We start from the raw sequence: 57,045 nt of genomic DNA, 5'->3' as shown, positions 1-57,045 counted from the left end.
GCGGTAGGGCAGGGCGGGGTCGACGACGCCGTCGGTCTCGCCGTTGAGGATGGGCAGGTACGTCACGAGCCGGTGGTCGGGGACGAAGACCCGGTCGGCGACGACGGTGTTGCTGCCGGTGCCACGCATCCCGGCGAAGTACCAGGTGTCCTTGATGGCGACCTCGTCGGTCGACATCAGTGCGAAGCGCACATCGGGCCGGTCCGCGTCGGTGGGCACGGCGATCAGGACACTGACCCACTGGGCGTGCAGGCAGCCGGAGACGTACGCCCATTCGCCGCTGACGATCAGACCGCCGTCGACAGCCTCCACTGCGGGCGAGGGCAGTCCGAGGACCAAAGCGCACCGGGCGTCCGGGTCCTCGCGCCAGACCTCGTCACCGGCCACCGCCGGGAACAGAGCCGCCATGAAGTTGCCGGCGTTCAGGACGCCCGCGATCCAGGCGGCCGAGGGGCAGCCCCGGCCGAGCGCGGTGGCGACGTCCAGCAGGGTGCGCATGTCCGTCTCGTAGCCGCCCAGACGCCGCGGTGTCTGAAGCCGCAGTAATCCGGCCTCGGTCATGGCGGTGACGACGCGCTCGGAGATGCGCCTTTCACGCTCGCACTCGGCGGCGTCCTCCCACAGGAGTTCCCGCAGACCTTCCGCTCGCCCGACGAGCTCCGCGCGATCAACGGAATTCAACATTCCGATCACCCCTTTCACATTTCTCGGTGTTCGACACGTTAGGGTTCTGAAAACCGGGGAGTCAAGGCACTTATTTTCGATTCACCGGTGATTCATAATGGTGAAAATTGGCAGGATTCAGCGACGCGGCACGTTTCCCGGGCCGCATTTTGCGAACGCCGGATTACCGGCCCGGATGACCCTTGCGGCCGCTCAGGTTGCCGAGCACGACCCGGCCGACGGTGACGGGGTTGAGCAGGATCAGGGGCGAGGACAGCAGGGAACTGACCTTGACGAACTCCTGGGTGAGCGCCGGGTCCCGCTCGGCGGCGGTCAGCAGCCACGCGAAGTACGCGTTGGTCAGCCGTACCGGGAGCGGCCGGTCCCCCTCCACCTGGGGAAGGGCCAGATCGCTGCCGACGGCCATCTGCCAGGCCACCTCGATCCGGCGGCCGGCCGCCCGGAAGAAGCGGTACGGCAACCGCTCGCGCCCACGGGCGAGACATTCACGCAGGACGGCGGCCTGGAGCGCGGCCACCGACATGCCCTGGCCATAGACGGGGTTGAAGCTGCAGATCGCGTCGCCGAAGACCAACAGCCCGTCGGGGAACTTCTCCAGCCGCTCGTACCGGCGGCGCACGCTTGCCGGATAGCGATGGGCGACAGGGTCGTCGAGCGGTTCGGCGGCGCACAGCGCCTCGAAGACATCGGGAGGCACGATGGGCTTGGCGAACTCCATGAAGTCGGCGGGGTCGGTCGGCGGGTGGTGGCCTGCGTAGCCGATCAGGGTGAGCATCCAGCGATCCCGGTCGTGCTGGAGGAAGGTCGCGCCGGCCGGCCGGCCGGGTTGGGCCCCGACGATCACGACCTTGCGGCGCCCGAGAGCGCCCGGCGCAAGCCGCAGGCTCCGGCTTACGTACTTGATATCGACGGCGATCCTGTCCTCGCGCGGCGGCTCGTAGCCGAGACCGGCCAGCCAGCGGGTGGTGCGTCCGCCGCGGCCGGTCGCGTCGACGACGAGGTCGGCGATCAGCTCCTGCTCGACCCCGCTGTCGCGCTCCACCGTTCGAACGCCGGTGACGCGCGTACCGTCCGGAGTACTGAGCAGCCCTGCGGCCTCACACCGGTCGATGATCTCCACACCGGGCAGCTTCGCCACGTGGGCCCGGACCTGACCCTCCAACTGCGGCCGGGTCGGCTGGTAGGTCGGGGTGGGGTCGGCGTAACGGCCCTCCTGGCACAGCAGGTGACCGCCTGGGGCGAAGTGCATCTCGGTGGGCTCGCGCACCACGGGTGTTCCTGCCGCCTCGAACTCCTCGAGCAGGCCAGGGAACATCTCCTGCAGCCCCCGGGTGCCAGCCGGCAGGATCGCGTGAGCGTGCCGCCCCTGCGGCACACCTCGCCGGTTCTCGTCCGTCGCCGGGAGTTCGTCCCGGTCGACCAGCGTGACCCGGTCGAAGGTGTCGGACAGCACCCGGGCGGCGAAGAGACCGGCGATGCTGGCCCCCAGTACCACGCAATGGCCACCGCGGGCACGCGGCTCTCCGAAGTCGTATGGGCGGGCTGTGTCGTCAGACATGCGAATCCTCCGCTGTCCGTGGGATAAGTGACGAGACCGGTTCCCGGACGCGCCATGAAAGAGGAGGGCGACAAAAACAATGGTCAGAGGAATCCTGCATCCCGGGTCGCGTGGGGAAAAGTCCGCCAAGCCGGATACAATGTGGCCGGAATCCAATGCTGCGCCACCCGGTTAACTTGGCGCCGAACCGCGGGGAAATACACGGCGGACGATCATACCCCGTGACCTCACCGCGCGACGCCTCGGGGAAGCCCGTGTCGCGCAGCACGTCTCGGCCAAGTATCGAAACGATGGCGAAAAATACCGGGGTCCGCGACGGAACGTAGAATTCCGTATCTCCGGTCGAGCACCAGGAAGCGTTCCCCTCAGTGTTCCTGACGGGTGAGTTCTGCGGTCGCCAGCCAGCAGGCCGGAAGTGGAGCCACCGTACGCCCGTGACCGATGCGCGCGTCGTCGCCCGCGTACACCCGGGCCCGCCACCCATGAGCACCGAGCCACTCCGCCAGGTCGTCGCGGGCGGAGAGCCACTTGGCGCCCTGCTCCTCGACGCGTTCGCGTACCGGCCTGCCCTCCTCCTCCAGCATCGCCGCCTTGAGGTGTTCCAGCATGAGCCGGCTGCCCGGCGCGGACAGCTCACCGAGACCGGCGACAAGCGCCTCCCCGGCAGCGTCAGTCAGGTACATGAGCAGGCCCTCGATCAGCCAGACCGTCGGCTGCCCCGGGTCGAAACCCGCAGCTCGCAAGGCCGACTGCCAATCCTCACGAAGATCGGCCGCGACTCCCAGGCGCTCGCAGGCCAGCGGCAGCCCGGAGTTCTCGATGAGGGCATCCTTGAACGTCGTCATCTCCGGCAGCTCGACCTCGAACCAGCGGGTCCCGGCTGGCAGATCCAGCCGTACCGTACGCCCGTCCACACCGGCGGCCAGCGTGACGACCTGGCGGATGCCGCCTCGAACCCCTGCGAGGATCTCGTCGTCGAAGAACCTCGTGCGCACCGCGAAGTACGTAGGGAAGCCGCGGGCGCTGTTGTGCGTCTGCTTGATCACCTCGGCCACGTCGGCCAGAACCGGATCCTCGGAAAGTGCCGAAAGCATCGCGGCGGCGAGCGGGTCCCGGAACAGCGCATCCGGACGCTCGCTTTCCAGTTGCCGCATCCACGCGATGAACAGCGCGGTCTGCCCGACTCCGACGGAGGGGGCCTTCACTTCCACCATAAAATCCTCCCCAAAACTAGTTCAGTTCAACGAAAAGAAGTGAGTCAACACGGGCAGACCTCACCCGTGAAACACCACGCCGAAATCGGCGAGCACTGCCTGGCAGATGAGGCGGCAAAAAAAACCCTTGAGAGCGCCTGTCCATTCGCTGTCGTGCCCCGCTACGCCCGGGGCAGCTCCGGCCCGAGCGGCGAACTGATGGAATTCTGTTGGGCCTTGCGGCTGCGATGGTAGTCTGCTTTGCGCTATCTTCAAGTTTATTCCACGGAGCAGGCCCTCATTGAAGGATGTGTGCATGCTGGACGACCTGGACCGTGCCCTGATCCACGCGCTGCACATCGACGGCCGCGCACCATTCAGCCAGATCGCCACCGCCCTCGACGTCTCGCCGCAGACCGTCGCCCGACGCTACCGCCGACTCCGGACCGAGGCATCCTTACGAGTCGTCGGACTGCCCGATCCCCATCAGGCGGGCCAGACCCAGTGGCTCATCCGGCTGACCGCAGCAGCGAACTCGGCACAGGACCTTGCCTACGCGCTGGTGCGCCGACAGGACACCTCGTGGGTAAAACTCACCTCGGGCGGCACCGAGATCGTCGCGATCATCCACACGCCGACCGATGTCGACGCAAGCAACTCCCTGCTGCTGCGCGACATTCCACGGACCAGCAACATCACCGCTGTATCCGCGCACTGCATTCTCCACACCTACCTCGGGGGACCGACGAACTGGCGCCGTAGCGCGGACGCCCTGGACGAGGAGCAGCAGCGCGTTCTGCGCGAGCACGAGGCGGCCGACACCTCGTACGTGGCCGTGCCGCGTCAACTCACCGACAGCGACACCGACCTGCTCATGGCGCTGCAAAAGGACGGAAGAGCCACTCACGCGGAGCTTGCCCAGGCGACAGGCTGGTCTCCGGTGACGGTGGCGCGCCGGCTGGCCGATCTGCAGGCGGGTGACGCCATCTTTTTCGACGTCGAGGTCGACACAGGCCACTTCGGTGCCAACACACGGGCCTTGCTATGGATGTCGGTGAGCCCGGCGCACATTGAGAACGTGGCGGCGACCCTGGCCGGCCACGACGAACTGGCCTACGTCGCCGCGACCACGGGTCCCACCAATCTGGTGGCCCAGGCACTGTGCCGCGACCCCGCCGACCTGCACCGTTACCTGGCCCGGCGACTGGGCTCCCTGGACGCGATCCACACCCTGGAGACCAGCCCGGTCCTGCAGAACCTGAAGGCCGCGAGCCCCATCATCACGGATCTGGCCCGCACCAGAATGCCGTCCGCCCCGGCTCGCGCCCGGGGCTGAGGGCCTGTGGCCCGGAGAGCACAGGCACGCCGAAGCGGCGGCCCGGAGGCCGCCGCGCACGCCATGCCGGAAGCGGTTCGGTCAGTGTCCCGACCCGGCCTCGGCGGGAGCGTCCCTGTCGATCATCATCCGGCTGGTCACGAAGCTGATCACGACGAGCCCCACGGCGACCCAGAACGCGAGTTGGACGGCGTGCAGGGCCGCCGAGGCGCCGCCGCCACCCGCGCTGCCCAGGTAGACGCTGCCGAGGATCGCCACACCGAGCGTGGCGCCGAGTTGCTGTACGGCGTTCAGCAGGCCGGCGGCCGAGCCGATCTCCTGCGGTTGAAGCGGCTTGAGCGCGATGGTGAAGAACGCCGGACTGAACAGGCCGACCCCCAGTCCGACGACGCCGAGTGCCAACAGCAGCGGTGTCGGGTACGTGTGCGGGTCCGCCGCGTGATAGACGGCGATGGCGGCGAGCGCACCGGCCAGCAGGACGGTGAGTCCGAGGGACATCATGCGGTGCCCGTAGCGCTTGACCAGGTGTGCGCCGGCCACCCAGGAGGCGACGGCCAGCCCCACCGACCACGGGGCCAGGGTCAGGCCGGCCTTCAGCACGTCGGTGTGCAGGCCGAGTTGGAGCTGGAGCACGATGACCATCATCAGACCGTTGGTGACGGCGAAGAAGGACGTCGACGTCACCAGCGCGGCCGGGAATCCACGGTGGGCGAACAGGCTCGGCTCCACCAGCGGGCTGCGCCCGGCTGCGGCCACTGCGCGCTGGTGCGCCGCGAACCCCGCCATCAGGCACAGCCCTGCCGCAATGGCCGCCCAGCTCCACCCCGACAGGGCGGTCAGGTCCGCGCCGATCAGCGGATAGACGACGAGCCCGATCCCTGCCATGGCCAGCAACGTACCGGGAAGGTCGTGGGTGGGCCGCTTGGGAGCACGGTTCTCCATCAGCCTGGGCGAGATCGCGAGGACGACCAGCGACACCGGGACGTTCACCAGGAACGCCGCGCGCCACGAGGAGCCGAACAGGTCAGCGTGGGTGAGCACACCGCCGAGCACAGGCCCACATACGGCGGCGAGGCCCATGACCGGACCGATGCTGCCCAGCGCTTTGGACATCTCGGGGCCGGCGAACATCGTCTTGATCAGGCCGATGGTCTGGGGGATGATCACCGCCGCCGCTGCTCCCTGCACCACGCGGAAGGCGATCAGGAGCCCCACCGTGGGCGCCGCGGCACAGGCGGCGGACGCGACCATGAATCCGGTGACACCGATCGCGAAGAGGCGCTTGCGGCCGGCGATGTCACCGAGTCGGCCGCCGGTGATCAGCAGCACTGCGAACGGCAGGGTGTAGGCGGTGGTGAACCACTGGATGTCGGACACCGACCCGCCCAGATCGGCGTGGATTTTCGGTGCGGCGACCTGCACGATGGTCGCGTCCAGCAGGTTCATCGCCTCACCGAGCAGCAGGGCGGTGAGCGCCAGCCACCGCCATCGGTACGCCGTGGGAGTCGGCGTCAGCACACGCTCAGCAGTCATCGAGGGTTCCTCTCCACCATTGTCGACACGCCGGCCCGGGGCCCCCTCGGGGGCGTCGGGACCGACCACAACCCAGCGTGAGGGCGGCGGAACGGGGTGCTCCAGCCAGAGCCGGGAGATGGCGGATTCCTTCCATCGGTGCCACCCCTGGTGTCGATTTCGCACATCCCTGGCGGGTGGCGTTCCTGCCGTCACCGGCACTGTCGTGCGCGCGTGAGGCCGCCCTCGTGGTGTGAGGTTCCTTCAACGGGGCTTCCTCGATGGAAGAAATGCTCCAGTCCGCCGACACGACTGGAGTGGCCGGGTGTGATCACTTCACGCTGGTGCTCCCCGGCCACCGCCGGTGTCCACTCCCTTACGTACACCGTGTTCAGGAGCGTGCATGACAGTCCTGCCCGCCACCCAGAGAGAAGTCCGTCTCCTCGCCAAGCCGACCGGGCTGCCCAAGCCGGAGCACTTCGGCGTGGTGGACACCCCCGTCGTACCGCCCGGAGAGGGCGAGGTGCTGGTACGCAACCAGTTCTTCCATGTCTTCGCCACTCTTCGCATCCTGATAGCGGGTGCGACCCAAGACACCCCGTTCCCCGTACTCAACGCCGGTGACACCCTGGTCGGCGCAGCGATCGGCGAGATCGTCGAAGCACCCGTGGGCAGCGGCTTCGAGCCGGGCGACCTGGTCTCGCACTGGCTGGGCTGGCGCGAGTACGCCGTCGTACCGGTAGCCGAATGCACCCGGCTGGACCGCTCCACGCTGCCGGATCCGGCGGCTCACCTGCAACAGGGCTGGACGGCCTACGCTGCGCTCACCCGGGGTGTCGTACTGCGTCCAGGAGACACGGTGTTCGTCTCCGCCGGGGGCAGCGGCATCGGTTCGATGGCCGGCCTCATCGCTCGGCAGCTGGAGGCCGGGCGGGTCATCGCCAGCGCCGGTTCGCAGGAGAAGGCCGACCGGCTGCGCACCGAACTCGGCTACGACGACGTAGTGGTCCGTGGCGCGGGCCCCCTCGCCGATCAGCTGGCGAAGGCGGCACCCGACGGCATCGACGTCTTCTTCGACAACGTCGGCGGAGAGCAGCTACGGGCGGCCGTCGAGGCGGCGCGCCCGGGCGCCCGATTCGTGCTGATCGGTGCACTGTCCGGCCAGCTCGCCGCAGACGGCACCGGTACCAGCGCACCCGTCGAGCTGGACTCGCTGCCGCTCATCCACAAGCGCATCGAGATGCGCGGCTTCAGCTCCGACGACTACGACGACAAGGACGAGTGGACCGAGCGCTTCGGTGCCTGGCTCAGGGCAGGAAAGATCACCTTCCCCCATGTTCGCGTCAAGGGCATCGAGAACGCGCCGCGGACCCTGCTGGAGGTGATCGAGGGACGGCACATCGGTGCTGTCGTCATCGAGTTGTAGCCGCGCAACCGTCATACCCGTCAACCTGGTTAGGAGTTTCCGTGCCGCGAGCCGCCACCGAGATCCTCGATCTCCCCCTCACCGTCCGACCGGAACCGGATGAACTGATCCAAGCCGCGATGCAGTGGCACTTCGGTCCCGAGACGGGATCGCCTTTCTGGCTCAAGCGGGCCGAGAGCCTGCCCTTCGATCCCCGCACCGACGTGAAGACCCATGCCGATCTCGTCCTCTTCCCCAACATGGCGGCCGAACTGCGGGACGTACCCGCGCAGGACCTCATACCGCGCGGTTACGGCCGGTCCCCCGATGTCGTGGGAGTGTTCGAGAGTGGCGGTACGACCGGAGCACCGAAACGTGTCGTGCTGCTGCGGGACTGGCTGGAAAGGATGCTCCACTGGAGCAACCTCAACCTCGACGCCCACGGCTTCGTGCGGGGCGTCGACTGGCTCGGCTTAGTGCCAACCGGTCCGCACATCGTCGGCGAGTACTTCCGCAGGTCCGCGACCACACACGGACGGCACGGCTTCACCATCGACCTCGACCCGCGTTGGGTGAAGAAGCTGATCGCCTCCGGACGCGGGGCCGACGCCGACGCCTACGCCGAACACCTCGTCGACCAGGCAGCGTTCATCCTGCGCACGCAGGACATCGGTGTCCTGACGATCACGCCTCCGCTGCTCGAACGAATCGCCCGACGAGACGACCTGACTGAACTGGTCAACGAGAAGGTGCGCGCGATCCGTTGGGGTGGCACACAACTGGACCCCGACTCCCGGTACCTCTACAAGACCGAGGTCTTCCCCGGCACCGCGCTGTGCGGGAACTACGGCAGCACCATGATCCTCGGCTTCGCCGGGGAGCGCCCGGGCCTGCCGGACGACGCGGGCTGCGTCTTCGACCCGTGCAGTCCGTACGTCACGTTCTCCGTCGTCAATCCGGAGACGCTGCGTCCGGTCGGATACGGAGAGCGCGGCCGCGTCCTCGTCCATCACGTCAGCAAGTCGTTCTTCCTCCCCAACAACCTGGAGCGGGACGTGGCGACCCGGATCGAACCGCTCGCCGGACAGGCAGGGGACGCGGTGGCGGACATCGCCCCGGTGGCGACCTTCGAGAACGAGGCCGTGATCGAGGGAGTGTACTGATGACCGGACCCGCTACCGATGTGATCCCGCTCGACGCCCTGGGAGCCCGGGGGCGGCACCGGTCCCGCAACCGGTTGACCGTGACCGACGTGGCAGGCCAGGAGAGCGCCGAACTAAGCCTTGTCCCTTCGCTGTTCGTCGACCGGACGATGAAGGCCCTGAACCTGGCCGCCACACCCGCACCCGACGAGCGGATCGGCATGATCACCCGGGCCGCCGAACTCTTCGCCACCGCCACCCTCGACGGCCTGACGCCGGACGCGTACGCACACCGAGTCAGCCGGGTCGGCGGGACACCCATCTCGGTCGTGCGGGCCACCGTCACGGCCATCGCCTCGCGGCTGCGCAAGGCCCACTACAGCGTGGAGCACGCACGGCCGACGGGAGCGGTGCACCGCTGGGACGACCCGCTGACCCGCACCGGGCGCGCGGTGTGGGTGCGGCGCGGGAACGTGTTCGCGGTTCATGCGGCCGGCAACCATCCCGGGCCGCACAGCCTGTGGCCGGAGGCACTCGCTCTGGGCTACCGGGTCGCGGTGCGGCCGTCCCGGCGCGAGCCGTACACCCCCCACCGGCTGGTCACGGCACTGCGTGCGGCCGGCTTCGGCGACGACCAGGTGGCGCTTCTGCCGACCGACCACGCCACCGCGGACGCGCTGTTACGGGGAGCCGACGCCGGGCTGGTCTACGGCGGCGACGACGTGGTGCGCAAGTACGCCGGGAATCCGTCGGTACTCCCCCAGGGTCCCGGCCGGTCGAAGATCCTGCTGACCCGTGAGGTGGACTGGCGGGACCATCTCGATGCGATCGTCGACTCGGTGAGCGGTCACGGCGGCACGGGCTGCGTGAACACGACGGCTGTCTTCGTGGAAGGCGATCCGGCCCCGCTGTGCGCCGCCCTCGCCGAGCGCCTGGCGGCTGTGCCGAGCCTGCCCCCGCAGGATCCGGCCGCGGTCTTCCCCGTCCAGTCGCTGGCCACCGCCAAGGCGCTCGAAGCCCATCTTCTGCACCGGGCGATGGGCACCAAGCCCTGGCTCGATGGTGATGGCATCCTGGCCGAACTGGGCGACGGCAGCGCCGTGTTGCGCGGCGCGGTCCACCAACTCGACTCGCCCCACGCGCCGCAGGCGGCAGTCGAGATGCCCTTCCCCTGCGTCTGGGTCGCCCCGTGGACGCGGGAGGACGGCATGGCACCGCTCAAGGGCAGCCTCGTCCTCACCGCCATCACGCACGACGAGGGGCTGGTGGCCGAGTTCGTGGAGGAGCCGTCGATCGGCAACGTGTACGTGGGGGACCACCGCACGTACTGGATGGACTCCGGGCTGCCGCACGACGGCTACCTCGCCGAGTTCCTGATGCGCTGCAAGTCGGTGATCAGGGACTGACCCATCGCGTTGTCCGCGGCGGTGAGTCCCCACCGCCCCCGCCGACGGAGAGGGCGGTTCTGCTCCGTCGGCGGCCGTGTCTCGCCCTGCCCCCGCAGGGCGCTTGCAGGATGGTGTGCGAATGCTGGACGAACTCGACCGCGCGCTGGTCCACGCGCTGCACATCGACGGCCGCGCCTCCTTCACCCAGCTGGCCACCGTACTGGCGGTATCGCCGCAGACGGTCTCCCGGCACTACGAGCGGCTTCGCGAGCAGGCGGCGCTGCGCGTCGTCGGCCTGCCCGACCCTCAGCTGACCGGCCACGAACAATGGCTGCTGCGGCTGACAGCCGCTCCCGAGACCGCCCTGGACCTCGCACACGCCCTGGTGCGCCGCCCGGACACCTCCTGGGTCTACCTCACCGGTGGAGGCACCGAGATCGTCGCCGTCCTGGAGACTCCCCTGGGCATGGCACACGGCCACTCCCTTCTGCTGCACGAACTGCCGCCCAGTGGGGGACTCACCGCCGTCTCCGCCCACCACCTGCTGCACACCTACCGGGGCTGGCGCACCCCGTGGCAGATGAGCGCCAATGCACTGACCGCGCGGCAACAACGCATGCTGGCCGGAACTAAGCTCGTCGGCCCCGGCGGAACGCCGCCCCCGGATCACTGCAGCCAAGTGCAACTCTCCCCTGCCGACCACGCCCTGATGGACGCACTGCGGCGGGACGGACGAGCAGCCATCGCCGACCTGGCCGCCGACACGGGCTGGTCACCGGCGACGGTCTCACGCCGACTGGACCACCTCCGTGCCTGCGGGGCGATCTTCTTCGACATCGAGATCGACCCCGCCCTGCTGGGCGGCAACGTGAAGGCGCTGCTGTGGATGGCGGTCGCCCCCGCGCATCTCGATGAAGTGGCCAACGCTCTCGCCCGCCATGACGAACTCGCCTTCGTGGCCCACACCACCGGCCCGACCAATCTCGTGGCGCACGCCCTGTGCCGGGACACCGCCGCCCTGTACCGCTACCTCACCCACGGCCTGGGGGCGGTCAAGGCGATCCACACCATGGAGACGGCACCGGTCCTGCGGACGCTCAAAGCAGTGGGCACGATCCCGACTCCAGCTCGCCTTGTGACCGGGGGCGAACCACATGATCAGTCCTTTGGCGAACGGTAGGCGGGGCTGCGAATGTATTTCGTGCTCCTGCGATGCTCCCAGGGGCGCCAAATTTGCGATCGCACCCTTCCTCATAGGGCCGTGGGACAGCGCGGGCCGGCGAGCCGGGTGGGGTCCATGAGCAGCTGACCGCGTCAGGCTTTGCGAGCTCAGTCGGACCCACCGCAAAGCCGCACCGGAGCGCTCCGGTCGGCTTGGCCGCCTCACATCTCCGCGCAGAGGCCCCGTCAGGACGGACCCCGGCAGGGCCTCGCGCTATCACCCGCCTATCACCCAGCCATCACCAACTGGACGGCCCCTCACAGACCAAAAGGCCCTGACCTGCGGCTTCACTCCCGCGCTGGACTTGCGTAGACGCCTGTGGACGGTCTCTACAACCTGTGCCATGTGGTACCCAGCGAGGGCCCCAGGATCAGGACGGGAGCCTCTTCTGGCCCGTCAAAGCGGTATTGCAGGGTGTTCGACGGTGTCTCACTCACGCCTCCGACCCTCTCACGTCTCACGAAAGCTCACGCGGCCAGGTGAACCCGGCGGCTCGTGACCTCGCGGCGCGGCACGCCCGGCACTGCGTTCGATCCCGCAGAGAAGCCGCACCGGAGTGCTCGCCGCGCCCACGGGCGCGGGCACCCCTAGGATTCTGAGTGTGCGACCCATTCTCCCGAAGATCGAGGGCGGCCGGTTACAGGGCCTCCTGCAGCTCATCGAGGACGGCATCCATCTTGTCGTCGCTGCGCTCCTCGTACTGCTCGCGGGGGTCTTGACCGTCGGGGTCGTCCACGACGTCATCAGGTCGCTCCAGGGGCCCTACCACGAGGAGGCGGTCGTTCTCTCCGCCGTGGACATCAGCCTTGTGCTGTTCATCGTGGCCGAACTGCTCCACACCGTCCGTCTCACCATCCGGAACCAGACCCTCGACGCCGAACCTTTCCTCGTCGTCGGCCTGATCGCCGGCATCCGCCGGGTGCTCATCGCGACGGCCGAGGCGGAGAAGTCCTTCCGGTGGAACGTCGAGGGGATCGAACTGCTCACCCTGGCGGCGCTCATCCTCGTGATGGCGATCGCGATGTACGTGTGGCGGCGCTGTATGCGGCCGGGAGACTACTTCCCGCTCCAGGAGGAGACGCGCTCCCCGTCGCCGGCGTCGTCACCCACCCCGGTGCGCGGGTCCTGATCCGTCGTCCTCGCCGCCTCGGCAGCCGGCATTCGCTGCTTCTCGCGAGCCGATCCGACGTCCCGTTCCAGGGGGTGTGCGGCTCACGGCCGTCGCGAGGTCCTCCAACGCCTGCTTCTGCAGTTCCGCCCAGCCCGGCCGATCCGCGGGGAACGAGCTCCAGCACCCAGGCTGATCGGCCCGCATCCCGGCTGTCCGACGGCTCGGATTGTGTCGGTCCGATCTCGCGGGGATCATCTAAGGCGTGGACAGGAACATGTCCGTCGGGTCCGGTGAGCGGCTGCTGGAGGAACTGATCAGAGCAGCCCAGCTGGCATCACCTGCAGAATTGCCCGTTGTCCTGAACCGGTATGCCGAGGCCATGGGTATGGGCAGGGCCGTCATCTATCTGGTCGACATCCAGCAAAGGCTCCTGGTGCCGTTTGTCGAGGGCGAGCCGGCACTGGAGCTCGACACGTCGCTGGCGGGATGGGCCTACCGCACCGCCTCTCTCCGGGTGGAAGAAGGCCCCTCCGGCGGGCTGAGGGTGTGGCTGCCCCTGGCCGACGGAGCGGAGCGGCTGGGCGTCGTGGCGCTGAACATGAGCACCCTGGACGGGCTCAAGCTGCGGCGCTGTCGAACTGCGGCCCTGCTCCTCGCACTGATCATCACCTCCAAGCGCACCTATAGCGACACCGTCGCGCAGCGCATGCGAACCAGGCCGATGCACCTGCCCACGGAGATGGTGCGGGCCTTTCTCCCTCCCCGGTCGATCGGCACCGGACGGGTCGTTTCGACGGCGGTCGTGGAGCCTGCCTACGAGCTGGGCGGCGATGCTTTCGACCATGCGTTCACCGAGGACGTTCTGCATACCGCAGTCCTTGACGGCATGGGGCACGATCTGGCGTCCGGACTTGCCACCTCTGTCGCCATGGCAGGTTGCCGCAACGCCCGGCGCAGCGGGGCAGACCTGGACGAACTCGTGGGCACCATGGACGCGGCGCTGGCGAAGTGGCTTCCGGAACAGTTCTGCACGGGCGTCTTCGCCCAGTTGCACATGCCCACCGGGGTGCTGCGCTGGTGCAACTGCGGCCACCCGCCTCCGTTGCTCATCCGCCACCACCGCCTGCTCCACAATGCCTTGGAGCGGCCACCTGAGCCCCCTTTGGGTCTGCCCGCCCGTCTCGCCGGGACCGCCCGGCAGGTGCACGACGTCAGCCTCGAACCCGGTGACCGAATCCTGCTCTACTCGGACGGCGTCGTGGAGTCACGCGACGAGGCAGGCGAGGAGTTCGGCCTGGAGCGCTTCACCGACTACATCATCCGGTCGACCGCAGCGGGGCAGAGCGCCCCGGAAGCGCTGCGTCTGCTCATCCACGCCATCCTCGAGCATCGGCAGGACAAACTCAGCGACGACACCACGATCTTGATGTTCGAGTGGCAGCCCCCTGATCCGTGACCGCGGGAGCTGGGGAGCACAGCCCCCAGAATCTGGGGTGCCGTACCCACGTATGCAGGCCTCGGGCGATCGCTGCGAACGCAACGCGAGCTCGTCCCAGCCAGTCCGGCAGCCGACCAGACGTGTCGTCCCGGCCAGGGCTCCGTAGCCTGCTCGGCGCGCCGGGCCGCGCTCATGACCTCCTCGGCCGGGTACGGCAGAAGCGCCGCAAACGAGTTCGGCACCCGGCATTTGAGATGCTGCCATTCGCCGGCGCTCACATGGCGCTCCAGAACTCTCAGTACGGTGCGCACCAGTTTCTCGCGCGTTCCGGGCGCCTCACGAGCTCAGTCCGCGAGGTCGGCCTTGCCGAACAGGACCGCGTAACTGGAGGGGAGCTGGCTGATGATCTGATTCAGCTCTCCGCCGGTGACGGCGTCGGCAACGGTGGTGAGGACCGCGCTGGCGTCCCACTGCGCCGTCCGCGGCCGGGCATGGGTGCGCTCGGCGACCCGGCGGTAGAACTCTTCGATCCCGAAGCTCCGCGCCTGCTGCGGAGTGGCATGATCCAGAACTTGTCCCAGCGGGCCGGGCAACTGGGATGCGAGGTCCTTGACCTCTCCCGGGCTGATCCGTTGGGCCAGCACTTCCAGCACAGCGTTGGTGACGTCCGCTGCTTCGTCCTGGTCGTTGTATTCGCCTCGCTCACGCACACGGGCGAGGAATCCGTCGTATTTCACAGCTGCCTTCCTTCCGCCCCGGTCACCGCTGGTCATGGGGGTCGCCCGGTGCGCTGTCGCGCCTGGCGGGGAGTGCCGAGTCACCCCCCGCCGTGAGGGGTTCCGACGCGGAATGTCAACCATGAGCCTCAGGGTGCCGAGCCTCGCCGGCCCGGCCGCGGTGCCGGACAGGTGTCCGGAACCGCGGCGTGCTCGTTTCAGCCGCTGCTCCCGGTGCTTTCACTCGACGCGCTGATCTCGATGTGCCGGGGCTTTGCGACCTCGGCCTTGGGGATGGTGATGGCAAGCACCCCGTCCGACATCTGCGCATTGATCTTTTCGGTGTCGATCTCTCCGGGTAGCCGCAGCCGGTACTCGAAGGCTCCGGTGCGGCGGGTGCTCCGGCGCAGGACGCCTTTGCGTTCCTTCTCCTTGATCTCTCCGGTGACCACCAGCTCCTGGCCGTTGGCTTCGACGTCGATGTCCTTGGTCTTGACGCCGGGGAGTTCGATCTCGACGTGGAAGGCGTCGTCGGACTCCGTGACATCCGCCAGGGGTGTCCACGCGACTGCGGGCGCGGCGCCTCCCACCGTGGATTCGATCAGTCCACTCATCTCACTGAGCAGTTGCTCGAACTCCGTCAGCGGATTGCGTGCCCAGCCAAGGGGCCTGTCCTGCATTGCGCCACCCCGGGGGCGCCGGACGGGCGTGGTCATTACCATCGCCTCCTTCTCCTTCTCGTGATCTCCTCGCCCGCTCGGTGTCATCCAAGCCAAGCGGACTCCTTCGGACGTATGTGCGGGGAGCTGTCGGTGCCACCGGGCGCGGCCGTGCGGCCCAGGTAGCGGTGCACGAAATGGATACTCATCGCGCCCTCGCCGACCGCGGAGGCCACGCGCTTCACCGAGCCGCTGCGGACGTCGCCGGCGGCGAAGACGCCAGGCAGGCTGGTCTCCAACGTCAGGCAGTCGCGGCCCTGGCTCTGCCACAGTCCGGGAACGGAGCACGCCTGCGCCTCCGCGCCGGTGAGCACGTAGCCGCGCGCGTCGAGGGCGAGCGCGCCGGACAGCCACTCGGTGTGAGGGTCTGCGCCGGTGAAGACGAACAGGGCCCGCACGGCGAGGTGGCGGTGCTCGCCCGTACGGTGGTCGACCACGGTGACCGCCTCCAGTGCCTTGTCGCCGAGTGCCTCGGTCACCTCGGTGTGCAGCAGCACCCGCACCCGCGGGTGGCGCTCGATCTGATCGATCAGGTACCGGGACATGTGCGCCTCGAGGCTCGGCCCACGGACGAGCAGATACACGTCCGGTGCGTACCCGGCCAGGAAGAGCACGGCCTGGCCCGCGGAGTTGCCGCCGCCGACCACCGCCACCGGGTCGGTACGGCACTGCTGGGCCTCGTAGACGGTCGCCGAGTAGTGGACGCTCGCGCCCTCCAGCGGTTCGATGCCGGGCACTTGGAGGCGGCGGTAGCGTGCGCCGGTGGCCAGGACGACGGTACGGGCGGTGATCTCGCTGCCGTCGGCGAAGTTGACGGCGTAGTGGCCGCCCCGCGGTTCGAGCCGGGCCGCCTCCGCCGGGACGCTGATCCGGGCGCCGAACTTGTCCGCCTGGAGCACAGCGCGCTCGGTGAGTTCGGCGCCGGAGATGCCGGAGGGGAAGCCGAAGCAGTTGTCGATGCGGGAGGACGTCCCGGCCTGGCCACCGGTGGCCATGGCCTCCACCACGGTCGTGCCGAGGCCCTCCGAGGCGGCATTCACGGCGGCGGCGAGACCGGCCGGACCGGAGCCGACGATCAGGAGATCGCCGTGGCCGTTGCCCGACGGCAGGGGTGGCAGGCCGATGAGCCGGGCCAGTTCGGCGTTGCTCGGATTGCGCAGCAAGGTCGTGCCCCGCCAGATCACCAGCGGCGTCTGCTCCGGACCGACCGCGAAGCGGCGCAGCAGCGCTTCGGCCTCCTCGTCCGTCTCCAGATCGATCCAGCGGTGCGGCAGCCGGTTGCGGGCGGCGAACTCGCGCAGCCGCCGGGTGTCGGGCGAATAGCGCGAGCCGATGATGCGGAAACCGGCGCCCTGCCCGACGAGCAGAGCACGGCGCCCCAGGCAGGCGCGCAGCACCACGTCGCCAAGGATGGAGTCCCGGGTCACCAGGTCACGCAGCTGCGCCATGGAGAGGGCGAGGATCTCGCCGGGGTCCCTGACCACGGCGGTGCAGAAGGCCACTTGCCCCTTCAGCAGACCGAGTTCGCCGATGAAGCGGCCGGGGCCGTGCACACGCAGCAGGTGTTGTTCGGGCGTGCCGTAGCCCTCGACGATGGCGACCGAACCACTCAGCACGACGTAGAACGTCTCGCACCGCTCCCCCTCCCGGATGAGCACATCACCGGCATCGACCGCGCGCCGCCGGCCGTGCTGCGCCAGGCGGGCCAACTGGACGTCCGACAGGCGGGGATAGGCGCCGTAGATGTCGGGGGTCTCGAAGGGGACGCTCTCCTCCGCTGCGTCCGGCACCGGCGCCGCGCCCGGCCGCGTCTCGTCGCCGGGCATCACACGAACGCCTCATGGACGTAGCACCACCGCCAGTCCTCGCCGGGCTCCAGCGACGCCACGATCGGATGGCCGGCGGCGGCGGCGTGCCGGCGGGCGTGCCGGTTCGGCGAGGAATCGCAGCAGCCGACGTGGCCGCAGGTCAGGCAGAGCCTGAGGTGGACCCAGGGGGAATGCGTGGCCAGGCACTCCTCGCACCCCGGGGCGCGCGGGGTGACGGGGCGTACGAGGGCGAGGTGGGGGTCGGTCCGTACGGTCATGGGCGATCATCCTTTCCCGGCCGGTGCGCGGCCCGCGAGCGACTGCTCCACCCACCGCCGCAAGGCAGGGGCGGGTGCGGCACCCGACTGCCGGGCGATGGTCTGGCCTTTGTCGAGGACCAGCAGCGTCGGTACCGCCTGGACCGCGAACCGCCGGGCCAGGCCCGGATTCTCGTCGATGTCGACCTTGACCAGCTTGATCTTTCCCGCGAGATCGGCGGCGACCTTCTCCAGCGCGGGGCTCACCATGCGGCACGGGCCGCACCAGGTGGCCCACAGGTCGACCACGACGGGCACAGTGGCCTGCTCGACGACGTCGGCGAAGTCGTCGTCGCCCGCGTCCGCGACCCAGGGCAGAGGCTGCTTGCAGTTGCCGCACCTGGGGCGGCCGTCGGCGGCCGCCGGCACCCGGTTGGTGCGCCCGCAGTGCGGGCAGGTGACGTTGCCGGCGCGCGCGGTGCTCATGCCGCCCTCGGTCCCGTCACGTCCTCGGGCTGGTCGTAGGTGACCACCAGTTCTCCGTGCTCGGCGTCGACGCGCACCTTCGCGCCGTCCTGGACGTCGCCGCGCAACAGGGACCGTCCGACGAGGGTTTCGACCTCGTGGGAGATGTAGCGGCGCAGCGGGCGGGCCCCGTACACCGGGTCGTACCCCTGATGAGCGATCACCTGCCGGGCGGCGTCGGTGAGTTCGACGGTGATACGGCGTTCGGCCAGGCGACGGCGCAGTTCGTCGAACTGCAGCTCCACGATGCGCTCGATCTGACGCTCACCGAGCGGCTTGAACAGCACGATGTCGTCGACGCGGTTCAGGAATTCGGGGCGGAAGTGCCCGCGCAGCTCGCCCATCACCAGGGCGCGGGCGTCCGGCTTGATCTCACCCTCGGCGGTGGCGCCGTCGAGGAGGTGCTCGGAGCCGATGTTGGACGTCATGATGATCACGGTGTTGCGGAAGTCGACCGTGCGGCCCTGGGCATCGGTGATGCGGCCGTCGTCGAGGATCTGCAGCAGGGTGTTGAAGACATCGGTGTGCGCCTTCTCGATCTCGTCGAACAGCACGACCGAGTACGGCTTGCGGCGTACGGCCTCGGTGAGCTGGCCGCCTTCCTCGTAGCCGACGTATCCGGGCGGTGCGCCCATGAGCCGGCTGACGGTGTGGCGCTCCTGGTACTCGCTCATGTCGAGGCGGACCATGTTCTCCTCGGAGTCGAACAGGGCCCGGGCGAGGGTCTTGGCCAGCTCGGTCTTCCCGACGCCGGTGGGGCCGAGGAAGATGAACGAGCCGATGGGGCGGCGTGGGTCGCGGATGCCGGAGCGGGCGCGGATGATGGCGTCGGCGACGAGCTTGACGGCCTCGTCCTGGCCGATGACCCGCTCGCGCAGGATCTCGTCGAGGCGCAGCAGTTTCTCGCGTTCGCCCTCCTGGAGACGGGCGACGGGGATGCCGGTCCAGGCGGCGACGATCTCGGCGATCTCCTCCTCGGTGACGACCTCCCGCAGCAGCGGGTTCTGTCCTTGTTTGGCGGCCAGTTGCTCCTCCTCCGCGGCGAGCCGGCGCTCCAGGTCCTGAAGACGGCCGTAGCGCAGTTCGGCGGCTCGGTTGAGGTCGTAGGCGCGTTCGGCCTCCTCCGCTTCGTGGCGCACCTGCTCCAGTTCCTGGCGCAGTTCCTGCACGCGGCGGATGGCCTGCCGTTCGGCCTCCCACTGGGCGTGTTTGGCGTCGGCCTCGCCGCGCAGGTCGGTCAGCTCCCTGCGCAGTTCCTCCAGTCGGGCCTTGCTGGCGGGGTCGGTCTCCTTGGACAGGGCCGCCTCCTCGATCTCCAGGCGGGTGACGCGGCGGGTGATCTCGTCGAGTTCGGCGGGCATCGAGTCGATCTCGGTGCGCAGCCGGGCGCACGCCTCGTCGACGAGGTCGATGGCCTTGTCGGGCAGGAACCGGTCGGTGATGTAGCGGTGGCTGAGGGTGGCCGCGGAGACCAGCGCGGTGTCCTGGATCTTCACGCCGTGGAAGACCTCCAGGCGTTCGCGCAGTCCGCGCAGGATGGAGATGGTGTCCTCCACGCTCGGCTCGTCCACCAGGACCTGCTGGAAGCGGCGTTCGAGAGCGGCGTCCTTCTCGATGTGCTTGCGGTACTCGTCGAGGGTGGTGGCGCCGATCATGTGGAGTTCGCCGCGGGCGAGCATCGGCTTGAGCATGTTGCCCGCGTCCATGGCCCCTTCGGCGGCGCCCGCGCCGACGACGGTGTGCAGTTCGTCGATGAAGAGCAGGATGCGTCCTTGGGCGGCCTTGACCTCGCTGAGCACGGCCTTGAGGCGTTCCTCGAACTCACCGCGGTACTTGGCGCCGGCGACCAGGGAGCCCATGTCGAGGGCGAACACCGTCTTGTCGCGGAGTCCTTCGGGTACGTCGCCGCGGACGATGCGCTGGGCGAGGCCCTCGACGATGGCGGTCTTGCCGACGCCGGGGTCGCCGATGAGGACGGGGTTGTTCTTCGTCTTGCGGCTGAGGATCTGGGTGACGCGGCGGATCTCGGTGTCCCGGCCGATGACCGGGTCGAGCCTGCCGGACCTGGCCTCGAGGACGAGATCGCGGCCGTACTTCTCCAGGGCCTCGTAGGCCACTTCGGGGTTGGCGGAGGTGACGCGCTGGTTGCCGCGTACCTGGGTGAGCGCGCTCAGGAACGAGTCCCTGGTGATGCCGGCCTGTTTGAGCAGCCGCCCGGCGGCGGTCGAGGAGCCCTCCTCGGCCAGGGCGAGCACAAGGTGCTCCACGGACACGTACTCGTCCTTGAGGCGTTTGGCCTCCCGTTCGGCGGCATCGAGCAGACGGGCGAGGCGCTGGGTGACGAAGACCTGGCCGGGTGCCGCGCCGGGGCCGGTGACCTTCGGACGGCGGGAGAGTTCCTCGCGCACGGCGGCGCGCAGCTCCTTCGGCTCGGTGCCGGCCTGCTGCAGCAACCGCGGGATCAGACCGTCCTCCTGATCGAGAAGGGCGAGCAGCAGGTGTTCCCCGTCGACCTCGGTGTGCCCCATGCGGACGGCGGCGGTCTGGGCCTCCTGCAGGGCTTCCTGGGACTTCTGGGTGAGACTGTTCATGTCCATGGGGGTGTTTCACTCCTCGTGCCGGCGCGGCGCAGGGCGGCTTCGAGCAAGCTGATGCGGTCCAGCAGGTCCAGCACCAGGCCGATGGATGCGTAGTTGAGGCAGAGTCCGGAGCGCAGCCGCTGGATGCGGGCGAGGACTGTCGGGGCCGTCGGGTCGAACACCAGGTGCCCCGCGGCGTCGCGCTCGGCGTCGACCAGGCCGAGGGCGACGAACCGGCGGACCAGATCGGGGTGGAGGCCCGAGCGACGGGCCACGGCGTCCAGCGAGAGCCTGGGGACAGGCACGAGCGCGTACCGGACAGCCGTCGAGGCGGTGAGGTCGGCGCCCGTCCGCACCGGACGGTTGCCCACGCCGGCCCGGCCGATGCCGGCCGCTCCCGCGGGTCGGTCGTTCATCGCGTCCTCCTGGGGTCGAACGAGGAGGTGGCGGCGAGCTCCTCGAACAGTTCGCGCTCCCGGTCGCCGAGGGTGGGCGGCACCACGACACGGAGTTCGGCGTACAGATCGCCGTTCGCGCCTCGCGGGTTCGGCATGCCCTCGCCGCGCAGCCGCAGCCGTCGGCCGCTGGACGAGCCCGCGGGCACCGTGACCTTGGCCGTGCCGCCGCCGGGGGTGGGCACCGGCACGGTCGCACCCAGGGCCGCCTCCCAGGGGGCGACCGGGACCTCTACATGCACGTCGCGGCCGTCCAGCCGGAACCGGGGGTGGGGCTGGATGCGCACCCGCAGGTACAGGTCGCCCGCGGGGGCGTCACCACTGCCCCGGGCGCCCTGCCCCGCCAGCCGGATGCGCTGCCCGTCGACGACACCCCGCGGCACGTCGACCTCGTACCGCCGAGGCTGCCCCGTGGGACCGGCGAGTGTGACGGTGCGACGGCCGCCTCGGTACGCCTCCTCGACGGTGAGCGGCAGTTCGGCCTCCTGGTCGGCTCCGGGGACGCCGCCTCGGGCGGCGCCGGCTCCGAACAGGGAGCCGAACAGGTCCTCGATGTCGATGCCCTCCGCTCCGAAGTCGCCACCGAAGCCGGTGGTGTACCGAACACGGGGGCCGCCCGCGCCCGCGGTCCTGCGAGCGCGGAAGCCGCCGCCCGCTCCGGCCGCGACCCGTTCGTCGAAGTCCTCGGGGATCTTGCGGAAGTCCTCGCCGAAGCGGTCGTAACGGGCCCGGGTCTTCGGGTCGGACAGGACGCTGTACGCCTCGTTGATGTCCTTGAAGCGTTCCTCCGCCCCGGGATCCTTGTTGACGTCGGGGTGGTACTTGCGGGCGAGTTTGCGATAGGCCTGCTGGATCTCGTCCTGGCTCGCGGTCCGCGACACGCCCAGCACCTCGTAGAAGTCCCGTGCCATGACCGGTCACTCCCGCTTCGCGACCGTCACGGCGGCGGGCCTGAGCTGCCGTTCACCGTCACCGTAGCCGGAGCGCAGCACCTCGACGACGGTTCCCGGTGGGGCGTCGGGGTCCTGGACGACGCCGACCACCTCGTGCCGGGCCGGGTCGAAGGCGACGCCGGTCTCCGCGTGCCGCGGGTAGCCGAGCCGTTCGAGGACGTTCACCGCCTGGTCGCGGACCGCCCGGACGCCCTCCACGATCGCACCCGGATCGGCGCCGGCATGGGTCAGGGCGAGTTCGAGATTGTCCAGGACGGGCAGGAAGGCGGCCGCCGTGCGGGAACGCTCGGCCGCCCGCTCCCGCTCCAGTTCCCTGGCGTGGCGCTTGCGCAGGTTGTCGAGGTCGGCGAGCGCGCGCCGCCAGCGGTCCTCCAGTTCCTGGATCGCGGTCGTGTACTCGTCCTCGGCCGGCGTGGGGCCGGCGGCGTCGGGTCCCGGTTCGTCGTTCGCCTCTTCCGGCCGGGGCGACGGACCCGGTTGCGGCAGATCCCGACGAGGAGGGCGTACGGCGCCTTCCGGGACGGGTTCGACCGGCTCCGGCGCGGCCCGGTCGGGTTCCTGGGGACGGCTGGGCATGGCGCGCCTCAGTCCTTGTCGAACTCGGCGTCGATGACGTCGTCGTCACCGCCGCCCGGACCACCGCTCGCGCCGCCCCCGGTGGTGTCCTGGCCGGGACCGCCTGCGGCAGCGGCGCCCTGATGGGCCGCCAGCCCGGCGAGCATCTGCTGGAGTTCGGAGGTCAGCGGCCGCACGCGCTCCACACCTGCCTCATCCTTGACCGCCGCCCGGGCGTCGGACACGAGCATCTCAGCGCGTGCCTTCTCGTGCGCGGGCGCCGCGTCGCCCAGTTCGGTGAGGCGCTTCTCGACCTGGTAGGCGACGGCGTCGAGCTCGTTGCGGGCGTCGACGGCCTCGCGGAGTGCCTGGTCCTGGCCCCGGTTGCGCTCGGCCTCCTGGACCATGCGTTCGACCTCACTGCGGTCCAGGTTGGAGCTCTCGCTGATGGTGATGCCCTGTTCCTTGCCGGTGTCCCGGTCACGTGCCTTGACGTCGAGGATGCCGTTGGCGTCGATGTCGAAGGTGACCTCGATCTGCGGTTCGCCCCGCGGCGCCGGGCGGATGTCGGTGAGCTGGAACCGGCCGAGCACCCGGTTGTCGGCGGCCCGTTCGCGCTCGCCCTGGAGGACGACGATGTCGACGGCGGGCTGGTTGTCCTCGGCGGTGGAGAAGGTTTCGGTGCGACGGACGGGGATGGTGGTGTTCCGCTCGATGATCTTCGTCATCACGCCCCCGCGTGTCTCGACACCCAGTGACAGGGGTGTGACGTCGAGGAGCAGGACGTCCTTGACCTCGCCCTTGAGCACCCCGGCCTGGATCGCGGCGCCCAGGGCGACGACCTCGTCGGGGTTGACGCTCATGTTGGGTTCCTTGCCGCCGGTCAGCCGGCGCACGAGGGCCTGGACCGCCGGGACACGGGTGGAACCGCCGACGAGGATGACCTCGTCGATGTCGCTCTCGCCGACCTTGGCGTCGGCCATGGCCTGCTGGACCGGTCCCAGGCACCGCTCCACCAAGTCGCCGGTGATCTGCTCGAACGTGGACCGCATGATCGAGTCGGTGAGATGCTTGGGGCCCGAGGCGTCGGCGGTGATGAACGGCAGGCTCACCTGCGTCTGCGTCACCGAACTCAGCTCGGTCTTGGCCTTCTCCGCCGCCTCGAAGAGGCGTTGCAGCGCCTGCGGGTCCTTGCGCAGGTCGATGCCGTTCTCCTTCTGGAAGTCGTCCGCGAGGTAATCCACCAGACGCCGGTCGAAGTCGTCGCCGCCCAGGTGGCTGTCACCGGCGGTGGAGCGCACCTCCACCACGCCGTCGCCGACGTCGAGGATGCTCACGTCGAAGGTGCCGCCGCCCAGATCGAAGACGAGGACGGTCTCGTGATGCTTCTTGTCCAAGCCGTACGCGAGAGCCGCCGCGGTCGGCTCGTTGATGATCCGCAGCACCTCCAGTCCCGCGATCCGTCCGGCGTCCTTGGTGGCGGTGCGCTGAGCGTCGTTGAAGTAGGCGGGCACCGTGATGACCGCCTCCGTGACCCGCTCCCCCAGCTGCTTGGAAGCGTCGTCGGCGAGTTTCCGCAGTACCTGGGCGCTGATCTCCTCGGGCGCGTACAGCTTGTCGCGCACCTTGAAGCGGGCCGCCCCGCCGTCGCCCTCGACGACGTCGTACGCCACCGCCCTGGCCTCGTCGGAGATCTCGTCGAAGTGCCGGCCGATGAACCGCTTGGCCGAGTAGATGGTGCCCTTCGGGTTGAGGATCGCCTGGCGCCGGGCCAGCTGGCCCACCAGGCGCTCGCCGGTATCGGTGAAGGCCACCACGGACGGTGTCGTGCGGTTGCCCTCGCTGTTGGGCACGACGGACGGCTCGCCGCCCTCCCATACGGCGATCACCGAGTTGGTGGTGCCCAGGTCGATGCCCACTGCCTTCGCCATGAGGAACTCCTCCCGGTCCGGCGCCTGCGCCGACTCTCCGGATCGTGTTCGTTCAGGTACGGGCTGGAACCTCCGCCGGTGGTCCGCAGCCCGCCGATCAGCCCTACAGCCTCGTCGGTGACCACCTCGTCCACCACGACCTCGTACCGGCCCGGCCCATCAAGCGGAGCGAGGCGAAGTACCGCGGACCCGCCGCTCAGGGCCGGCAGCAGCGTGCCGAACAGCGCGCCGCCGACCACTCCGAAGATCAGCCCGCACAGGGCTGGGGCGGGGCGGAGAGGACGGGGTCGTGCCAGTCCCCTTCCTGCCGGCGCTCACGGAGGGTTTCGAACACCTCCCAGGGTGGCGAGCCGAGTGGCTCCACGCCTGCGCCTGGCGAGTCAGAAATGCACGGGCCCGGTCCCCCCACGAGTACAAAGGGAGTCATTCGCGCATATCGGATAGGCCGGCCCGTGAGCGGGTACGCGAAGCACCGCTCCTCCCTGTGGATTCGGAGAGAACGGAGTGATCCCATGGCCGGCATCCGGGCGCACAACCCGCACCGCCAGCGCGCCGACTGGGCGAGCAGCCTTCCGCGGCCCTGCGGTTCTGCCCGGAAAGAGCCTCGCCCACCCGCTCCGACCCCAGCCGACCCTGCCCCCCCAGAACTGATGGCACTCTCCTGCGCTCTGTTCGACACCCCGGACGAAGACGAGATCCTGCGCTTGGCCATGGACCACGTGGCCGCCGCGGGGCCGTACAGCGCCGAGGCCGGATACCTCGAGGGAGACGGCGGCCTGGTCCCCAGCCCGTGGAACGGAGAGCTCCATGCCCCGGCCGTGGACTGCAGGGTGCGGGAGCTGGCCGGGCAAGACGGCCCTGTGACCGTACCCGGCCGGCCCTGGGGCCGGGCCCTGGGGCTCCGCGGACTGGAGAGGCTCCACGGCTACCTCGTGGTGACCTCCCGCTCCCGGCCCACCGAAGCCGAGTACTCCCTGCTCGTCACGCTCGTCCGGTACACCGCCGCCGCACTGTCGGTCGCCTTCGCACACCGCCGCCAACGTGAGGACGCGCAGGAACTGCACCGGCTGAGGGAGGAACGCACAACACTCCAGCGACAGCTGATCCGCGTCGCGGCTCAGCTGGAGTACCAGCGGGCCGTTCACGCGCTCATGACCGACGTCGCTGCCTCGGGCGGCGGCGAGGAAGCCGTCACCCGCGCACTGCACGGGCTCACCGGACTCCCCGCGCTGGTCGAGGACCGCTTCGGTCGTCTGAGGTCCTGGACCGGGCCCGGCCGCCCAGACCCCTATCCGGAGCCGGACCCCGTGCGTCAGGGCGAAATGCTGCACGCCGTCGCCCGAGAGGCCGGGCCGGTGCGGATAAAGGACCGGCTGATCACCCTGGTCCGCCCGCACGGCGAGATCCTGGGCGTGCTGGCCCTGGTCGATGCCCGGGACGAGGCCGACGAGCACACCGTGCTCGCCCTCGAACTCGCCGCCACGTCGCTCGCCCTCGAACTGGCGCACCTGCGCAATCTGGCCGAGGTGGAGCTGAGGCTGCACCGCGAGCTGGTCGACGACCTCCTGGCAGGGACTGACGAAGCGAGCGCCTACGCCCGGTCCGAGGCAGTCGGACACGACCTGCACCGCAGCCACTACGTCATTGTGGTGCAGTGGTCGAACCGGACTGCGGACGACTCCTTCACGCAGACCGTGGGCCGGGCGGCCTCTGCGGTGGGCATGCGCTCGCTGCTGACCCGACGTTCCGATCACGTCGTCCTTGTCGCCGACGGCAGGCCGCACGGCCGCGCGCTGCACGAGGCGCTCGCTCGGGAGACCGGGACACGGTCGGGGACGATCGGTGTGAGCGCCCGTTGCGACTCCCCGCACGAGATCCCGCACCGCTACCAGGAGGCGCAGCGCGCCCTGGAAGTGCGCCGCCACTCCCGCGAGCGCTACGGCACGACGTTCTTCGACGAGCTGGGCCTCTACCGCATCCTGGGGCCTGGGAACGATTACCGGGAACTGGAGACGTTCGTCCACGAGTGGCTCGGGCAGCTCATCGACTACGACTCCCGGCACCACACGGCCATGGTGGAGACCCTGTCCCGGTACTTCGACTGCGGCGGCAACTACGACGAGACCGCCGAATCCCTGGCGATCCACCGCAGCACCCTACGCTACCGACTTCAGCGCATCCGTGACATCAGCGGCAACGACCTCGCGAACGTCGAGGACCGGCTGAACCTCCAGGTGGCGACCCGAGTGTGGAAAATCGTGATGGGCGGACACGGCTGACCCGACGGCCGCTGGGCGATCTCTGCCGTGACCCGCCGCCGTAGAACCCCAGCCGGAGCATCGCGGCCGGGTTTCGTCGTCTCACGATGTTGGCCGCGCTCGCCGGGATGCGGCACTGTGAGTTGGGCAGGTGGTCGCCGGATGCCGTCAGCCGCCCCAGGAGACCGCTCCCGGGCTGTTCCGCCACCGGCTCACGGGCGGGCTCATCAGGGGCCGGCCCCTGGGTGGCGTCCGGGGTCCGAGCGTCTTCCCCGGCTCACTCGGCACGGGGGCGGACCAGGCCGTGATCGTAGGCGAAGATAACCGCCTGAACACGGTCGCGGGCACCGATCTTGGACAGAACGTGGCCGACATGTGTCTTCACCGTGGACTCCGACAGGACGAATCGGCCGGCGATCTCACTGTTGCTCCAGCCCTTGCCGATGGCGACGAGGATCTCGCGCTCTCGGTCGGTGAGAGAGCCCAGCCTCAGGTCCTCCGCGGAGCCGTCACCGCCCGGCGGCACGAGCCGGGCGAACTCGTGGAGGAGGCGGCGGGTGAGTGCGGGGGCGATCACTGCATCCCCGACGGCGACCGCGCGGATGCCTGCCAGGAGTTCCTCGGGGCGTGCGTCCTTGAGGAGGAAGCCGCTGGCTCCGGCGCGCAGGGCCGCGTAGACGTACTCGTCGAGGTCGAAGGTGGTCAGGATGAGGACGCGGGAGCGGTCACCGGTGGCGACGATCCGGCGGGTGGCCTCGATGCCGTCCATGCCGGGCATGCGCACGTCCATGAGGACGACGTCGGGGCGCAGTTCGGCGGCCTTGCGCACGGCTTCGGCTCCGTGCGCGGCCTCGCCGACCACCTCCGTCTCGGACACGGAGTCCAGCAGCATGCGGAAGCCGTACCGCTGCAGCGGCTGGTCATCCACGATGAGCACCGTGGTCACCCGGCAGCACCGCCCCGGGGCGCGAGGTCGAGGGTGGCGCGCACCGTCCAGCCCGGGCCGGCGGGACCGGCGCTGACGTGCCCTCCGTAGAGTGCCGCTCGTTCTCGCATGCCCACCAGGCCGTGTCCCTCCTCGTTCGCCGGGCCAGGACGGCCGGCCGGTGCGGGTGGCCCGGAGTCCTGGACGGTGATGGTCAACCGTGCGTCCTCGACGACGACGGCCAGGTTCGCACGGGTGCCCGCGCCGGCGTGTTTGAGGGTGTTCGTCAGGGCCTCCTGCACGATGCGGTAGACCGTGAGCTGCACCCCGCTGTCGAGGGCGTCGACATCACCGGCCGTACGGTAGACGACCTCCAGGCCGGCGGCGCGCACACCGTCGCACAGCGTGTCGATGTCCGTGAGGCCGGGCTGCGGGCTCAGTTCGGGCTCGGTCGGCGGGCCGTCCGCCTCGCGCAGCACACCGAGTACCCGGCGCAGTTCGCCCAGAGCCTGGCGACCCGTGTCGCCGATGAGGTGCAGGGCTTCCCTTCCTCGCTCCGGGGCGGCGGCCGTGGCGTAGGCGCCCGCGTCGGCGAGGGTGATGATGACGGACAGGTTGTGGCCGACGATGTCGTGCATCTCGCGGGCCACCCGCGTCCGCTCGGCCGCGACGGCCAGCTTGCCGCGCTGGTCGCGTTCGATCTCCAGTCGGGCCGCCCGGTCGCGCAGCCCGGCCAGCTGGGCCCGCCGGATGCGGATCACCAGGCCCAGGGCGAGGGCCGCGGTCGCGGTGCTGAGCAGGAAGAACAGCGCGTCCCACACCGACATCGCCGCCGATACCCTCGCCGCAACCAGCGCGAGTGCCCCTGCTGTCGCCGCGCAGGCCCACGGCAGCTGCCGTAGCCGTCCGTGCAGGGTCAGGCTGTACAGGGCGACGAAGAGGGCGACGTCCGCCCGGAGCGCGGCGCCGAACGACCACTGGAGAACGAACACGGCCGTGACGGCGCCGAAGGCGACGGCGGGCGCCCGGCGTCGCCACAGCAGCGGCAGTACCAGCCCGGCCTGCAGGGCCAGCATCCCCACCACGGGCAACCGGGTGAACGCCACCCGGAAGCGGCTCGGGCCGTCACCGTCTCCGTCCCCGCCGAGCACACCGACCGCGTGCAGCACGTCCGGCAGGCAGAAGAGCAGGAAGACCAGGACCACCACCGCGGTGTCCAGGACCCACGGTCGGGCCCGGTCGGCATGCCGGAGCCGCTGGCCGGCCCGGCCGAGCCGGGCGACCAGCGGCCCCATCCCGCTGAGGTCTTCAGTGGTCACGGAGGTCACCACACCATCATGCGCAGCCGGTGATCAGACGTCGCTGCGCACCAGCCGGTACGCCGCTCCGGCCAGCGCCAGGACCGTCCAGCCGAGGAAGACCAGCAGCCCGGCGCCCGGTGACAGGGTGGTGGAGTCGTGAGTCAGTGCGAAGATCGACTCGCCGGCGTGGCTCGGCAGGTAGGGGTCGATGTCTCCCTGCCACGAGCTGGGCAGCAGAGAGACGAGCCCGGGTACGAGCATGAGGGCGGCGACGAGCACTGAGATGCCAGCGGCCACCGAGCGCAGCAGCGCGCCCAGGGCGGTGCCGATCACGCCGACCAGGCCCAGGTAGAGTCCGGCACCCAGCAGACTCCGTACGACACCGGAGTGACCGAGGCCCATGGCAGCGGGCGTGCCGGACACTATCCGGCTGCCGACGAGGAACGCGACGAACGCGCCGGCGGTCGCGACCACCAGCGCGACCAGGCCGTACACCGCGGCCTTGGACCACAGCACCGGCAGTCGGCGTGGTACGGCCGCAACGGTCGAGCGGATCATGCCGGTGGAGTACTCGGCCGCCGTGACCAGCACGCCGAGCACGCCGAGGGCGAGCTGGGCGAAGTTCGTGCCGAAGAGGGACAGGCTCGCGGCGGTCGCGGTGGCGAAGTCGCGGTCCATGTGCCGGCCGGAGTCGAGATTGGACTTGTAGTGGCTCGCGGCGATGATGCCGAAGGCGACGAGGAACAGCAGGCCCAGGCCGAGGGTGATCCAGGTGGAGCGCAGGGACCATAGCTTGGCCCACTCGGAGGCCAGCACGCGTCGGCCGGTCACCCGGTAGACGGGCCGGGCCTGGACGGCCGGCGCGGTCCCGGGGGTCTCGGGAGTTGCCGTGAGGGTGCTCATGCCGCGCTCCCGGAGGTCTCGATGCCGGTCGTCCCGTGGTACTCCACGGCGTCCCTCGTCAGTTCCATGAACGCCTCCTCCAGCGACACCGCCTTCGTGGTCAGCTCGAACAGGGGGATCCCGTGCTTGGCCGCCCGCAACCCGATCTCGCGGGCGGACAGCCCGGTGACCTGTAGTTCCTCGGAGCCGATGCGGCCGGTGATCTCCACGTCCGGCCCGGCCAGCACGTCCCTCAGCTGCGCGGGGTCATCCGTGGCGACCTTTACGGTGTCGCCGCCCGCCTCGCGCACCAGGTCCTGCACGGTCGTGTCGGCCAGCAGCCGTCCCCGGCCGACGATGATCAGGTGGTCCGCGACCAGGGACACCTCGCTCATCAGGTGCGAGGAGACGAACACCGTGCGCCCCTCGGCCGCGAGGGTGGTGAGCAGGTTCCGGATCCAGAGGACGCCCTCGGGGTCCAGTCCGTTGACGGGCTCGTCGAGCATCACCGTCTGCGGGTCGCCGAGCAGGGCTGCCGCGATGCCGAGCCGCTGCCCCATGCCGAGGGAGAAGGCACCGGCCCGCTTCTTCGCGACGCTGCCGAGACCGGCGAGTTCGATGACCTCGTCGACCCTGCGGCGGGGGATGCCGTGGGTCAGCGCGAGCGCACGGAGGTGGTTGCAGGCCGAGCGGCCCGGGTGGATCGACTTCGCCTCCAGCAGCGCCCCGACCTCCTGCAACGGCGCCTGGTGGCGGGCGTAACGGTGTCCGTTCACCATGACGGAACCGCTCGTCGGAGCGTCCAGTCCTACGATCATGCGCATCGTCGTGGACTTGCCCGCACCGTTGGGCCCCAGGAAGCCGGTCACCGTGCCGGGCTTCACGGTGAAGTCCAGCCCGTCGACGGCGGTCTTCTCCCCGTACCTCTTGGTGAGCTGCTGTGCCTCGATCATCGGTGTTCTCTCTTCTCGGACTCCGGCGCCCGCAACGCCCGGCGCCCCGTGACTCACGCTAAGCCCGCGATCTGCCGGATCCGGTGGTACCCGGGCGTGATCAGTGACTGCCGCGTAGTACCGCGGTACTAGACCTACCGGCCAAGTCCGGCTGGCCGGGTCGCGGAAGTGCCGAGGACCGGGTGCTGCAGGCCCTTCCTCCGCGCACTGCCCGTGTGCGTCGTCGGCCGACCCGGCACGGGCGAGGCGTGGCGGCTCCCCGCGGCCTTACGGATCTCACCAACAACCAAGGCTCTGACCAGGGAGAATGGAGAACGCTCGCTGGAGTACCTAGGGTCAGCGCGTGGCTTTTATTGTGGTGTGCGAAGACGACGCGGCGGTCCGCGACGTCCTCAAGCGCGCGCTCGAGCACGACGGCCATACGGTCGCGGTCGCTTCTACGGCGGACAGCCTGCTGCGGAACCTTGATCCGGTCCCTCACCTGGTCGTCCTGGATCTGGGGCTCCCGGACGCTGATGGCCGCGATGTCTGCGTGGCGTTGCGGGCACGCGGCATTGATACGCCGGTGCTGATGCTCACCGCCCTGGACGGCATGCATCACAAGGTGGGGGGCTTCGAGGCGGGAGCCGACGACTACATGACGAAGCCGTTCGACGTCCCGGAGTTGCTGGTGAGGGTCCGAGCCCTGCTGCGCAGAACAACCGCGACGACTCCGCCGAGGGGCGTCGTTCTCGATCCGGCGAAACACGTCGTGATCCACGGTTCGGCAAGCGAGAGCCTGACGCCGACCGAGTTCCGGTTGCTGGGCAGGCTCATCGCTTCGCAGGGCGACGCTGTACGCCGCCACGCCCTCGTCGCTGCCGGCTGGCCGCATGGCGCGCAGGTCAGCGACAACACCCTTGACTCCTTCGTTCGCCGGCTGCGGACCAAACTCGGTGCGCTGGGCGTGGCCGATCGCCTGGCGACGGTCCGTGGGGTGGGCTATCGATGGCAGTGACGGGCTTCCGCGGGAGGGTCGTCGCGCTTGCGGTTCTGATTGCGACGGCGGTGGTCGCCGTACTGGTGGTGGTCTCGCACGTGTTGCTGAGCCGGGTGACGGACGCCGACGCGAACGCTCTGGCGCATACGCGTGCAGAGGCGGTGGCGGCGAATGTCGGCGTACGCGGTGGCCGCGTCGTGCTGATCGAGAGCGGCAACGAAGCGCTGGACACGGTCTCGTGGGTGTATGCCGATGGACACCTCGTCGACGGGATCGTGCCGGGCAGCGTCCTTGACCGCGTCGAGGCACTTGCCGGCTCCGGGCAGTCCCAGACCACCACGGTCGGCAGATACCTTCTGTACGCCCGGCCGATCCGGCTCGATGGCCACCGCGTCGTGGCGGTCGTGAGGGTGGATCTGACGCCGTACGAGACGTCGGAGCAGCGCAGCCTGGCGATGTCGCTCATCTTGGGTGGCATCACGATCCTGCTCGCAGGCATCGTCGGATACCTCGTGGTGGGTCGTGCGTTGCGGGTGGTTCACGACATGGCCGCTCTTGCCGACGACTGGGGCGACCACGAACCCGGGCGCCGATTCAACCTCGGCGTTCCCCGCGATGAATTCGGGGAACTCGGCCGAACTCTGGATCGCCTGCTCGACCGCATTGACAAGGCGCTCGCGGACGAGCGCCGGCTCACCGATGAGATCGCCCACGAGTTGCGGACGCCCTTGACGGCCCTGCGGGGCGAGGCGCAGTTGGCGCAGCTCTCCGGTCACCAGGTGGCACCGGAGTCCGTTCTGACCGAGGTCGATCGCCTGAACACGGCGATCACGACGATTCTTGGTGCCGCCCGGACACGGATCGATGGCGGTACCCGCTGCGATCTCGGGGCGGCGGCACGGCAGGCGATCGCTGGTCGCTCCATTGAACTCGCCATCCCGGCCGACCTCGATGTCGCCGTGCCGACCGAACTCGTCGTGGCTCTGTTGGCACCTCTGCTGGAGAACGGCCTGCGGCATGCGAGGTCGCGCGTCTGGGTCACGGCGCGCATCCGGCCCCAGGGGGTCGTGATCGATGTCCTCGACGATGGTCCGGGGTTCGATCCGGCGGAGGTCGACCGGGTCTTCGAAGCGGGCGTGACCAGCGGCAAGGGGCACGGGTTGGGGCTGGCCGTGGTCAGGCGTCTCGCCGCGTCCGCGGGAGTGGCAGTCCGTGCGATCGCGGATGCTCACGGTCGCATCGAAGTGACCTTCCCCGCACCGGAAGCGATCGCCTAGTCAGGTTGTGTGCAGGTTGGCCGCGCCAACCTCGTCGCATGACAACGACGAGCGAAGCCCGCACACGCCGCCGTGGGCGGCTGATGCTGAACAAGGTTCCCGAGGTCACCATCTGGTTCTGGGTGATCAAGATCCTGTGCACGACCGTCGGTGAGAGTTTCGCCGACTGGATCAACATGAAGCTGGGCGTCGGCCTGGTGAACACCGCCTGGATCTTCACCGCGGTGTTCGTGGCGGTTCTGGGCGTCCAGCTGCGCCTCAAGCGGTACGTCCCCTTCCCGTACTGGCTGACCGTGCTCGTTGTCAGTGTCACGGGCACGCTGTACACAGACATCCTGACCGACCAGCTCAACGTACCGCTGTGGATCAGCTCCGCCGTGTTCTCGGTCCTGCTCGCCGTGGTCTTCGGCGTGTGGTGGCTGCGCGAGCGCACCCTCTCGATCCACTCGGTCACGACGCTGCCGCGTGAGTCGTTCTACTGGCTCGCTGTTCTCGTCACCTTCGCGCTCGGCACCGCAACCGGCGACTGGACCCTCGAGCTCACCGGCTGGAGCCCGGGAGTCTCGGTCATGCTGCCGCTCGGCCTCATCGCGGCGATCACACTGCTGTGGAAGTCCGGCGCGAACCCGGTGCTGTCCTTCTGGCTCGCCTACATCATGACCCGCCCGCTCGGTGCCAACATCGGCGACTGGCTCGCCTCCCCGAAGGTCGCTCAGCCGGGCGAGCCGACCGGCCTCGCGCTGGGCACCTTCACCACCAGCCTGATCTTCCTCGGCCTGATCCTGGCGACCGTCATCTACCTGACGGTGACACGCTCCGACGTGACCGAGACCTACGAGGCCACGCACACCCCGCAGGCCACCGCCAACCCGCGCAGAGAGCGCATCGGTCTGGCGGGCTTCAGCCTCCTCGCCGTCGCCACCGGGAGCCTGCTGGTCTGGGCGCACGGCCAGCCGCACGTCGGCCCGGCGCCGGAGACCGACGCCACCTCCACCGTTCACCTCGCCCCCGGCCAGGCAGTGAAGAAGTTCCCGCCCGCGAAGGTCGACGCTCTGAAGGCACTCGCCTCGACCTCACTCAAGGACGCACGGTCGGGGAACGCGACCGGGGCCCACGCCGCCGCCCAGTCGCTGCGTGATCTCTGGGATGCCGACCAGGCCTCGTTGCAGCCGCTGGACAACACCGGCTGGACGTTCATCGACGCCCAGATGGATCAGGTGCTGAAGACCTTCGGCATCGACCACCCGAACCCGCCGATGTCGCCGGCCCGGCAGGAGGCCGAACTCACCACCCTCCTCACAGACATGCGCTGACGGACCGGATCGGCGCCGGGATCACTGTCGCCGTCGGCGCGCCGCAAACCTCGGTGACAAGGCGAGGAGAGCAGTCGCCGGCCTCGACGGGCCCGCCCTTGAAGCCGGTTCGCGCCGAGCAGCGCGAACCGGCTTCAACCGTCAGACCGTGTTCACTCAGCCGCGGCGGTGGATGTTCAGGGCGAAGCCGACGCCGGCATACGGCGGGCCACATCGTCGTCAGCGCGCGGGAGCTGCGGGAGCGGCGGCCGGAGTGCCGGTGACGGTGGGGCTGGAACCGTGCTCACGCTGCGGGAAGCAGCCATGCCGCGGCACGGAGACGAGAGCACGCGACTCGTACGGGTTAGGGCCGGTGCTCCCGGCCCTCCTGACGCTCGTGACCGGCACAACAGGAACCGGGCGTGTGCTCGTGCTTCGATGGCGCGAGTGCGGTGCCGACGTGCACCGCGCACTGTGCGCTGTCCACCATGTCGTCGCTGTCGGAAGCGGCGTTGGCGAGGCTGGCGCAGCACAGGGCCAGCAGCAGCCCGCCCGCCACGAAGGGCAGACTCCGGCGCGCGGGAGGCGGGGCCAGCAGGGCCCGCACCCGCTGCGGCACCACACCGCCGGTCACGGCCATGACGACGGGAGGTGGCGCCCCGGCCGAGGCCAGGGCCGCGCGCCCGACGGCTTGGGCGACGATCTTGCGGTCACCGACACGCTCGGCGGCCTCCTCGTCGGCCCAGCGCTCCAGGAGGAAGCCGCCGGCGACGGTCAACGGCCGAAGCAGCGGGTTCAAGGCCGCCGTGAGCCGCCACACGCTCTGGAAGAGGTGGTGACGGCCGCGTAGATGCGCCCGCTCGTGCGCGAGCAGGGCCTCGCGCTCGCCGTCGCCGAGACAGCGCAGCATTCCCCGGGAGACCACGATGCGTCCCGGCGCGCCGGGCAGCGCGAAGGCCAGCGGGACGTCGTCGTCCACCACCGCCAGCTCCGTGTCCCCCGGAAAGTGGGCGCATTCCCGCCGTGCCCGCACGAGGTGGTGGACCTGCCGTACGGAAGCGACGACCAGCGAGGCGACGCCGACGACCAGCACCAGGGCGCTCACGGCCGCGACGATGCGGTACACCGGGTCCTCGGCGCGCAGCGCGGCAACGGACCACTGGCCCTCGGCGGCGACCTCAGGAACCTGAGCCACGCCGGTGAAGGCCAGCAGGGCGAGTGCCCCCGCCCAGCCGACGGCCGTCACGAGCGCCGCACAGGCCAGGGCCCAGGCGGCGGGACGCGGGGGCAGACGGCGCGATAGCCGCGGTCCCAGCACGGCGAGCACGACCGTGACGACGAACGGGACGTAGACGCTGACCAGCATCCGGCTCACCGCTTCCCGCGGGAGCGCTCACCCTCAGCGGGTGTTTCGTCGTGCCCGGACAGCAGCTGGTACAGCAGTTGCTCGTCATGCTCCGAAAGCTCCGAAACGAAGCGGGCCAGCACCGCCTCGCGGTCAGAACCCCCCTCGAGCAATGAGTGCATGTGATGGGCGGTGTGGGACGCCTCGTCGCGGGCCGGCTCGTAGGCGTATCCGCGGCCCTCGCGGTGCCGCACGAGCATCCCCTTCTCATGAAGCCGGGTCAGGATGGTCAACACGGTCGTGTAGGCCAAGTCGCCCGGCAGCCGCTCCCGCACCTGGCGGGCGGTCAGAGGTCCCTCGGCCGCCCAGAGAGCGGCCAGAACATCACCTTCGAGCTCACCGCGCGCCCGCCTGCCGGTCAGCCCCCGTGTCTGCTCGTGCCCCTGGTCCTCCACCATCCGCCTTCCTTCGTCCGCGTCGCTACAGGCTACCCGGCGGCCAACTACTACTTGTAGGAGGTATGCTCCGGAACTCAAACCTCGGACTACTACATCTCGTAGAGTTCCGTCGCTCCTTCATGTGCGGAGGAAAGCCCATGCCCCACGCCGGAAGCACGGCGTCCGAACTCGCCCACGCGGGCTCGATTCCGCAGCAGCGAGCCAGGACGCCCCACGCGGGGCGGATCGCGGTCGTCTCCGCGAGCGTCGGAGCCGGTCACGACGGCGCGGCCGCCGAACTCACCCGGCGGCTTTCGGCGGACGGCTTCAGGGTGGACCGGTTCGATCTGCTGGATCTGCTGCCGGTTCACCTGGGCCGTGCCGTGCAGGAGGGGTACCACCGGATGCTCGTCCGGGCCCCCTGGGCCTACCAGAGGATCTACTCGACCACCGAGCGCGCCGGCGGCGGTGGCCCGCTCGCCCGAGCACTGCTCCGCACGGCCGAGGCCCGGGTACTGCGTGCCCTGCCTCCGGGAACGGGAGCGGTCGTCTCCACCTATCCGGGGGCGAGCCGGGTGCTGGGCAATCTGCGCCTGAAGGGACGTCTGGGTGTTCCTGTCCTGACGTATCTGACCGATTTCTCGGTGCATCCGCTCTGGGTGGCGAACGGCGTCGACGTCCATCTGGCGGCCCATGCCATACCCGCCGGCCAGGCGCGGGCCGCAGGGGCCGGGGACGTGCGGGTGTGCGGCCCGGTCACCGATCCCCGGTTCCGGCCCTGTGACGTGGAGCAGCGCGCACGCGCGCGGAAGGCGTTCGGGCTGCCGGAGCGAGCTCCGCTCGCCCTTCTGGTCGCGGGGTCCTGGGGAGTCGGCCCGGTCCGTCAGGTGGCCCTGGAACTGCGCGACTGCCGCGCCGCCGTCCCGGTCGTCGTGTGCGGCCGGAACGAAACCCTGGCCGAGCAGCTGCGGACGGACGGGATCGAGCACGCCTTCGGCTGGGTCGACGACATGCCCGGCCTGATGCACACGGCGGACGTCCTCGTGCAGAACGCCGGCGGGCTGACCTCCCTGGAGGCGTGCGCCACGGGCCTTCCCGTCGCCAGCTACCGCTGCATACCGGGGCACGGGCTGACCAACGCGGCCGCCCTGGACGAGGCGGGCGCGGCCGTGTGGATCCGTGACCCGGCCGATCTCAAAGCGGTGCTGTGCGACCTGATCGACGGCCCGCTCGGGCAGCAACAGCGCGCGACCGGCCTCGCCCTGTTCGCTCAGGACCCGCAGGACGGTCCGGCCGCCGAGATAGCACGCGTACACCGAACGGGCGTCCAGGACGGGAACCGGAAGCCCCCGCCGCGACGGCGGCGCGCCCCGCGCCGGCTCGCCGCCACCACCGCGGTCGCGTCCGCCGTATGGGCCTGCGCCGTCGGCACGGGAATGGCGACGACGTACGACGGTCCGGGCCTCATGCACACCATCGGGCGGGGCCTCGATCTGAGCAGCTTCACTGGACACCACCCGCACGGGAGTCACCACTCGTGAACGCCACCCGGACACTGCGCTCGGCAGCCATCGCGGCCCTGCCCGCGCTCGCCGCCGTCCACGCCGCCCCCGTGATCTCCACCTTCGGCCCGCTGCGCAACCGCCTCATGCCCCGCCTGTCGGGCCAGGGCCGCCCCGACCACGTCGCCCTGACCTTCGACGACGGGCCCGATCCCCTGTCCACCCCGCACTTCCTGCGGCTGCTCACCGACCGCCGGGTGCAGGCCACGTTCTTCCTGCTCGGCAGCGAGGCGCGACGCTTCCCCGGCCTGGTCGCAGAGATCGCGGCAGCGGGCCACGAGATCGGCATCCACGGCTGGGCGCACCGCCCCCTGCTCCTGCGCGGCCCGCGCGCCACCCTGGACGACTTCACCCGGGCCCGCGATCTCGTCGCCGACCTCACCGGACGGCAGCCCAGGCTCTTCCGGCCCCCGTACGGCGTCATGTCCACCGCCGCCCATGTCGCCGCCCGCCGGCTCGGGCTCACCCCTGTGCTGTGGACCTGCTGGGGAGAGGACTGGACGGCACGCGCCACCCCGGAGTCCGTACACCGCACCGTCACGGCCGATCTGGCCGGCGGCGGCACCATCCTCCTCCACGACTCCGACTGCACCTCCGCACCCGGAGCCTGGCGCTCCGCCCTCGGCGCGCTCCCCCGGATCCTCGACACGTGCGAGGAACGGGGCTACTCGGTCGGCCCGCTGCACGACCACGGGTGGCGGCCGGCCGGAAGCGCGCCGGCGGGAACACCCCTCACGCCCGCATCGTCTGCAGTCCCGTAGACGGTCCACTTCGCCCCGCCGCCCCTTCGGCTGTCGCAGGCGTAGCGATCGCCCACCGCGCAGACCGGGCCAGAGCCCGGTCTGCGCTCCCGCGAGTGACCCTCCCGCGCCCTGCCGCCGGGCAGATCAGCCGGCCGCACCCCCGCGGAAGCCGGCCGGGGCCGGGGGGCTGGTCGTGGGTGCGGGCGACGTGGCACCACCGGTGGTACCACCGCCCGTGGTGCCGCCGAGCACCCCGCCACTGCCTGTACCCCCGGTGGTGGTGCCCGTGGTGGTGCCGGAGGTGTCCGTCGGCCCCGGGTTGACACACTGCCTCTTCCTGCCGTGGTGGCACCGGTGAGGGCTGGGGTTCGGTGTTGTCGACGTGCTCGGGGCGGCCGGGGGCGTGCTCTGCGTGACGGTGACGGAGGGGGTAGGTGAGGGGGCGCCGCCCTCGTCGGTGCCCTTGCCCAGTTGCGGCGCGGGCGGGAACTGCTGGACGGGCAGTCCCTGGTGGGCGGCGGTCATGTAGCCGGTCCACACCTCGGTGGGCATGTCGGCACCGAAGACCTTGGAGTAGCCGCCGACGCCCTGCATCGACTGCAGGCCGGCGTTCTTCGGGTCCTCCTTGAACATGGCGACGGACGTGACCAGTTGCGGGGTGTAGCCGATGAACCAGGCGGACTTGTAGTCGTCGGTGGTGCCGGTCTTGCCCGCGGCCGGCCGCCCCAGGGCCTGGGCGTTGGTGCCCGTGCCCTTCTTGACGACGTCCTGCAGGACGTCGGTGACGCTGTCGGCGGTCGAGGCAGGCATGGCCCTGGTGCCCTTGGGCTTGTCGAAGCCGGGCAGTTGCCGGCCACCCGCGATGACCTTGGTCACCGAGTACGGCTCGTGCTGGACGCCGCCGTCGTCGAAGGTGGCGTACGCGTCGGCCATGCGGATCGCCGAGGGGGTGGAGGTGCCGATGTAGAAGCCGGGGGTGTCGTACTGCAGGCTCTTGCGCAGCAGGCCCGCTCTGAGGGCCTCGTTCTCCACGTTGCCGTAGCCGACGTACTCGCCGAGTTGGACGTAGGGGGTGTTGACCGACTGCTCCATGGCCTTGCGCAGGGTGATGTAGCCCCATTTCGTGGGGACGTCGTTGCGCTGGTGGAGCAGGCCCGAGGGGTCGTTGGCGTCCGGCAGCTCCTGGCCCTGCTGGTTCTTGATGGTGATGCCGTCGTCGCCGTTGAACTTGGAGTCGGGTGTGATCGGTGAGGGCGCCTGGCCCGGGGAGAGCACGGCACCGTGGTCGAGGGCGGCGGCCAGGTCGATCGGCTTGAAGGTGGAGCCCACCGGCACACCCGTGGCGTCGGCGTTGTCGGTCCAGTGGCCCTTGTTCCAGCCCGCTCCGCCGTACAGGGCCACGACGGCGCCGGTCGACGGATCGATCGAGGCCGCGCCGACCTGCACGTCCTTGTCCGCCGAGCGGTGCCTGGGGTCGAGGTGCTTCTTCTCCATCGCCGCGACGGACGCCGACAGCGCGTGCACCTTCTTCTTGTCGAAGGTGGTGTAGATCTGGTAGCCCCCGCGGCCGAGCTGCTGGTCGGTGAGCGACGAGTGGGCCTCGACGTACTTCTTCGCGGTGTCCACGAGGTAGCCGGTCTGCCCCGACATCCCCGCCGACGGCGCGTAGGGCTTGGGCGTGGGGAACCCGGCGGCCAGGTACTGCTGTTCCTGGGCGTCGGTGATCTTGTGGATCTTGGCCATGCGCTGCAGGACGTAGGTCCAGCGAGCCTTGGCCTGGGCCTTGGCCTGCGGGTCGGTGTCGGCGTGCATCAGCAGGCTCGGCTCGTTGACCGTGGCGGCGATGAACGCGCCCTGGCTGACGGTCAGCTGGGAGGCGTGCTCGTGGTAGTAGGCGCGGGCCGCGGCCTCGATGCCGTAGGCGTCCCGCCCGTAGTAGCAGCTGTTGAGATAGCCCTGCAGGATCTGCTGCTTGGTCATCTGGCCGCCGATCTTCAGGGAGATCATGATCTCCCTGAACTTCCGGGTGACCGACTGGTTCTGGTTGAGGTAGGTGTTCTTCACGAACTGCTGGGTGATGGTGGACCCGGACTGCACCTCACCGCCCGTGGCCATGTGGTAGACGGCGCGGAGCATGCCCTGCATGTCGACGCCGGGGTCGGTGTAGAAGGTGGCGTTCTCCGCGGCGAGGAAGTCCCACTGCACCGCCTTCGGGACCTGGGCGAGGTCGACGTTCTGCCGGTTGGTCGACCCCTGTGTGGCCATCACCGAGCCGTCGGACCAGTAGTACGTGTTGCTCTGCTGCTGGGTGCTGGGATTCGCGCCGGGGATGGTCGTCGTGGCGTAGGCGTACCCGAACACCCCCACCAGGCCGCCGAGGAAGAGCAGGAACGTACCTGTCACCAGCTTCCACGACGGCAGCCACCGGCGCACCCCGCGCTTGCCCGCCCGCGGATAGTCGATGAGGCCGCGCCGTCCTGGTGGCCCCGCCTGCGCACGCCGAGTGTCCGCCGCGCGGCCGGCGAGTGCGGCGCCGGCCCGGCCGGCCCTGCGCGCCGCGGCCCGGCCGCCGTTCCGTACGTCGGCCGGGCTGGACGGCTTGGTCCTTCCAGAGGGCTTACGCCGCTGTCCGCTCATGTTTCCGCCACTCCTCGGCCAGGCGCCGACCCACACACGACTGCTCCACCGCCCCGCCGCACCTCCATGCTTCGCGAGGGGGGACCTGGCTCGGAGCAGGCTGACACTCCTGGATTTTTCCTACGGGTTGTAAGATTAGCCAGTGCCCGGTGTGCGACAACAACCGCCCCCTGGGCAAAGCATCACACCACGTAGTACTCGGCGAAGCCTGCATACGGAAAGAAGACACGGGGTCGGGATGACTCACGAGAGTAGTGGCGGCCATGCCGACCGCCGGCCGAGCGGGGCCCTGGAAGCCGAGATCATGGCCGTGCTGTGGGGCGCCGGGGAGCCGATGACCGCGGGTGCCGTCCAGTCCGCGCTCACACCAGGGCTCGCCTACAAGACCGTACTCACCGTCCTGGGTCGGCTGCACGCCAAGGGGATGCTCGAACGCGAGCGCGTCGGCCGGGCGCACGCCTACCGCCCGCGCCAGGAATCCGCCCAGACGTCCGCTGAGCGGATGAAGACCGCACTGGACCGCGGTCACGACCGCACAGCCGTGCTGCAGCGCTTCGTGCAGACTCTCGACCCCGCGGACGAGGCCGCCCTGCGATCCCTGCTCGCCCCGACGGAGTGACGCTGTCCGAAGAGACCGGCTTCCGCTCATCGTCGGCGTTCAGGGCTCCAGCAAACCCGGGCTCCGGCTAGCGTCGACCGCTCTCGTGAGGTGAAGCCCCAGATCCCGTCGACGGGTCACTTCGGCCTGCCCGTTCACGATGAGCTCGTGCTGGAGTGCGGAGGGGATTGAACCGTGGGCGGCCTCGCGGTCGACGCGCTCCTCGGGGCTCCTCGATTCAGCTCCCCGACAGGACGCTCGTCTCCGCACCGCGGGAAGGCGGCTCGCCCTCTGGTTGCGTCGACTCGTCCGAGGACAACAGCGTGTTCGCCGTCAGACGCTGGGGCGTAGAGGACTCCCGACGGCGGGCGCGGGGTCCGGCGGCTCTGCATGCCGGCCACCCTGCAGGCGAAGGCGGGTGCCCTGTGAACCGGCACACCGCGTCATCACAGCGGAATGCGGAACTCGAATACGGAACGGTCCCACGGCACGGCGGGCGGGTTCGCGAGCGCGGTCCCGATCCGCACGGCACCGGCGCGATGGTAGAAGTCCTCGGCGGGAAGGTGCGACACGACCTTGACGCGGTCGAGCCCGGCGGCCCGGGCCTCGGACTGCATGTGCGTGACGAGCAGCCGTCCGATACCCCGTCCCTGTGCGTCGTCGGCGACGAACAGCAGGTCGAGCTCCGGTGGAGCGAGGACGAGCGAGTAGAACCCGAGGACCCGCTCGTCGGCACCGACGGCCACGAAGGCGCGGTGGGCCTCGATGTAGTCAGGACCGACCCGGTAGCCCGCGACTGCGGCCGCGTACCTCCCCGCGTAGGCGCCTGAGCCCCGCACGAGCCGCGTGAGCCGTCTGGCATCCCCGGCAACGGCCCTCCGTATCGTGATCGGCCGGCTGATCGGGGACGGGCGTGAACTCATCGGGAGAGTATGTCGCACCGGGGTGCGCCGCCGTGCGGCGGGTCGGCTGCTCGGGCAGGATCCCTGCACCGCTCCTGGGAACCGCCTGCCCAGGCCCCGATCGACCCTGTCCAGGCCCCGATCGACGCTGCCCGGGGCGCGCCCGATCCCCCCGGTGAGCGCCCCGGACGTCGCCGCGAGGCCGTCAGGCCCGATAGGCCACGTTGGCCATCATCCCGGCCTCGCCGTGGTACGCGTTGTGGCAGTGCAGCATCCATTGGCCCGGGTTGTCGGCGTCGAGGAATACGGACACCGTCTGCTTGGGCAGCACGATCGCGGTGTCCTTGCGCGGACCGGAGTCACCGAGCTGGTAGGTGTGGCCGTGCAGGTGCATCGGGTGCCACATCTCGGTGGTGTTGACGAAGTCGAGCCGCACGCGCCGGCCCTCCTCGATGACGATGGGGTGCGCCTCGGGGTGGTTCATGTCGAACGGCGTGCCGTCGATGGCCCAGTCGTACGCCATCATGGTGCCGGTCAGCTTGATCCGGTGCGTGATGTCGGTTTTCGCGGACTTCAGGCGCACGTCGTCGGCGGCACGCAGCTGAGACGCGGTCATGATCATGCCGTCGAGTTCCTTCGGGCGGACGGTCGCCTTCGGGGCGCTGCCCGAGCCTGTGCGCACCAGCGCAAGGCCGTTCGCGTTCTTTCCCTCGGCCAGGGCGACCAGCGGGAAGACGCCGTCGCCGAGGGTGACCAGCACGTCGTAGCGTTCGCCCATGCCGACCAGCAGCGCGTCCGCCTCCTGGTGCTGAACCGGGAAGCCGTCGGTGTGGGTGATGGTCAGCCGGTGGCCGCCGAGGGCGACCCGGTAGGCGGTGTCCGAGCCCGCGTTGATGATCCGCAGCCGGACCCTTGTGCCGGGTTTGCCGGTGTAGACGTCCGGGTCGGCCGCCACCCGGCCGTTGACCAGGTGGTGTGGGTACTTCACGTCGCCAGCGTCGCCGCCGAGCAGCTTGCTGGTGGCGCCCATGAGCATGAACCCGTGCGACATGCCGCCGGGGGAGGCCGAGGCGGACGGGGAGGCGGAGTCGCCCGTGGTCATCCCGCCCATGTCCCCCCTGTCCCCCATATCCCCCATGCCGTCGCCCGAACCGCCGGGTCCGGGGCTGCCGCCCATGTCCATGCCGCCCATGCCCCGCTTGAGGTCGGCGAAGACGTCGTCCGGGGTCCCGGTGACGCCGTCGACCCAGTCGTCGAGGAGGACGACCCACTCGTCGTCGTAAGCGAGGGTCTCCTTGGGGTCCTCGACGATCAGGGGGGCGTACAGCCCGCGGTCGAGCTGGACGCCGACGTGGGGGTGGAAGAAGTACGTGCCGGGCGCGTCGGCGATGAACCGGTAGGTGAACGTGGAACCGGCGCGGACGGCCCTCTGCGTGGCCGGGGGCACGCCGTCCATGTCGTTGCGCAGGGCAATGCCGTGCCAGTGGATGGACGTGGTGGTCTTGTCCGGAAGCTGGTTGGACAGCTCGGCGACGAGGGTGTCGCCGACCGAGAGGCGGACCTCCTCGCCGGGGGTACGGCCGTCGAAGGCCCAGGTCCTGGGCATGACCCCGCCGCCCAGGTCGATCACGGCAGGTGCCGCGGTCAGGGTGAGCTTCCGCTGCCGTCCGGTGGCCTTGCGCTTCTTCTCGGTGGCGACGACGGCCGAGGCGTCGGGGCCGACCAGGGCGTTGCCACTGCCGGTTCCGCTCCCGCTCGCGCTGCTGCAGGCGGCGAGTGCGCCGGCGCCGGCCACTCCCAGTCCGGCGAGCAGGACGGAACGGCGGTCGATGTTGTTCATGGGGTTGTTGTCCTCTGTCTCGTGACTGCCGATGTAGTCGCGGAGGGACGGCGCAACGCGCGCCGCCCGGCGCGGCCTACATGCGCAGGTGCGAGAGGACGGACAGGTCGGGCGGGGCCCGGCCAACGGCAGCGGCCGACGCGCGGCCTTCACCCGCCGGGCTCGGTGGCGTGATCACGTCGGCCGCGCTCCGGCCGGGCGGAACGAGGTGCACGGAGCCGACGCCCGCCGCACCGCAGTGCTGCATCCCCGACATGGCGCAGCCGTCGTCGTGGGCCTGGTGCGAGAACGCGTCCTCGACGGACGGCGCCGCACCGTGCGACATCGCGGGTGCGGCATGGGCGAGGCGCGGCATGAACGGCGCCGCACCCTCCCACATCGCGTGTACGGCACGGACAGGGCACGACACGAACGGCGCCGCACCCTCCGACATCGCATGCGCGCCACGGACTGTGGGGTGCGGCGTGGACGGCGAGGCGCTCACCACGGACGTCTCATGGTGGACCAGCACGGCCAGCGCGACGCACAGGGTGAGCAACACCCCGTACGCCCAGCGGACGGCACCCCTGCCGCCGCATGCTGCCCGTCCCGCCATGAACCCCACCTGTGCCGTGCGGTCGATCCCTGAGGGCGCATGCTACCCCCAGGGGGTACTGACTGCTCGGCGACCCGTTGCCGTGTGGCCCCGCACCGTCGTCCCGCCCCGATCTGCCGCCAAGGCCGGGCCGCGGCGAACCGTCGGAGTCGGGCCCGCGAGCGGGTCTACGCTGGGCGGTGACGGGCGCGGGCCGGGAAGCACCAGGGAGACGCGCGCCATGGCGGACAGGGAGCAGGAACTGGCCGACGCCCAGCGACGGCGCTGGCAGCGGGCCTATGCCGCCCGCCCGGGCATGTACGGCGAGAAGCCGTCCGGGCCCGCTGTCCACGCCGCCGGGCTGTTCCGGGCCGCCGGGGCACAAAACGTGCTGGAACTGGGGGCCGGCCACGGCCGCGACGCGCTGTTCTTCGCCCGCGAGGGCTTCACCGTCCAGGCCACCGACTTCAGCCCGGTCGGACTCGAGCAGCTCCGGCGGGCCGCCGACAGGCAGGGCATCGCGGAGCGGATCACCACCGCGGTGCACGACGTGCGTGAGCCGCTCCGGCTGCCGGACGCCCGCGTCGACGCGGTCTTCGCGCACATGCTGCTGTGCATGGCCCTGTCGACCGAGGCGATCCACAACCTGGTCGGTGAGGTCCGCCGCGTGCTCAGGCCGGGCGGGACCTTCGTCTACACGGTCCGGCACACGGAGGATGCCCACTACGGCGTCGGTGTCGCGCACGGCGACGACATCTACGAGCACGGCGGGTTCGCCGTGCACTTCTTTCCCCGCGATCTGGTCGACGCCCTCGCCGAGGGGTGGATGCTGGACGAGGTGCACGCCTTCGAGGAGGGCGAGCTGCCCCGCCGCATGTGGCGCGTCACCCAGCGCCTGCCCCGGTGAGGGCGGCCCGTCGGCGGTGTCCGTCCGCTGGAGGGCACGCCGCTCCCCTGGACCTCCCTCAACCGCGGGCGTCTGCCGCCGAGTCCGATCGGAGCGGCCGTACTGGTGAGGGCCGCGGCCGGTTCAACGGCCGCGGCGGCGCGGTGACTAGGTGGCTCCCGGGACACCGCGCAGGCGGTGCGGGGGCGGGGGGAACGGAGTGGGATCCAGCGAACTGCTGATCGCTCTGGACCGGGCGAGCGGTACGGCGCTGCGGCAGCAGGTGTGCGATCAGGTCACCGCGCTCGTGCGCGCGGGCAGACTGCGCCCCGGCGACGCGCTGCCCGCCTCGCGCGAGCCGGCCCAGCAGCTGGGCGTCTCGCGGACGGTGATCATCCGGGCCTACGAGCTGCTGCGGGCGCAGGACGGTCAGGTCCCGGTCCGCCTGCAGCCGGGTGACCATCGCCCACCACAGGTCCACGTCCGACTCGAGGTCGACGTCCTCGTCCACCGAGACGACCAGCTTGGCCATCCGGAACGTCTCCAGGACCGACTGGCCGGATCGTCGGTACGGGAGGTCGGTGGTCCCGGTGCTCCGGTAGGTCCCGGTGGCGGTCGGCCGGGGAGGCCGGTGGTTCGGGTCGCGGCCAGTGGGTCCGGCTGGTACGGCAGGTCCTGGGGCCGGTCGGTCGGTCCAACAGGGCGCCGGTTGCGGCACTACGTGCCGACCACCCAGGGGGTGGCGCCGTCGAGGATCCGCGGCGGTTGCGGAGCGGCGCCGAGGCCCGTGAGCGCCTCCGTGAGCCGTCCGAGCGTCCGCTCCACCTCGGCCCGGCCGCCCTCGTGCGCCGATTCGACGGTGAGCAGGAGCCGTCGCCGTCCGCGGTCGGACTTGACCAGGTCGCCCTGGCGCCAGTTCCAGCGCCGCGAGTGGGCGCGGCCCTGGTCGTCGGCGTAGACGACCTCGCCGGGCTCGGGGTGCTCGGGGGCGTCGGGGGCGCCGAGCGGCAGGTGGACCTCGCTGCCGCGGGCGGGCCGCACGGTCGGCTCGGCCTCGATGCCGCCCACGTCGCAGGAGGCCACGGGCAGCCGGCTCTCCAGGGACACCGCGTTGCACAGGTCCACCAGGGAGTTGATGCGCGGCAGCCGGTCCCCCTGGCGATCCTGCGCAGGACCGACTCGGCGGCGCAGGGGAACCGGTTGGGATTCACGCCCATCTCCCGGTAGGCGTCCCGCCAGGCCGGGATGGAGGCCAGGGCGGAGACGTCGGCCTTGGAGAACCCGGCGCTGTGCAGGGCATCCTCGGCGGCGGTGAGCCGGTCCGTCACCTGGGGGACGTCCGCGACGACGGCGACGTCCGGTACGGCGATCAGGCCGAGGATGTAGGCGGGCACGCGTTCCCACCCGCGCGCGCGTCGACGCCGACGCCGAGGGTGCGGGTGTCCGAGTCGGGGCGGGGGCTTTCCATGGGTGTGCGGTCCTTCGTTTCCGGGCTTCGGCCGCCCGTGCCGGTCGCGGGCGGTCTCCTTGTTGACGGGTCGACAGTAGGAAGCGGACGAGGCCTCGGCGGTGGCCCATTACGGGGTGATGCGTGAGGCCACTTGCCGGGCGGGGGTTCGGCGGGCTGGGTGCGCAGCGTCCGGACCGGCGGCCTCCGCTCCCTCGCTCCCTCCGGACACGCACGCACGTCCCGGACGACCTCCGGGCCCGTGGGGCTCCACCGCCCGGCCGCAGGTCACGGTTCAGATGGGCGGTGAGCTTCCGTGCCGCCGCCCGTCATACCCCGCGGACGGTTCGGGACGCCCGTCAGCACCACAGCTCGTGGATGTACACGCCGTCGTCGGGATCGAGGGCATCTGATGCCGGCCGGGGGTTACGCACCAAGTGCCGTAGCCGATGGTGAAAGCACGTGCCCAAGCGGCGTGAGCGGCCCGCTCCCCGCCCTGGACCGTTGCCCGAAAACTCCTGCCTCCGCCGGAAGTTCCGACCCCGTTGGCGATTTTCCTGTGCCGACGGAGGTTGGTGATCCCTAGTGCCGTGTCAAGCAACGTCGGCCCTGGTTGTCGCCCGGCGGTGTCGGCTCGATCGAGCCGATGCAGCGGACGGGCGGCGCCCAGCCGGCTCCGGCGAGGACCGCTTCGGCGTCGATGTCTCGTTGCAGATCCATGCCTGCCTGGGTCATGCCCCCAGGCAGGCACTCGGTGAGCAGGTCGACGACGTCGCGCCAGGCTCGCTGCGCGTGCCGTGGGTGGTAGCCGACACCGGGGACCACGGGGTGGTCGACCGGCGGGTGGTGGAAGGCGTGCAAGGCGCCGCCATAGATCGCGAGGCGCCAGTCGACGCCCGCGGCCTGCATCTCGGCGGTGAACGCGTTTCGTTGCGCGGGCGCCATGATCGGGTCTTCCGATCCGACCCCGGCCCACACCGGGCAGAGGATGCGCGCTGCCTCGCCCGGTCGGCCCGTGGTAGTTGCGTTGACCGTCCCGATCGCGCGCAGGTTGACGCCGGCTCGCCCGAGTTCCAGCGCGATGGCGCCCCCGGTGCCGTAGCCGATGGCGGCGATCCGGTCGGGGTCGGTCCGGGGCTCGGTGCGCAACTCGTCGAGTGCCGCGTGGCCGATGCGCCGCATCCGGTCGGGATCAGCGAGCAGTGGCATGCAACGGGCCAGCATCTCCTCGGGGTCGCCCAGATAGCGCCCGCCGTGGAGGTCGAAGGCCAGCGCTACATATCCCAGCTCGGCGAGAGCATCGGCCCGGCGGCGCTCGACGTCGCTGAGCCCCATGCCCTCTGGTCCGAGCAGCACCGCGGGCCGGCGGTCGACACCGGCCGGGAGCGCGAGGTGCCCGATCATCGTCAAACCGTCGGCCGGGTACTCGACCGTACGCGTCGTAATCGTCGTCACGAGACTGGACTGTAGTGATCGTCGAGCCCGGTCGGGCCGGTGATCTGCCGCCGGCAGAACAGCGTAGGTGTCCCTCTGAAAGCCGTTGCGCAGCCCGCGTCGGCTGCCGGTCCTTGAGGTCCCGGCGACGAACAGGCCCCGCCGATCTTCCTGGCGTGCCACGACACGGGCACCCTCCCCAACGCAAGCGTCGGCCTTCACGACCACAACGGGTCGTGAAGGCCGACGTCACCTTCAGCCCCAGGATTCGCCAACAGTGCCGGACGTTCCGGCGGGGGCAGGTCACCGTCGCAGGGCTGCTACCTCCGGGACTCCTCCTCGTGGGACAGCTCCAGGTCGAAGTCGGTGGCGCCGCCGCCGTCCAGGCGCAGGGAAGCGGCGACCGGGGCGTAGCCGCTGGCGACGACCGTGTACTCGCCGCCGTCCAGGTCGGTGAACCCGTAGGCGCCGTCGTCACCGGTGATGGCGGTGCCGACCACGTTCCCCGCCGAGTCCAGCAGGGTCACCTTGGCGTCGTCGAGCGGCCGGCCGGAGGCCGTGCTGATGACGCCGCGGAGCCGGGCACCGGGTTCGAGGCGGACCTCGCAGGCGTCCGTGGCGCCCGGGGTGACGTCGACCGGGAGGGCGGCCGGACGGTAGCCGGCCGCGTTCACCACGAGGGTGTAGCCGCCGGGGACCAGGTCGGCGAGCACGAAGCCGCCGTCGGCGGCCGAGGTGCCGGTGGAGACGACCTCGCCGCGCACGTCGGTCGCGACCAGCAGGGCTCCCGCCAGCGCGTGTCCGTCGACGGAGTCGCGGACGGAGCCGGTGAGGGCGACGGTGCCGCTGAGCGCGAGGTCGCACTCGACGGGCTCGTCGCCGACCACCACCGTCACGGCCTGCGGCTGCCGGGCACCGGAGGCGCCGATCAGCACGTAGGTGCCGGGGCCGGTGACGGGGACGGTGTAGCTGCCGTCGTCGCCGCTGACGGCGCGGCCGAGCTGCCGTCCGCCCATGTCGATCAGGGTGATCACGGCCTGCGGCACCGGGGCGCCCGACCCGTCCAGCACCCGGCCGCGGACGCTGTGGCGTCCGGGACCCCGAACCGGCTGGAACACATCGGCGGCCGGCGCGGCGACCGGCTCGGGCGCAACGGTGGCGGGCTCCACGGCGGCCGCGGCCACGGCCGGCTCGGCGGCGAGGGCGGCCGCAGCGGGCTCCGGGGCCGGGCCGCCGTTCTCCTCCGCGGCACGCGCCTCCAGTCCGGAGACCTTGCGCAGCGGCACCTCCTTGGTCCACACCGCGACCAGGAAGCCCAGGACGATCACGGCCGCCGCGATGATGAACACCAGGTGCATCGAGTCGGTGAAGCCGACCTTGAACGGCTCGGCCAGGCGCGGGTCGAGCTGCTGGATGAACGAGGAGTCGTCGAGCACGCCCGAGCCGCCGCCGCTCGCCCGGTGGTGCTTGAACAGCTCCAGCACCGGCGCGTTCGCCGGGTCGGCGCGCACGACCGGGTCGTGCAGCGCGGCCCGGAACGCCGGCGTCTCGTACGCGGCCCGGAAGGCCGAGCTGATCTTGCTGCCCACCGTGCTGAACAGCACGGAAAGGAAGATCGCGGTACCGGCGGTGCCGCCCATCTGCCGGAAGAAGGTGGCCGACGCGGTCGCCACGCCCATGTCCTGGGGCTCGACGGCGTTCTGCACGGCCAGGGTGAGGATCTGCATGCACCCGCTGAGGCCGACGCCGAACAGCGCCATGTACGCCATGGTCTCCGGCAGCGCGCTGTCCCACTGCACCCGGTAGTGGAACAGCAGCATGGCGGCGATGATCAGCAGGGTGCCGATGATCGGGAAGATCTTGTACTTGCCGGTCTTCTGGATGATGCGGCCCACCACGATGGTTCCGGCGATCATGCCGACCATCAGCGGCAGCATCAGCAGGCCGGACTTGGTGGGGCTGACGCCCTTCACGATCTGCAGGTACAGCGGGATCATCATCATCCCGCCGAACATGCCCATGCCGATCAGCACGGACAGCAGGCTCATCTTGGTGAAGACCGAGCTGCGGAACAGCCGCATCGGGATGAGGGCCTCGTCGCCCATGGCCCGCTCGACGAGGACCCACACCAGCAGGCCGACCACGCCGACCGCGTAGCAGACGCAGGCCCTGGTGGAGGTCCAGCCCCAGCTCTGGCCCTGCTCGGCCACGAGCAGCAGCGGCACCACGCCGACGGCGATGGTGAGGGCGCCCCACCAGTCGATGCGGTGGTCGCGCCGGGTGTGCGGAAGGTTCAGCACCTTGGCGACGACGAACAGCGCGACGATGCCGACCGGCACGTTGACCAGGAACACCCAGCGCCAGCCGGCGATGGCCAGGATGCTGCTCCGGCCCGCCAGGAAGCCGCCGATCAGCGGGCCGAGCACGCTCGACGAGCCGAACGTCGCGAGCATGTAGCCCTGGTACCGGGCGCGCTCGCGGGGCGGCACGATGTCACCGATGATCGCCAGCGCCAGGGACATCAGACCGCCGGCGCCGATCCCCTGGAAGGCGCGGAAGGCGGACAGCTCCGTCATCGAGGTGGCGAACGAGCAGGCCGCCGAGCCGGCGATGAAGATCGTGATGGCCGCCAGGAAGTAGGGCTTGCGGCCGTGGAGGTCGGAGAGCTTTCCGTACAGCGGCGTGCTGATGGTGGAGGTGATCAGGTACGCGGTGGTGACCCACGCCTGCGCGCTGAGCCCGTGCAGATCGTCGGCGATCGTGCGGATCGAGGTGCTGACGATGGTCTGGTCGAGCGCCGCGAGGAACATCCCCAGCATGAGGCCGCTGAGGATCGTCATGATCTGACGATGCGTCAGCTTTCCGGCCGGTGCCGGTGCGGATATCACTCCGGTTTCCCCACGAGCCGGGGATGCGGACGTGGTCATGCGTAGAGGTCTCCTTGCCTTGCCCCGGCCGGCCGGTCCCTGCCCGGCTCCGGGGCATGTGTCCGTGCGGCGCGGCGGCTCTTCCCGGCCGCCGGCGCCGAGCGTCACTCACATTACGTTGCTTGCGGCGACCAACTGAGTGTAGGGCCGGTCCGAGCGGCTGAAGACCATCCCACCGGCGGACGTGCGTCACAGTCCGCGGCGCGACCAGACCCCCCGGCCGCACAGGTGAGGCGCATCTGTCGGCGGCGGGGAAACATGCCACAATCGATCAGGAAAAAAGTTCCGTTTGTCCAGGTTCGCGGGGGGTGGATGGAGCGTCGAGAGTATGCCGCGGGACACGCCTGACGATGCCGACCGGATGGCAGAGGCGGTTCTCGCGGCTCTGTTCTCCGAGTCACCCGTAGGGCTGCACGTCCTGGACACCGAGCTCCGTCTCGTGCGCTACAACTCCGCCGCACGCAACATCGGCGCCTTCCCCATGGAGGGGTTCCTCGGCCGCACCCCGAGCGAGACGCTTCGCGCCTTCGGCTACGAGGGTGCCGACGAGGTCGAGGCCATGGTGCGCGAGGTCCTGCGCACCGGCAGGCCCCGGCGCGACGTCCTGATGAGGCTGCGCTCCCCCCGTCCGCCGCACACTCAGACGGCGGTCCTGGTGTCCTGGTTCCGGCTGCAGAAGGGGCACGGGCCCCCCTTGGGCGTGGCGGCGGCCGTCCTGGACGTCACCGGCCAGTACCGGGCCCAGGCGCGGCTGGCCCTGCTGGAGCGGGCGAGCACCCGCATCGGCACGACGATGGATCTGTTCCGCACCGCCCAGGAGCTGGCCGACGCGACCGTCCCCGAGTTCGCCGACACCGTCACGGTCGACCTGCTCGACCCGGTGCTCAGGTGCGAGGCACCCCAGGCCGGACCGCTCGTGGGCGGCATCCCGCTGCGGCGGGCGGGCTGGTGCTCGCTGCACGAGCTGGAGCAGGCCGGGGTGCCCATGGCGGGGCAGGTCAGCGGCTTCCCCGCCGGGTCCCCGTACCGGCAGAGCCTGGCCGATCTGCAGCCCCGGCTGATCGGCCGGCTCGACCCGGAGGCGGCGTGGCTGACCGACGAGCCGTTCCGCCACCGCCTGCTGGAGGTCATCCGGGTGCACTCGATGATCGTGGTGCCGCTGTGCGCCCGGGGCCGCGTCCTCGGTCTCGTCTGCTTCTACCGCTGGCGCACCCCGGACGTGTACGAGGACGACGACCTGACCCTCGCCCGGCAGCTGACCGACAGAACCGCGCTGTGCCTGGACAACGCCCGCCAGTACAACCGCGGCCGCCTGGCGGCCCGCCTGCTGCAGCCCACGCCGAGACCGCCGGAAGTACCCGTCCACAGCGCGGTCGAGACCGCCCACAGCTATGTCTCCTCCCGGTCCGGCGCGAACTGGTTCGACGTCATCCCGCTGCCCGGCAGCCGCGTGGCCCTCGCTGCGGGGCAGATCGACGGAGAGGGCATCCGCGCCGCCACCACCATGGGGGAGCTCAGGGCCGCCATCGGCGCCCTGGCCGCGCTCGACCTGTCGCCGGACGAACTCCTCGAGCGCCTGCACGAGCTGGTCGCCCGGCTCAGCGGCCAGGAGCTGCTCCTGCCGCAGGGCGGCTCCGCCAACCTGGCCGTGGGCGCGAGCTGCCTGTACGCCGTGTACGACCCGGTGACCCGGGAGTGCGTCATGTCACGCGCCGGCGTGCTGCGGCCCGTCCTGGTCACGCCGGACGGGAGCGCGGAGCTCGCCGACGTGCCGGCCGGCCCTGCGCTCGGACAGGGAATGCCCGCCTACCAGTCAGTGGCGCGCGAGCTGCCCGAGGGCAGCGTGGTGATGCTGGACAGCTACCCCGTGCTGGCGGACGGGTCGTCCCGCCCCGTCGAGGGCCTGCTCGACCGGATGACCGCCGTCTTCGCCGACCGCTCCCGGCCGCTGCAGAACGCGTGCGACGCCGTCACCCGCATTCTCGGGACCGGGCACCGCGAGCAGCCCGAGGAACGCACGATCGTCCTGCTGGCCAGGACCCGCGCCTTCGGCCCCGACCGGCTCGCCGAGTGGGTGCTGCGGCCCGAACCTGAATCCGTGTCCCAGGCCCGCACGCTCGCCGTCGACCAGCTCACCGCCTGGGGGCTCGACGAACTGGCCTTCACCACCGAACTGGTGGTGAGCGAACTGGTGACCAACGCCGTCCGCTACTCCGACGGCCCGATCGAGCTGCGGCTGATCCGCGACCGCGCCCTGACGTGTGAGGTGTCCGACACCAACAGCACGGTGCCGCATCTGCGGCGCGCCCAGGCGGAGGACGAGGGCGGCCGGGGCCTCTACATCACCGCGCAGCTGACCCAGCGCTGGGGCACCCGCCCCGTCCGCCGCGGAAAGATCATCTGGGCCGAGCAGGCCCTGCCGGATCACGTCTCCGCCGCCGGCACGCCCGCCCCCCACTGACCGGGTCCACCCCCCTCGACGACCCGGCCACCGGGAGCTCGGAAGTGGCTCGGAAAGGACCTGAAAGCGCCTCTGGATGTGATGCCACCCATAGGAGCCAGATCACGTCCTAAAGAGAGTCGTAGAACATGCCCTCCCTGACCAGGGCAGATATTTACAGATGCGCTTATTTCGGACATTAGTCCGTAGTGGGGTAGTACGTCACATCATTGCGCCGCGGTCCGGCCGCCGCTAATGATTGCTCTCGTTGCCGGGCACCGCGCCTCGCAGCACGGGGCCTCCCGGCCCACGCCACCGCGATCGACCGCGGTCGGCACGACCATGACCCCCAGTGGAGAGTTACTTCCGTATGACCATGACCACCCGCACCCGCTTCGCCCGCCTGCGTACCCTCGGCCTCACCGGCATCGCCACCACCGGCGCCGCAGCCGCAGCGATCACCCTGATGCCGACGAACGCTCAGGCCGCCGAGGCGACCCCGGTGCACACCTCCTCCGTGGTCACGGCCTCCTCGAACCACCACAGCAGCTCTTCCCAGGGCAAGGCCGGCTCCGCCAACAACCTCGACGGCTGGATCAAGCAGTCCCTGGCCATCATGAAGTCCAAGGGCATCCCGGGCAGTTACGAGGGCCTGAAGCGCAACATCATGCGTGAGTCCGGCGGCAACCCCGGCGCCCAGAACAACTGGGACATCAACGCCCAGAAGGGCACCCCGTCCAAGGGCCTGCTCCAGGTGATCGACCCCACCTTCAACGCGTACCACGTCTCCGGTACCCCCAACAACATCACCGACCCGGTGGCCAACATCACCGCGGCCGCCAACTACGCCGCCCACCGCTACGGCTCCATCGACAACGTCAACTCCGCGTACTGAGCCGACGCACCCGGGCACTCGAAGGCCGGTGCCGGCAGCGAACGACCGCTGCCGGCACCGGCCTTCCGCCGTTCCGGCAACGGCCCCACCGCCAGGGGCCGTTGATCAGGCGTCGTCCAGGGCGCCGAGGCCGGTCAGTGCGCCCACCGGGTCCAGGTCCGGGGTGCCCCGGGGCCACCAGTCCTCCCGGCCCGGCTCCGACTCGTAGGCGTACCACAGGCCGTCACGGCCGAGCCGGAGCTGGACGTGGCCGCGTGGATGGGTGAGCCGGTTGCGCCAGGGGCGGAACGCGGGCAGGTCGGCGGCGAGCAGCTGCGGGCGTGCCCGGTCGAAGCGGCCGGCCGGCGGGTCCCACGGCTCCTCCAGTACGGCCAGCCCCTCCAGGCCGCCCTGGCGCCAGGCGGCGACGGCGCGCGCGAGGTCGGCCGGGGTACGGCCGGCGGCCTGGGCGAGCGTGGCGTACAGCGTGCGGGTCGTGGCGGTCAGGCCGGAGCCGGGACGGGCCGCGGCGAGGCGCACCGCGTCCTGCCACAGGGTCAGTTCACCGACCGGGTCGCGACCGGTGCCGAGCAGCGCGTGCGCGCGGGCGGCGGCATCGGTCGCCAGCTGGTCCAGCGCGAAGGGGTCCGGGCCGCCGGGCGCCGCCGGATACGCCGGGGGCTGTTCGGGGTGCGGCGGGACCGGCAACGGCGGGGGCAGGGGCGGCAGTTCGCGCGGGGCGAGGGCCTCGGCGGCCCGTATGCCGGGCAGGGACTGCGGCTGCCGCTCCTGGGCGGCGCGGGCCGCCCGGGCGGCGCTGCGCCGGGAGAGCGCGTCGAGCAGCTCCCGCTCGCCCCGGCCCCGCAGCAGGAGCAGCACGAACGGGTCGGCGTCGAGCAGCCGTGCCGTCTGGTAGCACAGCGCGGCCGCATGCTTGCAGGGGTGACCGGAGTCGGGGCAGCTGCAGCGCGGCGCGAGGTCACCGGGGCCGGGCAGCAGCGGGACACCGCAGTCGGCCAGGGACTGCGGCAGCTCCTTGTCGAGCAACGCCGCGATGTGGCCCGGCCGGTCGGCGGCCGCATCCAGGAACCGCGCCCAGTCCTCGTCCTGAAGGGTGCGGAGCCGCACCTGCACCCGGTACGGGCGCGGACGGCTGCCGCGCACGTACGCCAGGACCAGACCCGGGGTCACGGTGATCGCGTCCACATGCCCCTGGTCGGCGTAACCACGGCCACGCGCCAGCCGCTTGGGGTCCAGCGCGCCCCGCTCCAGCGCGTCCACCCACGCGTTGCCCCACCAGGTCGCGGCGAACGACGCGTCCTCGCCCCCGGCGCGCGGCGTGAACGCCGGGAAGGTACGCCGCAGTTCACTGTCGCGGTGGGGCGCGGCCATGGTGGACGGCACGTGCGGCGCCGCGGCAGGGGGTGGCGACCCGGGGCTGGGCCGCGTGGGGTCGGTGCCGTACGACCCGGCCTCGGCCTCGTCCCCGGCGGCACGAGTCTGCCCCGCCACCGAGGCGCGGCGGGCCCAGGGGGTGGAATCCGCGCTGGGCCGCGTGGGGTCGGTGCCGTACGACCCGGCCTCGGCCTCGTCCCCGGCGGCACGAGTCTGCCCCGCCACCGAGGCGCGGCGGGCCGAGGGGGTGGAATCCGCGCTGTCCGTCCGCTGGTTCGCCCGGCCCACGGGCCGGGGTCCGGACTCCGCCGCGGGGATCGGAGGGGCGGTCTCCCCAGGGTCCGCGCCGGGACCGGGCCGGCCGGCGCGCCCGCGCCCGGGAACCCGCGCGGGGCGCGCGGGGCGCACCTCACCCGGACCGCCGGAGGTACCGGTGGCGTCCGTCTCCGCCGGGGTGTCGCTCTCCACGGGCATGCGGAAGGCGTCCCGGAGGAACTGCCGCATCTCCTGTACGGCCTTGACCCGGGCGGCTCGTGCCTCCTCGCCGGGTCGCGCCGAGGCCGAGGGGGGCGCGGATCCGGTGCGGGGCGCGGAGAAGGCAGGACCTGCCGGGGTGCGGGACCCGCGTCCGGACTCCCGCTCCCCCGCCT

44 protein-coding genes and 4 pseudogenes (1 of these 48 only partly in view) are annotated in these 57,045 nt (G+C 70.7%); 18 read left to right on the top strand and 30 right to left on the bottom strand.

The features are described from left to right. The 3 genes from ACLU3S_RS09710 to ACLU3S_RS09700 all read right to left on the bottom strand — a co-directional run. Positions 1-684 carry the 5' portion of an acyl-CoA dehydrogenase family protein gene (locus tag ACLU3S_RS09710; protein ID WP_413951333.1) on the bottom strand. Its footprint begins 501 nt before the window's first position, so the window shows 684 of its 1,185 coding nt (coding positions 1-684); the start codon lies at positions 682-684; its stop codon lies beyond the left edge, outside the window. Positions 685-847: 163 nt separating this feature from the next. Continuing rightward, a complete protein-coding gene (locus tag ACLU3S_RS09705) occupies positions 848-2,242 on the bottom strand; it encodes an FAD-dependent oxidoreductase (protein WP_413951332.1) in 1,395 nt (464 codons plus the stop codon). 365 nt (positions 2,243-2,607) lie between these two features. Then, positions 2,608-3,456 carry an SAM-dependent methyltransferase gene (locus ACLU3S_RS09700; RefSeq protein ID WP_413951331.1) on the bottom strand — a complete coding sequence of 283 codons (849 nt, stop codon included), beginning with the start codon at positions 3,454-3,456 and terminating at the stop codon, positions 2,608-2,610. A gap of 295 nt (positions 3,457-3,751) precedes the next feature. On the opposite strand from ACLU3S_RS09700, the gene ACLU3S_RS09695 reads away from it, so the two are divergent. Next, positions 3,752-4,771 carry an Lrp/AsnC family transcriptional regulator gene (locus tag ACLU3S_RS09695; protein ID WP_413951330.1) on the top strand — a complete coding sequence of 340 codons (1,020 nt, stop codon included), beginning with the start codon at positions 3,752-3,754 and terminating at the stop codon, positions 4,769-4,771. An 81-nt stretch (positions 4,772-4,852) separates the two neighbouring features. Here ACLU3S_RS09695 and ACLU3S_RS09690 read toward each other — a convergent pair whose 3' ends face one another. Further along, on the bottom strand, positions 4,853-6,304 hold the full coding sequence (locus ACLU3S_RS09690) for an MFS transporter (protein ID WP_413951329.1): 1,452 nt from the start codon (positions 6,302-6,304) through the stop codon (positions 4,853-4,855). A 382-nt stretch (positions 6,305-6,686) separates the two neighbouring features. Here ACLU3S_RS09690 and ACLU3S_RS09685 point away from each other — a divergent pair, with 382 nt between their 5' ends. The 4 genes from ACLU3S_RS09685 to ACLU3S_RS09670 all read left to right on the top strand — a co-directional run bounded on the left by ACLU3S_RS09685 (position 6,687) and on the right by ACLU3S_RS09670 (position 11,398). Continuing rightward, positions 6,687-7,709 (top strand): MDR family NADP-dependent oxidoreductase, encoded by a 1,023-nt coding sequence (locus ACLU3S_RS09685; RefSeq protein ID WP_413951328.1) that lies wholly within the window; start codon positions 6,687-6,689, stop codon positions 7,707-7,709. Between the two features lie 41 nt (positions 7,710-7,750). Then, positions 7,751-8,851, top strand: a complete 1,101-nt coding sequence (locus ACLU3S_RS09680; protein WP_413951327.1) for a phenazine antibiotic biosynthesis protein — start codon at positions 7,751-7,753, stop codon at positions 8,849-8,851. After that, entirely contained in the window at positions 8,851-10,236 is a 1,386-nt protein-coding gene (locus ACLU3S_RS09675) for an aldehyde dehydrogenase family protein (RefSeq protein WP_413951326.1), read from the top strand. The genes ACLU3S_RS09680 and ACLU3S_RS09675 overlap by 1 nt, the downstream gene beginning before the upstream one ends. A gap of 121 nt (positions 10,237-10,357) precedes the next feature. Then, a complete protein-coding gene (locus ACLU3S_RS09670) occupies positions 10,358-11,398 on the top strand; it encodes an Lrp/AsnC family transcriptional regulator (RefSeq protein WP_413951325.1) in 1,041 nt (346 codons plus the stop codon). Between the two features lie 380 nt (positions 11,399-11,778). On the opposite strand, the pseudogene ACLU3S_RS09665 reads toward ACLU3S_RS09670, so the two are convergent. Beyond that, positions 11,779-11,877, bottom strand: a pseudogene (locus ACLU3S_RS09665) (3-oxoadipate enol-lactone hydrolase); the annotation flags it as partial. 164 nt (positions 11,878-12,041) lie between these two features. Here ACLU3S_RS09665 and ACLU3S_RS09660 point away from each other — a divergent pair. Both ACLU3S_RS09660 and ACLU3S_RS09655 read left to right on the top strand, forming a co-directional pair. After that, complete coding sequence (locus ACLU3S_RS09660) at positions 12,042-12,569, top strand: phosphate-starvation-inducible PsiE family protein (protein ID WP_413951324.1); 528 nt, start codon at positions 12,042-12,044, stop codon at positions 12,567-12,569. A gap of 244 nt (positions 12,570-12,813) precedes the next feature. Further along, positions 12,814-14,007 (top strand): PP2C family protein-serine/threonine phosphatase, encoded by a 1,194-nt coding sequence (locus ACLU3S_RS09655; protein WP_413951323.1) that lies wholly within the window; start codon positions 12,814-12,816, stop codon positions 14,005-14,007. 326 nt (positions 14,008-14,333) lie between these two features. Here the strand turns inward: ACLU3S_RS09655 and ACLU3S_RS09650 are convergent, their stop codons facing one another. From ACLU3S_RS09650 to dnaK, 10 genes are all read right to left on the bottom strand, one after another. Beyond that, positions 14,334-14,726, bottom strand: coding sequence for a DUF2267 domain-containing protein (locus tag ACLU3S_RS09650; protein ID WP_350854399.1), 393 nt, complete (start codon positions 14,724-14,726; stop codon positions 14,334-14,336). Between the two features lie 197 nt (positions 14,727-14,923). Continuing rightward, a complete protein-coding gene (locus tag ACLU3S_RS09645) occupies positions 14,924-15,421 on the bottom strand; it encodes an Hsp20/alpha crystallin family protein (protein WP_413951322.1) in 498 nt (165 codons plus the stop codon). Between the two features lie 47 nt (positions 15,422-15,468). Next, entirely contained in the window at positions 15,469-17,250 is a 1,782-nt protein-coding gene (locus ACLU3S_RS09640; RefSeq protein ID WP_413951321.1) for an FAD-dependent oxidoreductase, read from the bottom strand. Beyond that, positions 17,250-17,510: a UBP-type zinc finger domain-containing protein gene (locus ACLU3S_RS09635; RefSeq protein ID WP_413951320.1), complete on the bottom strand. Its 261-nt coding sequence runs from the start codon at positions 17,508-17,510 to the stop codon at positions 17,250-17,252. The genes ACLU3S_RS09640 and ACLU3S_RS09635 overlap by 1 nt, the downstream gene beginning before the upstream one ends. Before the next feature lie 6 nt (positions 17,511-17,516). Then, complete coding sequence (gene trxA, locus ACLU3S_RS09630; protein ID WP_413951319.1) at positions 17,517-17,975, bottom strand: thioredoxin; 459 nt, start codon at positions 17,973-17,975, stop codon at positions 17,517-17,519. After that, positions 17,972-20,611, bottom strand: a complete 2,640-nt coding sequence (gene clpB / locus ACLU3S_RS09625) for an ATP-dependent chaperone ClpB (RefSeq protein ID WP_413951318.1) — start codon at positions 20,609-20,611, stop codon at positions 17,972-17,974. The genes trxA and clpB overlap by 4 nt, the downstream gene beginning before the upstream one ends. After that, on the bottom strand, positions 20,602-21,009 hold the full coding sequence (locus tag ACLU3S_RS09620) for a chaperone modulator CbpM (RefSeq protein ID WP_413951317.1): 408 nt from the start codon (positions 21,007-21,009) through the stop codon (positions 20,602-20,604). The genes clpB and ACLU3S_RS09620 overlap by 10 nt, the downstream gene beginning before the upstream one ends. Continuing rightward, entirely contained in the window at positions 21,006-21,959 is a 954-nt protein-coding gene (locus ACLU3S_RS09615; RefSeq protein ID WP_413951316.1) for a DnaJ C-terminal domain-containing protein, read from the bottom strand. Before ACLU3S_RS09615 ends, ACLU3S_RS09620 begins: the two co-directional genes overlap by 4 nt. A 6-nt stretch (positions 21,960-21,965) precedes the next feature. After that, on the bottom strand, positions 21,966-22,577 hold the full coding sequence (locus ACLU3S_RS09610) for a nucleotide exchange factor GrpE (RefSeq protein ID WP_413951315.1): 612 nt from the start codon (positions 22,575-22,577) through the stop codon (positions 21,966-21,968). 8 nt (positions 22,578-22,585) lie between these two features. Continuing rightward, on the bottom strand, positions 22,586-24,487 hold the full coding sequence (gene dnaK, locus ACLU3S_RS09605; protein ID WP_413951314.1) for a molecular chaperone DnaK: 1,902 nt from the start codon (positions 24,485-24,487) through the stop codon (positions 22,586-22,588). A 650-nt stretch (positions 24,488-25,137) separates the two neighbouring features. Between dnaK and ACLU3S_RS09600 the strand changes: the two genes are divergently transcribed. Further along, a complete protein-coding gene (locus ACLU3S_RS09600) occupies positions 25,138-26,766 on the top strand; it encodes a PucR family transcriptional regulator (protein ID WP_413951313.1) in 1,629 nt (542 codons plus the stop codon). A gap of 256 nt (positions 26,767-27,022) precedes the next feature. Here the strand turns inward: ACLU3S_RS09600 and ACLU3S_RS09595 are convergent, their stop codons facing one another. Genes ACLU3S_RS09595 through ACLU3S_RS09580 form a run of 4 tightly spaced genes read right to left on the bottom strand, consistent with a single transcriptional unit; the run spans position 27,023 to position 30,806 of the window. After that, positions 27,023-27,691: a response regulator gene (locus ACLU3S_RS09595; protein WP_413951312.1), complete on the bottom strand. Its 669-nt coding sequence runs from the start codon at positions 27,689-27,691 to the stop codon at positions 27,023-27,025. Beyond that, complete coding sequence (locus tag ACLU3S_RS09590) at positions 27,688-28,965, bottom strand: sensor histidine kinase (RefSeq protein ID WP_413951349.1); 1,278 nt, start codon at positions 28,963-28,965, stop codon at positions 27,688-27,690. Before ACLU3S_RS09590 ends, ACLU3S_RS09595 begins: the two co-directional genes overlap by 4 nt. 57 nt (positions 28,966-29,022) lie before the next feature. Next, positions 29,023-29,874 (bottom strand): ABC transporter permease, encoded by an 852-nt coding sequence (locus tag ACLU3S_RS09585; RefSeq protein ID WP_413951311.1) that lies wholly within the window; start codon positions 29,872-29,874, stop codon positions 29,023-29,025. Further along, a complete protein-coding gene (locus tag ACLU3S_RS09580; RefSeq protein ID WP_413951310.1) occupies positions 29,871-30,806 on the bottom strand; it encodes an ATP-binding cassette domain-containing protein in 936 nt (311 codons plus the stop codon). Before ACLU3S_RS09580 ends, ACLU3S_RS09585 begins: the two co-directional genes overlap by 4 nt. Before the next feature lie 343 nt (positions 30,807-31,149). Here ACLU3S_RS09580 and ACLU3S_RS09575 point away from each other — a divergent pair, with 343 nt between their 5' ends. The 3 genes from ACLU3S_RS09575 to ACLU3S_RS09565 are packed head-to-tail and all read left to right on the top strand — an operon-like array spanning position 31,150 to position 34,375. Beyond that, a complete protein-coding gene (locus tag ACLU3S_RS09575) occupies positions 31,150-31,803 on the top strand; it encodes a response regulator transcription factor (RefSeq protein WP_413951309.1) in 654 nt (217 codons plus the stop codon). Further along, a complete protein-coding gene (locus ACLU3S_RS09570; protein ID WP_413951308.1) occupies positions 31,794-33,062 on the top strand; it encodes a sensor histidine kinase in 1,269 nt (422 codons plus the stop codon). The genes ACLU3S_RS09575 and ACLU3S_RS09570 overlap by 10 nt, the downstream gene beginning before the upstream one ends. 38 nt (positions 33,063-33,100) lie before the next feature. Continuing rightward, entirely contained in the window at positions 33,101-34,375 is a 1,275-nt protein-coding gene (locus tag ACLU3S_RS09565; protein ID WP_413951307.1) for a hypothetical protein, read from the top strand. Between the two features lie 343 nt (positions 34,376-34,718). On the opposite strand, the gene ACLU3S_RS09560 is transcribed toward ACLU3S_RS09565, so the two are convergent. Continuing rightward, positions 34,719-35,720 carry a M56 family metallopeptidase gene (locus tag ACLU3S_RS09560; protein WP_413951306.1) on the bottom strand — a complete coding sequence of 334 codons (1,002 nt, stop codon included), beginning with the start codon at positions 35,718-35,720 and terminating at the stop codon, positions 34,719-34,721. Positions 35,721-35,725: 5 nt separating this feature from the next. Beyond that, on the bottom strand, positions 35,726-36,157 hold the full coding sequence (locus tag ACLU3S_RS09555; RefSeq protein WP_413951305.1) for a BlaI/MecI/CopY family transcriptional regulator: 432 nt from the start codon (positions 36,155-36,157) through the stop codon (positions 35,726-35,728). 137 nt (positions 36,158-36,294) lie between these two features. On the opposite strand from ACLU3S_RS09555, the gene ACLU3S_RS09550 reads away from it, so the two are divergent. Then, positions 36,295-37,677 carry a glycosyltransferase gene (locus ACLU3S_RS09550; RefSeq protein WP_413951304.1) on the top strand — a complete coding sequence of 461 codons (1,383 nt, stop codon included), beginning with the start codon at positions 36,295-36,297 and terminating at the stop codon, positions 37,675-37,677. Further along, positions 37,674-38,459, top strand: a complete 786-nt coding sequence (locus ACLU3S_RS09545) for a polysaccharide deacetylase family protein (RefSeq protein WP_413951303.1) — start codon at positions 37,674-37,676, stop codon at positions 38,457-38,459. Before ACLU3S_RS09550 ends, ACLU3S_RS09545 begins: the two co-directional genes overlap by 4 nt. A 126-nt stretch (positions 38,460-38,585) precedes the next feature. Here ACLU3S_RS09545 and ACLU3S_RS09540 read toward each other — a convergent pair whose 3' ends face one another. Next, positions 38,586-41,078, bottom strand: a complete 2,493-nt coding sequence (locus tag ACLU3S_RS09540; protein WP_413951302.1) for a transglycosylase domain-containing protein — start codon at positions 41,076-41,078, stop codon at positions 38,586-38,588. A 238-nt stretch (positions 41,079-41,316) separates the two neighbouring features. Between ACLU3S_RS09540 and ACLU3S_RS09535 the strand changes: the two genes are divergently transcribed. Beyond that, a complete protein-coding gene (locus ACLU3S_RS09535; protein ID WP_413951301.1) occupies positions 41,317-41,697 on the top strand; it encodes a BlaI/MecI/CopY family transcriptional regulator in 381 nt (126 codons plus the stop codon). Positions 41,698-42,122: 425 nt separating this feature from the next. On the opposite strand, the gene ACLU3S_RS09530 is transcribed toward ACLU3S_RS09535, so the two are convergent. The 3 genes from ACLU3S_RS09530 to ACLU3S_RS09520 all read right to left on the bottom strand — a co-directional run bounded on the left by ACLU3S_RS09530 (position 42,123) and on the right by ACLU3S_RS09520 (position 45,013). Further along, positions 42,123-42,599, bottom strand: coding sequence for a GNAT family N-acetyltransferase (locus tag ACLU3S_RS09530; protein WP_413951300.1), 477 nt, complete (start codon positions 42,597-42,599; stop codon positions 42,123-42,125). A gap of 184 nt (positions 42,600-42,783) precedes the next feature. After that, entirely contained in the window at positions 42,784-44,418 is a 1,635-nt protein-coding gene (locus ACLU3S_RS09525) for a multicopper oxidase family protein (protein ID WP_413951299.1), read from the bottom strand. 76 nt (positions 44,419-44,494) lie between these two features. Continuing rightward, complete coding sequence (locus ACLU3S_RS09520; RefSeq protein WP_413951298.1) at positions 44,495-45,013, bottom strand: hypothetical protein; 519 nt, start codon at positions 45,011-45,013, stop codon at positions 44,495-44,497. 220 nt (positions 45,014-45,233) lie between these two features. On the opposite strand from ACLU3S_RS09520, the gene ACLU3S_RS09515 reads away from it, so the two are divergent. Further along, entirely contained in the window at positions 45,234-45,899 is a 666-nt protein-coding gene (locus ACLU3S_RS09515; RefSeq protein WP_413951297.1) for a class I SAM-dependent methyltransferase, read from the top strand. A 151-nt stretch (positions 45,900-46,050) separates the two neighbouring features. Further along, positions 46,051-46,242: pseudogene (locus tag ACLU3S_RS09510) on the top strand (hypothetical protein); the annotation flags it as partial. Between the two features lie 66 nt (positions 46,243-46,308). Here the strand turns inward: ACLU3S_RS09510 and ACLU3S_RS09505 are convergent. The 4 genes and pseudogenes from ACLU3S_RS09505 to ACLU3S_RS09490 all read right to left on the bottom strand — a co-directional run. Next, a pseudogene (locus ACLU3S_RS09505) lies at positions 46,309-46,596 on the bottom strand (hypothetical protein); the annotation flags it as partial. Next, positions 46,596-47,456 (bottom strand): B3/4 domain-containing protein, encoded by an 861-nt coding sequence (locus ACLU3S_RS09500; protein ID WP_413951296.1) that lies wholly within the window; start codon positions 47,454-47,456, stop codon positions 46,596-46,598. The gene ACLU3S_RS09500 and the pseudogene ACLU3S_RS09505, both read right to left, overlap by 1 nt. Positions 47,457-48,066: 610 nt before the next feature. Then, positions 48,067-48,780, bottom strand: a pseudogene (locus ACLU3S_RS09495) (dienelactone hydrolase family protein); the annotation flags it as partial. A 299-nt stretch (positions 48,781-49,079) separates the two neighbouring features. Continuing rightward, positions 49,080-51,686 carry an MFS transporter gene (locus ACLU3S_RS09490; RefSeq protein ID WP_413951295.1) on the bottom strand — a complete coding sequence of 869 codons (2,607 nt, stop codon included), beginning with the start codon at positions 51,684-51,686 and terminating at the stop codon, positions 49,080-49,082. A 361-nt stretch (positions 51,687-52,047) separates the two neighbouring features. Here ACLU3S_RS09490 and ACLU3S_RS09485 point away from each other — a divergent pair, with 361 nt between their 5' ends. Both ACLU3S_RS09485 and ACLU3S_RS09480 read left to right on the top strand, forming a co-directional pair. After that, positions 52,048-54,147 carry a SpoIIE family protein phosphatase gene (locus ACLU3S_RS09485; protein WP_413951294.1) on the top strand — a complete coding sequence of 700 codons (2,100 nt, stop codon included), beginning with the start codon at positions 52,048-52,050 and terminating at the stop codon, positions 54,145-54,147. Between the two features lie 355 nt (positions 54,148-54,502). Then, entirely contained in the window at positions 54,503-55,021 is a 519-nt protein-coding gene (locus ACLU3S_RS09480; protein ID WP_413951293.1) for a transglycosylase SLT domain-containing protein, read from the top strand. Between the two features lie 105 nt (positions 55,022-55,126). On the opposite strand, the gene ACLU3S_RS09475 is transcribed toward ACLU3S_RS09480, so the two are convergent. Continuing rightward, on the bottom strand, positions 55,127-56,869 hold the full coding sequence (locus ACLU3S_RS09475) for an SWIM zinc finger family protein (protein WP_413951348.1): 1,743 nt from the start codon (positions 56,867-56,869) through the stop codon (positions 55,127-55,129). Between the last annotated feature and the right edge of the window lie 176 nt (positions 56,870-57,045).

Source organism: Streptomyces sp. AF1A (assembly GCF_047340315.1).
Classification (GTDB): domain Bacteria; phylum Actinomycetota; class Actinomycetes; order Streptomycetales; family Streptomycetaceae; genus Streptomyces.
The sequence above is the reverse complement of the archived record's forward strand: the minus strand, read 5'-3'. Positions and strand labels throughout refer to the sequence as shown.

What these genes read in the sequence shown, in the direction of transcription:
- ACLU3S_RS09705 (WP_413951332.1), bottom strand. Translation starts at nt 2,242, where the DNA reads ATGTCTGACGACACAGCCCGCCCATACGACTTCGGAGAGCCGCGTGCC.
- ACLU3S_RS09700 (WP_413951331.1), bottom strand. Translation starts at nt 3,456, where the DNA reads ATGGTGGAAGTGAAGGCCCCCTCCGTCGGAGTCGGGCAGACCGCGCTG.
- ACLU3S_RS09695 (WP_413951330.1), top strand. Translation starts at nt 3,752, where the DNA reads ATGCTGGACGACCTGGACCGTGCCCTGATCCACGCGCTGCACATCGAC.
- ACLU3S_RS09690 (WP_413951329.1), bottom strand. Translation starts at nt 6,304, where the DNA reads ATGACTGCTGAGCGTGTGCTGACGCCGACTCCCACGGCGTACCGATGG.
- ACLU3S_RS09685 (WP_413951328.1), top strand. Translation starts at nt 6,687, where the DNA reads ATGACAGTCCTGCCCGCCACCCAGAGAGAAGTCCGTCTCCTCGCCAAG.
- ACLU3S_RS09675 (WP_413951326.1), top strand. Translation starts at nt 8,851, where the DNA reads ATGACCGGACCCGCTACCGATGTGATCCCGCTCGACGCCCTGGGAGCC.
- ACLU3S_RS09670 (WP_413951325.1), top strand. Translation starts at nt 10,358, where the DNA reads ATGCTGGACGAACTCGACCGCGCGCTGGTCCACGCGCTGCACATCGAC.
- ACLU3S_RS09645 (WP_413951322.1), bottom strand. Translation starts at nt 15,421, where the DNA reads ATGACCACGCCCGTCCGGCGCCCCCGGGGTGGCGCAATGCAGGACAGG.
- ACLU3S_RS09640 (WP_413951321.1), bottom strand. Translation starts at nt 17,250, where the DNA reads ATGCCCGGCGACGAGACGCGGCCGGGCGCGGCGCCGGTGCCGGACGCA.
- ACLU3S_RS09635 (WP_413951320.1), bottom strand. Translation starts at nt 17,510, where the DNA reads ATGACCGTACGGACCGACCCCCACCTCGCCCTCGTACGCCCCGTCACC.
- trxA (WP_413951319.1), bottom strand. Translation starts at nt 17,975, where the DNA reads ATGAGCACCGCGCGCGCCGGCAACGTCACCTGCCCGCACTGCGGGCGC.
- clpB (WP_413951318.1), bottom strand. Translation starts at nt 20,611, where the DNA reads ATGGACATGAACAGTCTCACCCAGAAGTCCCAGGAAGCCCTGCAGGAG.
- ACLU3S_RS09620 (WP_413951317.1), bottom strand. Translation starts at nt 21,009, where the DNA reads ATGAACGACCGACCCGCGGGAGCGGCCGGCATCGGCCGGGCCGGCGTG.
- ACLU3S_RS09615 (WP_413951316.1), bottom strand. Translation starts at nt 21,959, where the DNA reads ATGGCACGGGACTTCTACGAGGTGCTGGGCGTGTCGCGGACCGCGAGC.
- ACLU3S_RS09610 (WP_413951315.1), bottom strand. Translation starts at nt 22,577, where the DNA reads ATGCCCAGCCGTCCCCAGGAACCCGACCGGGCCGCGCCGGAGCCGGTC.
- dnaK (WP_413951314.1), bottom strand. Translation starts at nt 24,487, where the DNA reads ATGGCGAAGGCAGTGGGCATCGACCTGGGCACCACCAACTCGGTGATC.
- ACLU3S_RS09600 (WP_413951313.1), top strand. Translation starts at nt 25,138, where the DNA reads ATGGCACTCTCCTGCGCTCTGTTCGACACCCCGGACGAAGACGAGATC.
- ACLU3S_RS09590 (WP_413951349.1), bottom strand. Translation starts at nt 28,965, where the DNA reads ATGGGGCCGCTGGTCGCCCGGCTCGGCCGGGCCGGCCAGCGGCTCCGG.
- ACLU3S_RS09585 (WP_413951311.1), bottom strand. Translation starts at nt 29,874, where the DNA reads ATGAGCACCCTCACGGCAACTCCCGAGACCCCCGGGACCGCGCCGGCC.
- ACLU3S_RS09580 (WP_413951310.1), bottom strand. Translation starts at nt 30,806, where the DNA reads ATGATCGAGGCACAGCAGCTCACCAAGAGGTACGGGGAGAAGACCGCC.
- ACLU3S_RS09570 (WP_413951308.1), top strand. Translation starts at nt 31,794, where the DNA reads ATGGCAGTGACGGGCTTCCGCGGGAGGGTCGTCGCGCTTGCGGTTCTG.
- ACLU3S_RS09565 (WP_413951307.1), top strand. Translation starts at nt 33,101, where the DNA reads ATGACAACGACGAGCGAAGCCCGCACACGCCGCCGTGGGCGGCTGATG.
- ACLU3S_RS09560 (WP_413951306.1), bottom strand. Translation starts at nt 35,720, where the DNA reads ATGCTGGTCAGCGTCTACGTCCCGTTCGTCGTCACGGTCGTGCTCGCC.
- ACLU3S_RS09555 (WP_413951305.1), bottom strand. Translation starts at nt 36,157, where the DNA reads ATGGTGGAGGACCAGGGGCACGAGCAGACACGGGGGCTGACCGGCAGG.
- ACLU3S_RS09550 (WP_413951304.1), top strand. Translation starts at nt 36,295, where the DNA reads ATGCCCCACGCCGGAAGCACGGCGTCCGAACTCGCCCACGCGGGCTCG.
- ACLU3S_RS09540 (WP_413951302.1), bottom strand. Translation starts at nt 41,078, where the DNA reads ATGAGCGGACAGCGGCGTAAGCCCTCTGGAAGGACCAAGCCGTCCAGC.
- ACLU3S_RS09535 (WP_413951301.1), top strand. Translation starts at nt 41,317, where the DNA reads ATGACTCACGAGAGTAGTGGCGGCCATGCCGACCGCCGGCCGAGCGGG.
- ACLU3S_RS09530 (WP_413951300.1), bottom strand. Translation starts at nt 42,599, where the DNA reads ATGAGTTCACGCCCGTCCCCGATCAGCCGGCCGATCACGATACGGAGG.
- ACLU3S_RS09525 (WP_413951299.1), bottom strand. Translation starts at nt 44,418, where the DNA reads ATGAACAACATCGACCGCCGTTCCGTCCTGCTCGCCGGACTGGGAGTG.
- ACLU3S_RS09520 (WP_413951298.1), bottom strand. Translation starts at nt 45,013, where the DNA reads ATGGCGGGACGGGCAGCATGCGGCGGCAGGGGTGCCGTCCGCTGGGCG.
- ACLU3S_RS09515 (WP_413951297.1), top strand. Translation starts at nt 45,234, where the DNA reads ATGGCGGACAGGGAGCAGGAACTGGCCGACGCCCAGCGACGGCGCTGG.
- ACLU3S_RS09500 (WP_413951296.1), bottom strand. Translation starts at nt 47,456, where the DNA reads ATGGGCCACCGCCGAGGCCTCGTCCGCTTCCTACTGTCGACCCGTCAA.
- ACLU3S_RS09490 (WP_413951295.1), bottom strand. Translation starts at nt 51,686, where the DNA reads ATGACCACGTCCGCATCCCCGGCTCGTGGGGAAACCGGAGTGATATCC.
- ACLU3S_RS09485 (WP_413951294.1), top strand. Translation starts at nt 52,048, where the DNA reads ATGGCAGAGGCGGTTCTCGCGGCTCTGTTCTCCGAGTCACCCGTAGGG.
- ACLU3S_RS09480 (WP_413951293.1), top strand. Translation starts at nt 54,503, where the DNA reads ATGACCACCCGCACCCGCTTCGCCCGCCTGCGTACCCTCGGCCTCACC.
- ACLU3S_RS09475 (WP_413951348.1), bottom strand. Translation starts at nt 56,869, where the DNA reads ATGCCCGTGGAGAGCGACACCCCGGCGGAGACGGACGCCACCGGTACC.